This window comes from Chthonomonas sp. (genome assembly GCF_035294505.1).
Lineage (GTDB): Bacteria > Armatimonadota > Chthonomonadetes > Chthonomonadales > Chthonomonadaceae > Chthonomonas.
Genome location: NZ_DATGKU010000067.1, coordinates 1 through 44706, shown reverse-complemented (window position 1 = coordinate 44706; position 44706 = coordinate 1). Strand labels below are relative to the sequence as shown.

Sequence of the window (44706 nt, the reverse complement as noted above, 5' to 3'; positions counted from 1 at the left end):
TCTGGCGAAACGGAGGCATCCGATCGCACCGGAACAACAGCGTAATCATTCATTGAGGCCACTCCTCGCTAGGTTCCTTTCACTCTCTCTACGGCACGCTCTTCGAAAAAGAATGTGCATTTTTTCACAGACCGATGTCATTGCATGCGTGGCTTCAGAAGCACCGGAAAACTTCGCTACAGGGTTGCCCCTGTAAAAGGAACATCCTCTCTAGGCGCCTGCGCCACGACGCCACCTAGAGTGTGAGAACGTTCTCGATAGGTGAGTATTTCATTCTTTGGAACAGCTCTCAAACACTCTGAATCGATTCGTGGGCGTTTAGAATCGCCATACTCCGAACCTACTTTGTATTATAAAGCATCTTAGGCCATTTGTCAAGTTATTTGTTAGGCCTGCCGCATGCCATTTTGATTACGGTTGCATCGAAGCACACAGTTCCCAACACTTGAAAACCGTAACAAAGAAGACATCCGTTTGCGACAAGCCTATAACGTCACGGGCTGTTTTGAGCGTAGATGCCCTACGGCCTGCTTTAGGACCTGCAGACAGTAGTCCAATGCCTCTTCGGTGGTGGCCCTGCCAAGGCTGAGGCGTAAGGCCCCGCGTATGCTATCGGCGGGCACGCCGATAGCCTGTAGAACATGACTCGGCTCATGCGAGCCTGCCGAGCAGGCCGCGCCGGCCGAAGCGCAGATACCTTCGGCATCTAAGCTCAACAGCAGCGATTCACCTTCAATGCCTTTAAAGCAGAAGTGGACGTTATTTGGCAAGCGGTATTGGCGATGACCGGTGAGTGTGGCTTCTGGAATGGCCTGCTCCACTTCCGCGATGAAGTGGTCACGAAGCCGTTGGAGCCTTTGGCTCTCACCCTCACGCTGCTCCATGACGAGGCTCACGGCTTTGCCTAATCCCACGATGCCGGGCACATTGAGGGTGCCACCGCGTCTTCCATTTTCTTGCCCACCGCCTTTTTGATACGGCTCGAAGGGGATACCGGAACGCACATAGAGAACGCCAATGCCTTTGGGGCCATAAAACTTATGGGCGGTGAGGCTCAGGAGGTCAATTTTCATTTTGCGCACATCTATAGGCAGGTAACCAAAGCTTTGCACGGCGTCGGTGTGAAACAGCACTCCCTTTTCCCGGCAGATCGCCCCAATCGCCTCGATGGGCTGCACAGTGCCGATCTCGTTGTTGGCGTGCATCACGCTAACCAAGACGGTATCTTTGCGAATACGACGCGCGACCTCTTCTGGAGCGATGAGACCTTCCGGGGAGACGGGCAGCATCTCTACTTCCCATCCGCGCCGGGCCAGGTCATGGAGCGGTTCGAGCACGGCGTGATGCTCAATGGGGGTGGAGAGAATATGGCGTCCATGTTCCGCAAGGGCATAGGCAACTCCGTAGATGGCCGCATTATCCGACTCGGTGCCGCCCGATGTGAACACGATCTCGTCGGGGTCGGCATGAAGGGCTTCGGCCACAACCCTTCGCGCTTCTTCCACCGCATGGCGTGCTTCTAGCCCGAGGGCATGGGCTGCAGAGGGATTAGCATAGGCTTGGATTAGGAAGGGCATCATGGCCTCTGCGATTTCGGGCAGGACGGGGGTCGTGGCTGCATGGTCGAGATAGATCGGCAACTGCATGGTTCTTAACCTCGTTCTGCATAGAAGCGATTCATGTGGCGTGCCAGCTGAAGATCGAGTTCGGTAACCCCTCCGGCATCGTGGGTGCTGAGCGCCACGTGCACGGTGTTGTAGACGTTGGACCAGTCGGGGTGGTGGTCCATCTTTTCGGCCATGAGGGCGACACGGCTCATGAACCCCCAGGCTTGCGAGAAATCGGCAAATTTGAAGGTACGCTGCAACTTATCGTCGTGATAGCGCCATTCAGGTAGCTCGGCAAGGGCCTGTTGAATCTGCGCTTCGGTTAGTTTAGAAGGTCGCGCCATGGTTAGTGCGCTCTCCTTTCAGGAATTTTCTTCTTTTTGGGGAGCCGAAGAGGTATCGAACTCAAGCAGTTCGAAGCGACGCAAGGTGGGGTCGAGGGCCTCACAAAGGGTTTTGTAGGATAGATCGAGCTTCCTACGGAGGTCACGGGCGACGGCCTCTTCCGGTGAGCCGGGGGGAAAGCGGGCGGGGTTGGCGCGTTCGGCATAGCGTTTATAGGCTGCCTGCACGGCCGTTAGATCGGCGCCGGGCTGCAGACCGAGAAGACGATAATGGTAGTAAAGGGGATCGGGTTCGGGAGTCGGAGAGGCCGCTTTTTGAGGGGGCCGCGTGCTCGATGGGGAGGATGCCGGCAAGGTGGAAGTGGAGGAATGAAGGGCCGAGTCAAGCTCCTCTGCGGCAAGCTCTTCCGAACTACGAAGTGGGTCGCTTGTGCGTTCTTCTTCCACACGATCGAACCACTCTTTGAGTTCGTTCAGCTTGCTACGCGCAATGCGATAGAGGCGGTTTGATAGGCTCATAAATGGTATAGCTTTTAGGCTCCTCAAGTGGGCACAGAATGAAACTACTGTTTGTTCTGGTTGTTCAGTTTGGCTTCAAGTTCGGCCAACTGCCTATCCAGCTCGCTTTCAGGCGCCGCGGAGCCGTTGGCACCGCTTCCGCCGGTTCCCACCGTCTGCACCTGTTGCTGATTAGCAGATACGTAGTTATTGGTGGTGCCGGTGCCCAGCGAGAGTTTCGCTTCGAGTTGTGCCAACTCTTGTTCCGCCTGTGCATCCATTTGAGAGGCTTCCAGTTCGCGGACACGCGCATCAATACTGGTGTTGGCGACCTCCGCGCGAGCGGCTGCCTCCGACTGCATGGAGCGAATACGCTCCTCCACGGCACCCCACTGCTGTTCATTATTACTGAACTGAAACTGATCGAGCGCTTTATTGATCTTTATCTCGATCTGCGCCTGTTTCATTTTGGCTTTGAGCGCGAGGGCTTGGGCCGTCTTTTGGCGGATGCGGTCTTCTTCAAGTTTAATGGCCGTTTTGACCTTTTCTGCGGCCTCAATGGCTTGAGCGAGGCTGGCGCGCATCTGTTCGAGGGTCTGTTCATGCTGGAGCTTTTCTCGGAGGAACTGTAGAGCTAATTCTCTATTGCCTCCTTGGAGAGCGATAGCCGCTTTCTTCTCCAGGTCGGCAACCAGTCGCTCCTCTTTTTCCACTTCGGCCTGCAGGTTGTTCTTCTGTGTAATGGCTTGAACGGCCAGTTCGCGATTTTTGATCTGGTTTTCACGCATCTCGCGAACGGCCTCGTTGATGATGACCTCAGGGTCTTCCCATTGGTCAAGTTTGCCACTTAGAAGAGCCATTAGGTAGCGCCAAAATCGTTTGAACGGGTTCGATGCCATAGCAAACCATCTCCTTCCTGAGATCCCTCAAAGGCGATCTCAGGTGCTTTATGCAAGGCAAGAAGCTTAGGGCAACGCTGCGGTTCTAAACCAACATACGTACGAGGCCATGAAACGTTTCATCCAGATTCAAGCGGACGCGATGCTCTCTTGCCCCAAAGCCCCTGCTTCCTTTTATTATCACATGTTTTGGCACGATTGTCAACTGTGATTCGGGCAAGGTTTTACGGGCGACCTGGCCGACTCGATAGATGTGTTCTTATCTGTTTCACTATTTAGCAACAGCGTTACGAAGTAAAAACCTACGAGCAGACGCGGAAATAGGAACTTTTGGGTGCTTGCCTACGTAAGCGCACTATAAGGTATAATACCCAATCAAAGGAGTATCTAACCTTAATCGGCCAAGTGCTGCCCATTAAAATGGAGCACAAGGCCAATACCGTGCGTTTTCGGCCAAAAGCCGAATTTAACTCTATCTCAACAAAAGTACTAGGAGGCTAAAAAATGAATCGATCTCACTCCAGAGCGTTTACGCTTATCGAGCTTCTTGTAGTCATAGCGATAATCGCTATATTGGCTGCGATCCTCTTCCCCGTTTTCGCCCAAGCGCGTGAAAAAGCACGTGCTATCTCTTGCGTCTCTAATATGAAGCAAGTGGAACTTGCATGGCAAATGTATATTCAAGATTATGATGAGCAGACGGTGCTTCCGTTTAACTCGCCCGGCCCCGATGTGTACCATCCCTTTCCTAAAGTCCTTTATGATCCAGGAGCTCCGCAGTGGTGGCCAGCTCTGCTCTATCCCTACTTTAAAACATGGGGTATTTTCCGATGCCCTGATAATGCAGACTCTTACAACATCTATGGCGGCGGCCCTTATGCCTGGTACTGGAACCAGATGCAGTTCTCCAGTGTGGGATATAACTACTCCTATTTAGGTCATTGGGATGGGTATTGCGATAAAAGTACGGGCATCGCGCTGGCAGCGATAAACAGGCCAGCTCAAATGCTAGCTTTCGTGGATTCGTCGTTTAGTTGGCCTGATACCGGCCTGGGGTTTTCCGATGTGAATGCACCGGATAGTGGAAAGTGGTACCCAGCACCCGATACCTGTGTATGGTCCGATGACTGGACTTGGCCGGCAAACTCTGCTTCTCCTACAGCCTTTGGAAGTATGGCGCCTCGTCATTCGGATGGGGTGAACGTAGGATGGGTAGACGGACATGTGAAATACCTGAAATGGCAAGCCACTATCGCCGGAACCAACTTCGGGCCGGGAGTGGCCTATACTTCTGTGCAGGTTACCAATCCAAGTCTGTACATCTGGGCGCCAAACTAATCAGGATTGAGGTGAGCCAACATGAAAAAGATAACTTACCTTCTTCTGCTTGTCGCCGCTGTTGGGGCTATTCAGATGGGGTGCTCCTCTAGAAGTAACAATGTGCCGACCCCCTCTTCATCCACGGTGCCATCAGGGAAAGCCAAGGCGAGTGCGAACGTGATGGCTGCCCCACCTGGTATACAAACAGGGCTACAAGGCGGGCGAAAGTAAAAATCCATTGCAAAGAACGGATCAAGGGGCGTAGAGACTCTGCTGCGCCCCTTCTTATACGTAAGACCTATTATTGGCTGTGCTGTGAACGCTTAAAAGCGCTACCCTACTCGCACAGCTCACCGGTTAGCAGATGGTAAGATACTTCCTGGTGTTGTGGGGGGGGCAGGAAAGCCACAATGATGGTGCCTCGATACCAACTGTAGCCTACGCATTGAAGCCGAACCGGAGTTCTTAGCAGAGAACTCCGGTTCTAGTTTGTCACTCCCATCTGTTGTTGCCCCCTGGAGGCAAGTGTTGTAATCTTTCTCTACACGCCCTCGCGGCTTCGCCGGAGCAGATCGTTACGGTCGCATACGCGCTTAGGCGTGTAGCCCGGCAACGGGAGGATGTGAGTGTGGATGGCGTCGAGGAGGTCGGAGGGATAGGGGAAGAAGCTCTCCTCGATCTCATCTGGAGGTGTTATCCAGTTGCGCGCGCCCACCACCACCGGAGGGGCATCGAGATCGTCAAACGCGAAATGGGCTATCTTGGCAGCAAACGTCTGTAAAATGCTGCCTCGCTCACATGCGTCGCTCGTCAGCAGAATGCGCCCGGTCTTCTTTACGCTCTCCAACACAGGAGCATAGTCGAAGGGCACAAGCGATCGCGCATCTATGATCTCGGCTCTGAGGTTATACTCCTTCTCCAAAATATCTGCAGCCTCTAGGGCGCGGTAGAGGGTGGCACCTACCGATAGAATGGTGATGTCTTCACCCGTTCGCTTTACATCCGGCAGGCCGATGGGTACCGTATATCGGCCTACGGGTACCCCCTCCACTCCATGGAACAGTTCCGGCTGGTCGTAGATACGTTGGCTTTCAAAGAAGATAACCGGATCGGTGCCTGTGAGGGCAGCGTACATAAGCCCCTTTGCATCGTAGGGTGTGGCCGGAAAGACCACCTTCAACCCCGGTATATGAGCGCATAGAGAGGTCCAGTCTTGGCTGTGCTGAGCGCCGTATTTGCTGCCGACGGAGACCCGCACGACTACGGGCATGCGCAGCAGTCCGCCCGACATGGCTTGCCACTTGGCAAGCTGGTTGAAAATTTCATCGCCGGCACGGCCAATGAAATCGCAATACATAATCTCAACAAGGGCGCGGCCTCCTTCAAGAGCGTAGCCCACGGCGGTACCCACAATGGCCCCTTCCGCAATGGGCGCGTTAAACAGGCGATGATAGGGCAAACTCTCCGTTAGCCCTTGATAGACGCCAAAAGCGCCACCCCAGTCGCGGTTCTCCTCTCCGTAGGCGATGAGAGTCGGATCGGTCTCAAAAGAGTCGAGAATCGCTTCAAAGAGAGCGTCCCGAATGCCGATGCAGCGGGATTTCGGTAGAAGCGTACCGTCGGGGCCGATGCCGGAACGACTGCGGGAAGCGAGCCGTTGCACCCGCGGGTTTTCGTGATGGGGGAGGAGAGTGACGGGCTTGCGTGTGTCATCCAACGATTCCAGATGCTGATTCGAGAACATGGTCTTCTCGAGCAAGCACCCTGGTTGAAAGAGATTCGCTCGAGGGGAGAGTTCGAGGTCAATCGCCTTCACATAGGCGCGCAGGATGGCAGCATCTACGGCCTGCTGCATCGCTTCCAGCTCGTTTTCGGTGGTAATGCCGGCCTCTAGCAGCTCGCGTCGGTAGGTGATGAGAGAGTCGATACGTTGCCACTCCTCCACTTCGCTTTTCTCACGATAAGAGGAGGCATCGGAGGGGGAGTGGCCGCTATAACGGTAGGTAACCGTATCGAGCAGCACCGGACCTTCGCCCTTCGCCAATATCTCCTTCTTGCGGGCAATGGCGTCAATAACGGCTAGTGGATTATAGCCATCAACGCGCTCGGCGTGCATTTGGTTTGCATTGAGGCCTGCGCCCACGCGCGCTAGGATGCCAAATCCGCCAGTCTCTCCAACAAGCTGCCCTCCCATGCCGTAGAAGTTGTTAACGAAGTTGAAGATGATGGGCAAGCCTCCTCGGTAAGGCTCCTCGAAAAGGGTTTTGAACTGATCCATATTGGCGAAGCACATGGCCTCCCAGGTGGGGCCGCAGGTAATGGCCGCATCCCCGATATTACAGATGACGATGCCCGGCTTCTTCTGAACCCGTTTGTAGAGCGCCGCCCCTACCGAGATGTCGGCAGAGCCGCCCACAATGGCGTTATTGGGGTAGATGCCGAAGGGAGGGAAGAAGGCGTGCATCGAGCCGCCCATACCTTTGTTAAAGCCCGTTTCTCTTCCAAATATCTCGGCCAAGGCTCCATATAGAAGATAATCCATGGCCAGATTCCGAACCCCCGATCCTGTGTGCAGGGGAGGACCCCCCGGAGCCTGTTCTACCCTCTTCTCCACCACCCGTAATGTGGCTCCATCCCAATACCGCTCCATGATCTGTTGGAGGGTCTCTTCCGGCAGCTTTTCTATGGCGGAAAGCCCTTTGGCCAGTATTTCACCATGACTGCGATGGCTGCCGAAAATATGGTCGTCCACATCCAATAAAAAGGCTTGGCCTACGGCGGCGGCCTCTTGACCGATGGAGAGATGGGCAGGCCCCCGATGGTTGTACTCGATTCCGCGATAGGCTCCCGTTTTCTTCACGCTATCGAGCATGCTCTCAAAAGTACGGATGATCAGCATGTCTCGATAGATACGCAGCAGGTCTTCTCGGGCAAACCGATCAAGCTCCTCTTTAAGCGTGCGATGGTACTGGTTCAGCGGGATGGGGGTGAACTCTATTTGACCCGCACGTAGCATTTCGTCGGGCAGGATCATCAGCGATTTGGGCATCTTTTGTAACTCTATTTCCGTGGTGTTCTCGATCGTTCTGATCGTCTCTTAAAGAGAGAATACTTCATAGAGAAGGTTAGAATCAAGCTTTGTGAGGGGAAGAGGGGCTTAGGCGAGAAATCTTGCGTTTCAATCCATACCGGTTCTGAGGGCGAGGTGAGGGACTGTTGAGGCTAGCGTTTCTAGAGGCAGTTCGCACAGCAAGCCTGTCTTGCTCGCCCCCTATCCCGACCTTCCCCCTATTAGGGAGAAAGGGGGCGGTTGTGTTGAGTTTCCAGATGACAGCCTACCAAAAGAAACCGCGAGTTGGCTTATTGGTCTCCCCTCTCCCAAATTGGGGGAGGGGCGGGGGGGTGGGGGCTTGGAGAGCCGATGACACAATTGTCATTTCGAGCCGAAGGCGAGAAATCTTAAGTTCACTTCCCATCGGTTCTGAGGGATAGGGGCGGGGCTGACAGTCTCACGGTTCTAGAGCCAATTCGTATGGCAAGCCTGCCTTGTTCGCCCCCTATCCCGTCCTTTCCCCCTATTAGGGAGAAAGGGGGCGGTTGTGGTTAGTTTCCGAAGGGAAGATTATCACAGAAAACTGCCAATGAACTTGTTGGTCTCCCCTCTCCCTGATAGGGGGAGGGGCGGGGGGGTGGGGGCTTGGAGAGCCGATGACACAACTGTCATTTCGAGCCGCAGGCGAGAAATCTTGCGTTTCCATTCCCACCAGTTCTGAGGGGGAGAGCGTGTGCCTTGAGTGGGAGGACGTCGGTGGCGCCCCATGTCACCTCGAAGCGACGCAGAGAGGTCTTCTCATTTCATTGATGGTGCTATTTTTGTTGGGCAGGCACAAGGCCTGCCCCTTGAAGGATTAACCAAGAGATTGCTAGGCAAAGAAAACAGAGAGTTAGCGTGTTGATCTCCCCGACTGCCGAGATGGGCTACCTGTGTCAATTGGGCGCTTTTTGAAAGGGGAGAGCGAGATGAGAACGAGAAAAGGGTAGCAGCCAAAAGCAGGGGCTTTATGCCAGATCGGGTAAACTTATCTAGCAATTTTTGGGGTTTCTAGGAGAGCGATGCCTCAGTCCGACAGGACTTCTTACCGGTCTAGGGAAGATCGTCTTAAAGCCTCTTATCGCTATTGCGAGCGGATCGCGCGGTCGCAAGCACGCAACTTCTACTACTCCTTTGTGGCGCTGCCGCCGGCGCAACGCGCTGCCATGTGTGCGGTCTACGCTTTCATGCGCTACAGTGACGACGTTTCCGATGAGGCCGCCATCACAGATAGGTTCGCGGCCATTCAAGCTTGGCGGGCCGCTCTAGACCGCGCTCTTGAGGGCGATTATGGGGACAGCCTTATCCTACCGGCCTTTCACGATACCGTCTGTCGGTATCAAATCCCCGTCCAGTTTTTCTACGAGCTTATCGAAGGTACAGCAATGGACCTGACCCATGCCCGTTACGCCACCTGGGACGATCTCTACCTCTACTGCTATAGGGTGGCCTCTGTTGTGGGGTTTGTGTGCCTCTACATTTGGGGCTTCGATGCGGCGGAAGGGAAAGCCCTGCGTTACGCCGAGGCCTGCGGCATCGCCTTTCAACTCACAAATATTCTACGCGACATCGGCGAGGATTACGACCGCGGACGCATCTATCTCCCTCAAGAAGACATGCGGCGCTTTTGTGTTTCTGAAGCCGATATTGAAAAGCGCTCTCTTTCCGATGCCTTTCAGGCTCTCATGCGTTTCGAGGTGGAGCGCGCGCGCCACTACTATACCGAGGCCAAAAAGCTGCTCCCCTTCTTATCGAAGGAGGCGCAACCGACATTCGCTATCATGTACCGCATCTATCGAGGAATTTTAGATGAGATCGAACGGAACAACTACGATGTCTTTTCCCATCGCGCGCGCGTGAGCACTTTGAAAAAAGTGCAGTATGTGCTGGAGGCATGGGTTCGTCAACACCGAGCTTTGGAGCTTGAGGAGAAAGAATGAATCGGTTTTCTTTACCCTGCTTGGGGCTTCTCGTGGCGCTTTTGCCATTAACGGCCTCTGCAAACGACTCGATGTTTCCGCCGACTTCGGCAGCAAAACCTTTCATTGATATAGATGGAAAAGGGTTTCTCATTCACGGTAAGCGCACATTTATTGTTTCCGGTAGCATGCACTATGCTCGTGTGCCGCGTGCTCTTTGGGCCGATCGGCTGCTTCGCATGAAACGCGCGGGGTTCAACACGGTGCAAAGCTACCTCTTCTGGAATGTGCACGAACCGGAAAAAGGAGTTTGGAATTTTAAGGGGCGAGCCGATCTCGATGCGTTCCTAAAGCTTGTGAAAAAAATGGGCATGTACGCCACATGCCGCGTAGGGCCTTACTACTGTGCCGAGTGGGATAGCGGAGGCTACCCGGTTTGGCTTCGCTTCGTGCCGGGCCTGCGCGTGCGAGAACCAAATGCTCCCTTCGAGAAAGAGGTAGGCCGCTTTTTTGATAAACTGTTGCCTATTGTTGCAAGCAACCAGATCAATCACGGTGGTTCCGTTATCCTGGTACAGTTAGAAAACGAGCATCCGTTGGGATGGGGCACGGACATGCCGAACTCCTATTTCCGGTTTTTGTATAATAAAGCCGTTCAAGACGGCATCCAGGTGCCTTTCTTCTTTAGTGGGCTTCATCACTCCTCCGACCCGGCCGGCAATGAGCCATGGGGCAGCGCCGGGCGCACCAGCCCATGGTACTGCACGGAGTTTTGGCCGGGCTGGTACAACCTCTATGGCGCTTTGCCGCCCGATAGAGAGCGTTATTTCACACGCGGTACATGGAAGATCATCGCCTATGGAGGCAACGGCTACAACTACTACATGTTGCACGGCGGCTCGAACTTTGGCTATACCAACAACGATGAAGACGCAGCCAGCTACGACTACGCCGGCGCCATCGGCCAAGCGGGCGATCTGCGGCCCATCTACTATCAGTTTAAGCGTGCAGCATGGTTTGCAAGAAGCTTTGCCTCTATTCTAGAAGATAGCGACAACACCACCGAAACCTACGCTCATTGCACAAGTAATCCGGCCATTCATGTGACGGCGCGAACCGCTCCGACGGGTACCCTTCTCTTTCTGGATAACCCTACCCATACAGTACAAACCACAGCGCTGTCTCTGGAAGGAGATGAGGTGGTGCCGAATCTAGAGGTAGCGCCGGGTGAGATTCGGCCCATCATCCTTCATTATACGCTGCTTCCGAATGTGACCCTGCAGCTGGGGCTTGCGCGAATCTACGCCATTTGCCAGCAGGCAAATATCACGACCCTGGTGGTCAACGGTCCTACAGGAAGGGGAGCCACAGAGCCGTTGGTGTTTCGAATATCGGGCGCCCCGGTCAGACAGATTTTATTAGGTAAACAGGCGATGAAGCTTGCGGGAGATGTGCTGACTGTTATGCCTCACTATCCGGCGGCGGGCGCAGAAACGTATGCCTTTCAGGTAGGTAACCGAATCGTGCGGGTTTTAGCGGTAAGCGAACAGACCGCCGACCGCACTTGGTTTGTGGAAGTGGCGGGGCGCCATTATGTGATCCTCGGCCCGCGCTATGTTGGCGAAGTGCATTTAAAGAATGGACATCTTCTCGTGAATGCGGAGCGCCCGGCGGGAGTATCGCCGGATGCGGTAGATGCGGCAAGTTGCGTTTATGGCCCAACGCTCCTGCCTAGCAAGCTGATGGCTCAGCCTCTTCCCGTCTCTCCGTTGAACTTTCAGGTGGCGCCTAAACTCTCCGGGTGGCAGGCTTTGTTGGCCGATAGAGAGGCCGCGCCCGACTACTCCCCAAAGGGCTGGCTTGAGAGTCGCGACCCCGTAGAGATGGGAGCAGATGGCTATAACGGAGCCTATGCCTGGTATCGTACCACCCTGCAGGTGCCGAAAGCTGGCGTCTATACGCTGCACTTTAGCGATGGGGGCGACTGGCTGGATGTATTTGTTAACGGGCATAAGGCCGCCGAAAGCCGCATCGTTCCGCGAACCGATCATCCTGTCAGCCACGACATCACCGTAACCCTGCCAGCGGGGCATGTTACTTTGGCCGTGCTTACCGCGCATTATGGGCGGCCGAAGCGTTTCTCCTATCTCGGGCCGCTCGATGTGGTGGATGTAAAGGGGCTTAAGGGGTCGGTAACCCTAATGGCCGGCTCTTTTAACGGCATACCTCTGGAGCAATGGTATTGGATGCCCACTAGCGCAAAGTCGGCGGTTCCTGACGCAGTGGATACAAGCCACTGGCAAACGGCCAAGACAGGGGAAGACCTTTTTCACGGGCGCCGTGGCTATGTTTGGGCGGTTGCCTCCTTACCCGATATTCCGGGAGCGCACCATCTACTGCATTTTGAGAATGTGGATGACAATGGAGATATCTATCTCAACGGGAAGTTCTTGTTCCACCACGAAGGGTGGGGTTCGCCGTTCGATGTCAATTTAGATGCGGCGTGGAATGTGCAAGGCGCCAACCTCCTAGCCGTTCGAGTGCAAAATACGGACGGGCCTGGAGGGATTATGGGGCCGGTGACCCTGAGGGTACTACAAAGCGATGAGGTTTGGCCGGTACAGCACTGGGCGATGCACGGAGGTGTGGACGAGGGCAGCGTGTCGAAAGGGCTTTGGCGTCCGTGGCCGGCGGCGAAAGCGACCGATGTGCCGACGTTTTATCGGGCGACTTTTATCGTTACCCCTCCGAGAGAAGTTGGCCCTCATCCCATCTTGCGTTTCTCCACGCGGGGGCTTTCGCGTGGATTTGTATGGCTTAACGGCCATAATTTAGGCCGCTATCCGGAGAAGATACCTATTGACGGCTACTATTTGCCTGAATGCTGGCTGAAGCCGGGGGTTAACGAGCTGTTGGTGTTCGATGAGGAGGGCTACGCCCCCGCAGAGGCGCACCTATGGATCGAGCAGGCTGCAAGCCGTACGGTCTATAGGCTAGTAGAGGCCCCCTGAGTTGCAAGTTGCTTCCAGCCCTTGAGGGCAACCGTCGCCCGTGATCTCTGGATAGAAGCGGTGTTGAAGGTACAATGGGGGCATGGCACGGGCGGTGGGTTTTCTGCTTCTCACGGCGCTGGCGGGGCTGGTGGCGTATTGGCTGCTGGCACCGCGTCTTCTGCACACAACCTCTACGAAGCCCAGCCCTCCGGTGCCTTCCACAAGGGCACCTGCCGCCTCCTCGCCGGCTGCTCCCAGCTCTACCGTTTCACCGAGCGCTTCCGCACAGCAACCGCCTAACATCCCTCCTCCATTAAGCCAAGAGCAGCAGAACGACATCGCTCGTGAAAACCAGCGAGCACCCTACTACGACTGGCTACGCTCTGCCTCCAACGGTCTTGTGCAACAAGCCTACGCCGACACTGATCGCACCGTTCTTATTGTTCAACTTTCAGGAGCCGAGCCAAACGCCCTAACCATCTTGTTTGAGAAGGCCATTGTGCCCTATGCAAATCGCTACGGCTTCCTGCATGTGCGTTTCTACGTGCCGGTATCGCCGGACAACCCCGCGGATAGGCAGCTCTACGCCGAGGCCTCTCTCACCAATAACAGCTGGCAGCTTTTCTTCCGTTGAGTCAATCGGCAGGGCCTGTTGCCGTATCTAAAAGGGTAAGGGCGGCTCGTTCGGCAGAATGCGACCATTGAACCGGCGAAGTAAGGCGTTGAATGAGAACCATGGTAACGTAACGATGTTGGAAACTGCCTGTTAACAAGTTATGACGCCGTTCCCACAAAATATCGGCGGCCGTACGTCCTATTTCGTGCCAAGGCAGGCGAAAAGAGGAGATATTATGAATAGCCACTTCCGGTTGATCGTCGAAGCCCACGATAGCCGGCCAGCGGTTATGGGGGATGTTGGCGCTCTGTAGGGCACGAAGAAGCCCAAGCGCCGCCGAATCGTTGGCGCAGACTACGGCCGTAACGTCCTCCCGCAGCGCAAGGGGCTGGGCGGCGGCGTAGGCGAGGGCTTCCATGGAGTAAATCGTTTGATAAGAGAGACTCTCCGGTGGGTGATAGGCCAGCCCTTGAGGCGATAGCCCAACCTGGAGAATGGCCTCTTTCCACCCCGCTTCGCGCTGCACAGACCAGTCGAACACGAGGTCGAGGTCGTTTTTATGAAGCCCCAGGAAAGCGATGCAGCGGTGCCCCAGTTGAAGAAGATGCTGTGTTGCCCTTCGTCCTCCGTCGCGATCGTCGAAGGAGACGTGGTCGCACATGCGAAGAAAGGCGTTTGAGGAGCGGAACTGTACTTTGGGCACCCGACGCATTTTGGCCTCTTGCGGCCAGACGGGGTTCTCTTCATCGAAATAGAAGATACCGGCTATCGGAGGTAACTGCCTTTTGTGTGTGCAGTGGGCGAACATTTCGTGGGTTAAAACCAGGGTTGCCCCGCCTAAGGCGGCAATGCGCTCTTCAAAGCCTTCTCGCGTTTGCCAGGTGTGCCACCGAGAGCGCTCCAAACTGCGAACCAGCATGACATAAAATTCAGAAGGCGGTTGTGTTGGAGGGCCAATAAAGGTTCCTACGCGGGGTATGGTGTAGATAAGGCCTTCGGCTTCAAACTCTTTAAGAATTTGCCAAACCAGCATGGCCGAAAGACCAAACGTATCCGCAAGCTCACGTACTGGCGGTAACAGTTTGTTGGGTTTGGCTTGATTCCGAAGGCACTCCTCACGAATATAGGACTTCAGCTGGGCCTTTTTATACTCTGTTTCCCGCCGGGACGCCATGCAATAACCGTCTCCTTATTCACCGTAGGCTTGCGCAAGTTGAAGAGCGCGCTCTACCTCCTCTTGCCACGTGTTTGCCACTCGTTTACCATACGTACGTGTGCCGTCATCCGTTTCGGGACCTGTGAGAGGAATGCGTCTTTCGAGAGGATAGCCACCATCGGCAGCGTAGTTGCCGTTATGGAAGTGGAACGCGGCACCGGCTCTCTCCCTATCGGAGTGGTTCGCCTTTGTGCAGTGCGGAGTGCCATAGGCAAAGAAGACAACCCCACCTGCAGGCAGTTCGATGGGGATGGCCCTCTCTTCTGGCGGATAGCAGCGAATATGATGGTCACTTTCCGGATCGCGGCTATGAGGCAGCTTTTCGCGGAAGGCATCCGGGATGATGTGCATGGTGCCGTTCTCCACCGTGGCCTCGTGCACGGCTATCCAAAGCGCTGTGCCTTTAAGCGGGTCTTCTAACGCGAAATAGGCGTTGTCCTGGTGCCAATTGGTGCCGGCTCCATGATGCGCCGGTTTAAGGAAAATCTGGTCGAGATGGAGCAGCACGGGGTCTCCAATAAGCTGCCGAACAGCCTCTACAACTTTCGGCTCGAAGGGGAGCGCTCGAAAGAGAGGGCTTTTGTCGGCCATGGGGCACAGTTGAAGGTTTTGGCGGGTTTTGGAGTGGGTTTTTCCGTCTCCCTCGGTGGTGACGTTGCGAAGCAAACCTTCTCGCTTAAAGCGCTCGACTTCGGCCTGCATGGCGGCCACCTCGCGTGGCGTCCAAAACTCCGGCAGGGCCAAATAGCCATGCTCTTTGAAAAAGGCGACTTGCTCTGTAGTAAGCATCAGGATACTCCTGAATTAAGCGGTGATATACTCTCATTATATCCTACTTTATTCCGCGTTGACGTGGGTCAAGCGCATCGCGCAGAGCGTCGCCAAGAAAGTTGAAAGCCATTACGGCCACTGCCAATAGAATGCAGGGTGCGATAAGCATTAGCGGGAAAGTCTCTTTGTAGGGAAGAGCGTCAAAGATCATGCGGCCCCAACTCGGGTAGGGAGGCTGCACCCCAAGGCCTAAGAACGACAGCGTGGCTTCGGCAATGATGACACCGGCAACATCCTGAGTGGTTTGCACCAATACGGGGTCAAGCAGGTTCGGCAGAATATGCCGCCAAACGATCTGCCAGTTGGGCACCCCAATGGCGCGCGCGGCCTCAACGAATTCGCGATGGCGGAGGGCTGCGGCCTGTCCGCGCACCAGTCGCGCAAGGGGGGGCCAGCTTACAATGCCTAAGGCGAAGAAGAGGGTCAGCACATTGAGGGTAGGCGAGACGGGCTGAGTTCCTGAATTGAGAATCGCCATAAGCAGAATGGCCAGCAGGAGATCGGGGAAGGCAAACATCACGTCGGTGAGACGCATGAGGATCGAGTCGATTCTGCCTCCATAGTAGCCGGCGATAAGACCGAGCGGTAGGCCGATCAGCACCTCGAGAAGCACGGTTACGATGCCGACTCCCAGCGAAACCCTGGAGCCATAGATGAGACGGCTTAGGATGTCTCGGCCCAAATTATCGGTGCCAAGCAAGTGATGGCCGTCCGGTTTAGATGGAACGGAGAAGTAACGCGTCGTATCCTCAAAGTCGTAACGATAGGGGGCGATAAGCGGTGCGAAGAGAGCCATAAGCACGAGCAAGAAGATGGTCGCTAAACAAAACCAAACCACACGATGGCGCAGCAGTCGGCGCAGGGCTTGCCGGCTTGGACTGAGGGCTTTGTAGGTGGATAGCTCTTCTGCCGTCATTGGGAGGCGCCTCCTGTGAGGCGGGCGCGCGAATCGAACCAACCGTAAAGAATATCAACGAGCAGATTCACGGCCACGAAGATCAGTGCGACAAATAGGGCGGTCGCTTGAATGATGGGATAATCGCGCGCGGAGATAGAGCGCACCGATTCATAGCCGATGCCCGGCACCTGAAAAATGGTCTCTACCACAAAGGAGCCGGTCAGGAGGTAGCCTAGTGTCGTTCCCAAAACGGTGAGAACCGGCAGAAAGGCGTTTTTCAGGCCATGGCGCCATACGGCCTGTGCACGAGTAAGCCCTTTGGCCAAGGCCACGCGAATATAGTCTTGTTGAAGAACCTCCAAAAGCGAGGAGCGCATCATGCGGGCAACGAGCGCTGCCGAACGCGCGCCTAAAGTAACGGTCGGCAAGATGGTGCTGGCCGGTGTGTCCCACCCGCTAACAGGTAGCCAGCCAAGCCGTACCGCGATGAAGAGCACCAAAAGAGGGCCGAGTACAAAGGAGGGCACGGAAACAAGCAGTACGACAACGGCCATTAAGGCTCGGTCGAACCAGGAGTTATGATAGTAGGCGGCCAGCAAACCGGCAGGCACCCCCACAAGAAACGTAAAGAGAAAAGCCTGAAGGGCGAGTTGGGCGGTGACCGGAAAATCGCGCGCGAAAATGCGACTAACCGGCTCTTGCCCATGTACGAACGAACGGCCTAAATCGCCATGCAAAAGCCCGACGAGATAGGCTCCGAACTGAACGAGGATGGGACGGTCTAACCCGTAGGCATGCTCTAAAGCCCGTCGTGCTTGGGGGGTGCCCTTACCGCCGAGAATGATGTCAATGGGGCTGGCCGGAGCAAGGCGGGCAACAACGAACACGATGAACACAATGGCCAACACCATCGGAACGGCTACGGCAAGCCGGCGTAGGATGTAGAGCAACATGGGCTAGACCGTGGTGGTGGTATAGGGTAGGTGTCCCAGAAGGCTGTCGCGAATGCCGTGCACATAGGGACGAATCAGTTCAAGGTCTCGCTGGAAATAGAGGGGAACCCAAGGACAGTCGTCGAGGGCGATCTGTTCCGCTTTTTGATAAAGGGCATAGCGTTTTGCGCGGTCTAGCTCGCCATCGGCCTTATCGCAAAGGGCGTCGAACATGGGGTTGCTGTAACCCACGTCGTTGTAGGGATGATCTTCCATGCCGTTAACCTTATGGCTTGTGTGCAGCAGCACGGAGAGAAAGTCTTGTGGGTCGAGGTAGTCGGCCCCCCAACTGGCCAGCGAGAAAGGCATCGTTTTTTGGTCGCTCTCTTTCAAAAACTGTCCCCAGTCCATGCCTTGGCACTGCACCGTGATGCCAAGGTTGTTTTTCAGCTGATAAGCTACCACCTGGGCGGCTGCAGCAACCTCCGGCATGTCGTTGCGGTAGGTAAGCGCCAGCGCAGGAAACGGCTTTCCACCCGGCCCATAGCCGGCCTGTGCCAGCAACGCTCGCGCCTGTGTGGGGTTAAAGGGTATCGGCTTGGCCGTGGGCATGTAGCCTCCCATTCCGGGGGGCACAATGCTGTTGGCCGGTGTCATCACATTCTTCAGCGCGACCCGCACGACCTCCTGCTTGTCTATAGCCATGTTGAAGGCAACACGCACCGGCTTGCTGACAAAGGGCGAACCGGCCGCCGCTTGGTTCAACGCTAAATACCATATTCTCGCCCGTGGAAAGCTGTGCAGATCGGGTTTGAGTTTGGGGTCTTGGTTCACATGGTCGAGGTCGGAGGGGGCGATGCCGACGAGGTCGAGTTCGCCTGCCTCATACTGGTTGAGACGTGTGGAGGCGTCGGTAAGAACCGGACGAACGATAGAGGAAAGCTTTGGGCGGCCTCCATGATAGTCTGCAAAGGCGGTGAGCACAATGCGATAGTCGCTGCGGTAGTCTTGAGGAGAGGCGATGCGGAACGGGCCGCAACCTACGGCTGAGGTGGCGTCAATGATGCCGCCGGTGCGTTCAATGGCCTCTTTACATACGGCATAACCCGTCGGATAGGTCATCTTATCGAGCCAGTAGGATTTTGGTGAGTCGATGGTTATCTGAAGGGTGTAGGGATCGAGCACTTTCACGCCGGCTACGCCTTTTGCTTTCCCTGCCCGACAGTCGAGTGCCCCTACGATGTCGTTCAGGTAGGTGTAGGCGGTTTGGGAGTTGGTGGCCGGGTCGCAAGCGCGTTCTATACTGTACTTGAAGTCTGCCGCGGTGACCTCGCGCCCATTATGGAATCGCACGCCGCGCCGGAGATGAAAGGTGTAGGTGCGTCCTCCGTTGCTAACCTCCCATCTCTCTGCCACGCCAGGGACAACCTCGCTCTTGGTATTCCAAATGACAAGGCCTTCGTAGATGTTCTGAAGCAGGTCAATGGTGGTGCCATCCTGAACGGTGGCGGGGTCGAGGGTGGTTGGTGGGGATGTAAGAGGATAGCGAAGCGCGTTTCGCTGCTCGGTGGCGTTTTGGCTGCGGCCGGTGGTGCAGCCGGTGAGAATGGAGAGAAGCCCGCCGCTTCCCATCAAGAGGGCCTCGCGACGGGAGAGGGGGGTGATTCGGTTTTCTTTGGAATGGCTGTGCGGCACGAATACGACGCTCCTCTAAAGAGTTTGAAGGCTTAACTCAGAACCGCTTATATTATAGCGGCTTCAAGGAGTTGGTTAAATGTGCCGAGCGATGGCCATCGTCAGAAAGATGAGAGCGAGGTAGATCATGGAGTATTTGAACAGCCAGAGCGCCTGTGGGCGTGATGGGTTTCGATGAATGCGGTAGACGTAGTAGATAAGCCCTACGTTGATAAGCACACTGCTAATGAGATAGAACGTTCCTAACGCGTAGATTTTGAGCGGCAGCAGCGTGGTAAGAACGGTTGGCACCGTATAGAGCGCGATCTGATCTACTGTGGTTTTATCTCCGCGAACCACCGGCAGCATCGGGACACCGGCGCGTGCATAGTCGTCTTTAATGAGCAAGGCAAGTGCCCAAAAGTGCACCGGAGTCCAGAAGAAGATGATGGCAAAGAGCAGCCATGCCATGGGGGCGAGGTGATGTGTGACGGCAGCCCAACCCACCAGCGGGGGGAAGCAGCCGGCTGCTCCTCCAATAACGATATTTTGGGTCGTGCGTCGCTTTAGAAGCAGCGTGTAGATAACGACGTAGAAGAGCAGGCCGGAGAAGGCCATGAGGGCGGAGAGCAGCCCGGTAACCGCCCAAAGCAACCCAAAGGAACCTACGGTAAGGGCAGCGGCGAAGAGAAACGCATTGCGGGGCGTGATCTCTTGGGTAACGGTGGGGCGTTCTGCCGTGCGAACCATGGTGGCATCAATGTCGCGGTCTATCAACATGTTGAAGGTGTTGGCGGCTCCTGCGGCCATATAGCCGCCGATGGCTACGGCCAAGAAAGCCATCCACGTAACCGGATGCTGCGCGTCGGAAGCGATGAACATCGCCGTAAGCGCCGTAAAGAGCAACAGGCTAATAATACGCGGTTTGGTAAGTGCAAGGTAGCTGCGCCAACTTACCGTGCGCGGAGCGTGCACGGTTGCGGCTTCCGGTAAATAGACAGATTCATGCATTTCTTGTAGCGACATAGTGTTTTGGTAGGGCGGCCGCAGCCAGCAGCACCACATTAACCCAGAGCAGATCGGCAATAAGCAGGTGAAGACCGCGCGCCCAGATAGGTGCCAGCAGGCTGAGGTTCACGACACCTGCCGTCAGTTCGATAAAGAAAAGAAGATACACCCGTTGCGCATAGCGTTTCGTGTGCAGGGTAGGTCTCAATTGCCATATACGTGAGGCCACATAGCAGGCAAAAACCATCACAAGAACGGCCAAGAACGGGTGGAACGCCCGCAGATGGACGAGGTAGGGGGTTCCGCTGCGGAAATCGTCGCCGATGGCTTGGGCTAAGTTATGCGAAGGATAGAGCGTATCGGCAAGCCCTGCGATGGCACCGCTAATGGCCACGATGGGCACGGTGATGAGCAGACCCAACAGCAATTTGGCCACGATGCCCTGATGGCTCCACTGTATCCTTGCCCCTCCAGAGCCCCACCAGGCGGTAAGCGCAATAGAGGCCAGTAGAAGCAGCGTGTTGGATTGATGGGCCGACATGGCGATAACGCGCGCCACCGAGGTGTTCTTGTCTACCAGGCCGAAGAGAACCAGGATGGCACCGAGAATCGCCTCGAAGAAGGTGAAGAGAAGGGCGAGCAATGCCCCGAAACGCGCCGGGTGGCGCTTGGGGAATGCCAGAAAAGCCCACGCGACCAGGATCAGCAGGAGCAGCGTATCTACACCGGTCGAGAGACGATGAAGGTACTCGATGAGGGTGGCGAGCCGTTTGAAAGTTGGAATGAGATGATCCCCGCAAAGAGGCCAACGATCTCCGCAACCATCTCCCGACCCTGAAGCAAGCACCACCTGCCCCCAGACGATCACCAAGATATTATAGCCGAGCACGATCCACGCATAGGTGGGAAAGTGGCTTCTTGTTGGGGCGAGCCGGTTGGATAGCGCTCTCCACAGTTGTTGAGCTTGAAACTTCATTCAATCCTTCTTTCGTGCGTCCTCAGCTCTTTTTAAGACCTTCTAATCTATTCTACCTTCAAACAGAGGCTTTTATCGTCCTTATCCGGCCAGATTGCGAAAAATTTCACGAATTGGTATCGAGGGTTGAGGACAGATCGTAGTAGCAGGTAACAAAGGATTGGTGGAGCGGTAGCAAGATGGCATTTACGAACAGTGGCAATAAGCAGAATAGACCGCGAGTGGTGATCGTGGGTGGCGGGTTTGGGGGCCTTTATGCGGCCAAAGGCTTGAAAAGGGCGCCGGTTAACATAACGCTTATAGATAGAGGCAACCATCACCTGTTTCAGCCGCTTCTCTATCAAGTGGCAACCGCCGGCCTTTCACCCGAACAGATCGCCGCTCCCATTCGCTCTGTTTTAAGCCGCCAGCGGAATACAGAGGTGATGATGGCCGAGGTGATCGGCGTGGACACACGGCGTCGCCATGTTCTAACCGATAGAGGCGAGATACCTTACGACATGCTGGTGTTGGCGACCGGCTCACGGCATAGCTACTTCGGCCATGAGGAGTGGGAGCGGTTTGCGCCTGGGTTGAAGGAGATCGCCGATGCAATGGAGGTGCGCCAGCGCATTCTGACAGCGTTCGAGATGGCCGAGATGGAAGAGGATGCCGCAGCGCGTGATAGCTGGTTAACCTTTGTGCTGGTAGGAGGGGGGCCAACCGGCGTGGAGATGGCCGGGCAGATCGCCGAGATGACACGCTTTACGCTCGTGCGAGATTTTCGCCATATAGACCCGCGCTCTGCGCGCATTGTGCTTGTTGAAGCCGGGCCGCGCATCCTCCCCACCTTTCCACCGGAATTGAGCGCTGCGGCTGCGCGCTTTTTGGAACGGAACGGCGTTGAGGTAAGAACCGGTGTTAAAGTAACGCACATTGACCAAGAGGGCGTGATGCTGGAGAGCGGAGAGCGTCTCTTGGCTCGTACCGTTATTTGGTCGGCCGGCAATGTGGCCTCTCCTGCTGCCTGTTGGGTCGGCGCCCCAACCGACCGGGTAGGACGCGCAAAGGTTGCTCCCGATCTCAGTGTGCCGGGCCATCCTGAAATTTTCATCATCGGCGATGCCGCCTATTTTGAGCAAGACGGCAAGCCCCTTCCGGCGGTGGCGCCAACTGCCATTCAAATGGGTACCTATGTAGCCCATGTAATACGCGCTCGGGTGGAGGGGCGGCCTCAACCACCCGCTTTTCGCTATTTTGATAAAGGAGACCTTGCCACCGTAGGCCGCCACTTTGCCGTGTTTTATCGAGGGGCAAAAAGAGGCGGTTTCCCTGCAGTGCGCCTAAAGGGGTTTGTCGCTTGGGCGCTTTGGCTGGGCGTACACATCTATTTTCTCATTGGCTTTGCCAATCGGCTGTTGGTAATGCTCAACTGGGCAAGGGCCTACTTTACCTATGGGCGTGGGGCACGGCTTATTGTGCGTCGCTGGGCCGCCTCTGCATCCGAGCCAACTCCACAGAAACCTGGCGAAGCGATAACAAGACGATAAATTCATCAAAAGACTCTGGTTGACAAAAGAAACCTGTCAACGGCCACCTCCTAAGGTCGGTGGCTTGCCCTCGCCCTGGTGAGCGGTAGGGCTTCAGGAACGATTACCGACGACTTAAGAGGGGGCAGGGCGCCCTGCCCCAGAAAATCGCAAGATTTTCTGGGGACGCCTGTATCGGTCTTGAGGGGGAGGGCCTCGGCGATCATGGCACCTCGAAGCGAAGCTGAGAGGTCTTCTCATTTCATTCTCATGGAGGGAAAGGGCGTGTGCCTTGACGAGCCGGCGATACGCCTATCATTTCGAGCCGAAGCAAGGTGGACAACTGCCCTTTCGAGCTGAAGGCGAGATAGACAATTGTCATTTCGAGCCGATACTACAACTGTCATTTCGAGCCGGAGGCGAGAAATCTTGCGTTTCCATTCCCACCAGTTCTGAGAGGGTAGGGTTGCTGTCGCTGCCAATTGCTTCGGTTCTAGAGCTAACTCATAGAGCACGTCTATCTTGCTCGCCCCCTATCCCGTCCTTTCCCCCTATTAGGGAGAAAGGGGGCGGTTGTGTTAAGTTCCTGAAGGGAAGCTTATCATAGAAAACTGCCAATGAACTTATTGGTCTCCCCTCTCCCAAATTGGGGGAGGGGAGTGGGGGTGGGGGCTTGAAGCGTCGGCGGTACAACTGTGCTTTCGTGCCACAGACGAGATAAACAACTGTCCTTTCGAGCCGATACTACAACTGTCATTTCGAGCCGGAGGCGAGAAATCTTGAATTTCAATCCCTACTGGTTCTGAGAAATGGGAATGGGATTGTAGAGACTGCCGGCTTCACGGTTCTAGAGCCAGTTAGCAAAGTGAGCTTATCTTGTTCGCCCCCTATCCCGTCCTTTCCCCCTATTAGGGAGAAAGGGGGCGGTTGTGTTGAGTTGTCGAAGGGAAGGTTATCATAGAAAACTGCCGATGAACTTATTGGTCTCCCCTCTCCCAAATTGGGGGAGGGGAGTGGGGGTGGGGGCTGTAGAAGCAAGCCTACCTCACTCGCCCCCTATCCCGTCCTTTCCCACGATTCGGAAGGTGCTAGCGCACGGCGATGCAGCGGCCAGAGAAAGAGACGAGTAAGGTAATCTTTCTGGCCGCAAAGGCGCCGTCCGCGAGGACGCCCACCACGAGGTGCCCCTCTCCCTGATAGGGGAAGGGGGGTGAGAACTGTGGTTATCCTTCTATGATTGGCCATTGTTAGGGCAGGCGGAAGGGCCTGCCCCTACTTGCTAATTGCTGTTTCTAGGCCCCCTTTGCAGGGCGATAGCGGAGAGGGGAGTTGCTGTGGAGGGTTTTGAAACGGGGCGTAAGTTGACTTAGAGTGTCCTCTGCCGCCATAAGAGGCGATGGGACAATTCCCGGTGTTTGCGACAGGGCCCCTTGTCTCGATTTTTATGGGAAGTTGGGTATAATTTAGCGAAAGAGCACCGCTTGCGTGTTCTTATGGTCAGTTTTGCACACCGTGCAAAGAAATTTACCCCACAGCAAAGGCAAGCACGATAATGCCTATCTATCGCCACCTACTCGGTCCAATGGACAACAATACCTACCTCATCGTGGACGAGGTCACCGGGGAGGCAGCGCTTGTAGACCCCTCCTTCGATAGTGAACAACTTCTTCCCGAAATAGAGCAGCTCGGCTACAGCCTCCGCTACATCCTAAATACCCACGCGCATCTTGACCATGTGGCCGGCAACGCCTTCTTTTCGGCCTGGACGGGTGCCCCCATCGCCCTGCACAAAGCCGATCTAGACCTGCTACGTGCGGTGCCTGAGCAGGCGAACGCTTTTCAGATGGAGGTAGAACCCTCGCCAGAGCCGGAGATTCTTCTGGAAGACGGTCAGGAGCTACCGCTCGGTGAACTCTCTATAAAAGTGTTACATACGCCGGGACATGCGCCGGGACATGTTACGTTCCTGGTGGAGGATGCAGCCATTGTTGGGGATTGCCTGTTTCGTGGCAGTATCGGTAGGGTAGACCTGCCGGGCGGATCGGCAGAACAACTGATGGCGTCGCTTCACAATCGTCTCTTGAAACTGCCGGACGAAACCCGCGTCCTGCCTGGGCACGGAGAGCCGACCACCATCGGTGAAGAGAAGCGGCATAATCCGTTTCTGAGCGTATCGGGCCATGTTGAACACGAACGATAGGGCCTTAAAAGAGTGGGCGCTCGCCTGCAAAACGCTGCAGGAGGGGCGGCAGCTCTTGCTGATTCGCAAGGGGGGATTGCGAGAGGAAGAGGGGCGTTTTGTGCCGCGTTACCCCGAATTCTTTCTGTTCCCTACTTTTGAACACCAACGGGCTGAACTGCTGCAAGACCGTTATAAGAGCGAGTTGGAGGTGCTGTCGTCGCCGTCAGACCCTCGATTGGTAGTACTGTCCTCTTATGCGGTTGTGACCGACGTTTTGCAAGCTTGTTCTGAAGAGCAGGTAATGGCCGCCGGCGAAGAGCATATCTGGAACGCAGAGTATGTGCGCCAACGCTTCGATTTCAACCCGTACGATCCGCTGACCCTCCTCGTGCTGCGTGTCTATGTGCTTCCTCAACCGATCTCCCTGCCTTTTCAGAAGGCCTACGAGGGCTGTCGCTCCTGGATTACGCTTGAAAGAGCCTTTTCCACAGAAGGGGCCATGCCGGCGCTATCGGATGCGGAGTTTGAGAGGCGGCGTGAAGCGCTGAGGACGATTTTGGTGCGATCGTTCTAAAATGGCGCAGACGTTCGATTTTGCCGTTGTAGGCGGCGGTTTGGTAGGCCTGGCCACTTGTCTCGCGCTTCAAGAGCGATTCGGCTCCGCGAACCTTTTGGTTATTGAGAAAGAGAACCACTGGGGGGCGCATCAGTCTGGGCACAACAGTGGGGTTATCCACTCCGGCATCTACTATCGGCCGGGGAGCGCGAAAGCGCGTCTCTGTAAGCAAGGACGGGAAGCTCTTATCGCCTTCTGTGATCGCCACGCGATTCCCTATCGCATCTGCGGCAAACTGATTGTAGCCTGCGACGAAACAGAGCTTCCTCGCCTAAAAGATTTGCAGCAGCGGGCGGTGGAGAACGGCATTCCTACCCAGCTTTTGAATGCGGAAGAGGCGAAACGGTGGGAACCTCACGTACGCTGCGTGGCGGCGCTGCGGGTAGAGACAACCGGCGTGGTGGACTTCAGACAGGTGTGCCGGGCCTTTGCCCAGGAGTTGGAAGCGCGCGGGGCCGAAATGCGGTTGAACACGCTCTTAATGGGGGTGCGGCCCGAGACAAACTCCATCACGCTGGTATCGAGCCAAGGCGATTTTCGCTGTTGGTTTCTTGTAAACTGTGCCGGCCTTTTCAGTGATCGGGTGGCGCAATGGGCCGGCTTACGTCCGCCGGTGCGTATTCTGCCTTTTCGCGGGGAGTACTATACCCTGCAAAGCGCGAGTGCCGAGCTGATCAAGGGGCTTATTTACCCCGTTCCCGACCCCGCTTTTCCGTTCTTAGGGGTCCATCTCACCCGAACGATAGACGACCACGTCCATGCCGGCCCCAATGCGGTGCTCAGTTTAAAGCGCGAGGGCTACACACGAAGGGATTTCAGTCTTAGGGACTGCTGGGAGTGCATCGGTTATAGGGGGTTTTGGCGGCTTGTATTGCCCCATATGCGCGAGGGGCTTCGAGAGATACGGCGTTCCACAAGTCGCGCTCTGTTTGCGCAGAGCGTCCGGCGCATGGTGCCGGATATACGCGAGAGCGACCTGATCCCTAACGGCGCCGGGGTTCGTGCGCAGGCGGTTACTCCTGATGGGAAGCTGGTAGATGATTTTCTTATTTTGGAGGCTCCCAACGCGCTGCATGTGTGCAATGCGCCGTCACCAGCGGCCACGGCCTCTTTAGCTATTGGGCAGGAGATAGCCAATCGGGTGTCTGCTTGTTGGGGGAAACGATGAGCCAATCGCCGCTGCTTCAGGTGCGAGGGCTAAAGAAGCACTTCTCCACGCTGCAGCGTGCAGACGGGCGTTGGCGACGTGCATGGATTCGCGCCGTGGATGGAGTAGACCTCTCCATTGCGAAGGGCGAGACGTTGGGGCTTGTGGGGGAGAGTGGCTGCGGCAAATCCACCGTAGGGCGCGCTCTTTTGCGGTTGATCGAACCGGATGAGGGCGAGATTCGGTTTCTGGAACAGGATGTGCGCTCCCTGAAAGGGGAATCTTTACGCCGGTTGCGTCGTGAGATCGGCCTGGTCTTTCAAGACCCCTTCGCCGCCTTTAACCCCCGTCTTTTAGTTGGCGACATTGTGGCCGAGCCGTTGCTGGCGCATCGCTTGGTAGATACAAAGGCGGAGCGTTTTGCACGGGTATGTCAGCTCCTTGAGAGCGTAGGATTGCCATCTTCTGCTGCGGAGCGCTATCCGCACGAGTTTTCGGGGGGGCAGCGCCAGCGCATCGGCATTGCGCGCGCGATCGCCACGCGGCCTCAGTTGCTTGTTTTGGACGAGCCTACGTCGGCGCTCGATCTCTCCATTCGTGCCCAGGTGCTCAATCTCTTGCTCGATCTGCAAGAGAGCCTGGGCATGGCCTACCTGCTGATCTCCCACGATCTGACGATGGTAGGGCATTTTGCGCATCGGGTGGCCGTCATGTATTTAGGCGTGATCGTGGAGGAGGGGCCGACGGAGGCGATCTTTCAAAGCCCGCTCCATCCCTACACTCAGATGCTCCTTGCGGCGGCGCCACGTCCCGATCCATCGCGTCGTAGTGCGAGAAAACTGCTTGAAGGCGAGCCACCCAGCCCCATCGAGGTGCCCGGCGGGTGTCGCTTTCGCACGCGTTGCCCCTTTGCCAAAGATCGCTGCGCTCAGGAGGTGCCCGTGCTGCGAGAAATTAAAACGGGGCACAAAGCGGCCTGTCATTACGCAGGGGCGCTTAATGGGCTACAATGAGATATAGCGCTTCATTATGCGGAAGTATGGAAAGAGGATAAGGGCATGAACGGCACACTGTTGCAGTGGCTCGAGGTGCAGATAGAGGGCTTGAAGGAGCAGAACCTCTACAAACCGCTGGTGGTGATGGATACTCCTTCGGAGGCACGCATCACCGTGAACGGAAAAAAGGGGGTTATCAATCTCTCCAGCAACAACTATCTTGGGTTGGCCAACCATCCCAAGGTCAAAGAGGCGGCCATTCGCGCCGTTGAACGGTGGGGGGCCGGGGCGGGAGCGGTTCGGCCGATCATCGGAACGATGAGCCTGCACATGGAGTTAGAGCGGCGTTTGGCGGCGTTCAAACATGTGGAGGCGGCGCTGGTCTTTCAAAGCGGCTTCACGGCCAATGCCGGGGTGATTCCAACCATCACCGATGCGGAGGATGTGATTCTTACCGATGAGCTGAACCATGCGAGCATTATTGACGGCGTGCGCCTCTCGAAGGCACAGCGCAAAATCTACAAGCATCTCGATATGAACGCCCTTGAAGAGGCCTTGAAAGAATCGCAGGGTGCCAAGAAACGGCTTATTATTACCGATGGCGTATTCAGCATGGATGGGGACGTAGCCCCTTTAAAGGAGATCGTGGAGTTGGCCGAGCGATACGATGCCGCCGTTATGGTGGACGACGCGCATGGGTCGGGCGTTATGGGCGGCGGACGAGGGACGGCCTATCACTTTGGGGTGCACGAGCGCATTGATATTCAATTGGGCACGCTCTCGAAAGCGGTTGGAGTGATGGGCGGCTATATTGCGGGGAGCGCTCGCCTTATAGACTGGCTAACGCAGCGGGCTCGCCCCTTTCTTTTCAGCACGGCGCAGCCACCGGCCGTTGTTGCGGCTGTGATAGCAGCCATCGAGCTGATGGAGAGCGATAGTTCGCTAACGGAGCGGCTCTGGGAGAATACGCGCTACTGGAAAGAGGGGCTGCGCAAACTCGGTTTCGACACAGGGGTGTCGGTAACGCCCATAACGCCGGTGATGGTTGGCGACGAGGGCCGAGCACAGCAGCTGCAGCGTGGGCTTTTTGAGGAGGGGGTTATGGCTCTGGCCATCGTCTACCCCACAGTGGCAAAAGGGAAAGCACGCGTTCGTACCATGCCTTCGGCCATGCACACCAAAGCCGATCTCGACGATGCGCTCATGGCGTTTGAAAAGGTGGGGAAACGGCTGGGAATTATCTAGCGGACGGCCTGTAATGATTACGGTCTAAAGAGCTGTGCGTTCTGGCCGAAAATAGAGGTCGCCTATTTTCGTGAAAAATGAGTCTGTCGGCGAGTCGACAAAAAATTTGGCACGAAAATTGCAGTATACATAAGTGCAAACACTTTGTGTAGGGCTTAGGTCAGAGGAGACAGAACAGGCTTTCTTCTTCTCCGGCGGCCGGCCTTAAGGAACGCGAAAATTAAGAGCCTAAGAAGGAAAAACCTTTTGATAGCAGGGAGGCATTTGACCCGATGAATTCGCCTCAGATGATAGTGGATGCAACGCCCGCACCAAGCGCTCGTGATACCTTAGGGATCGTGTGGCGACGGGGGTGGGCTTTTATCGTTGTATTGGCGCTGTGTTTAGGGGTAACGGCCCTGGTTACCAAGTATATGCCCAAAGAGTGGTCGCCGCAGGCATCGCTTCTGGTGCAGCCACAACCTCCAGGGCTTGCCGGAGCAGACCAAAATACGCGTGATGCCGTGCAGATGGAGAGCCCGGCCACCGAAATGCAACTGCTGCAGACCGATCAGATCGCCGCGCGCTCTCTTGACTGGGCCCAAAGAAACTCCAATGGCCTCGCCGTTCCCACACTTTCTACCAAACGTTTCCTAAAGATACTTGATGTCGAGAACCCGCAAGGCACGCAGCTGATCACCATTTCGGTTACTTATGGCGACCCGCAGGTCGCTACATTGCTAACCAACGCTGTAGCACACGCCTTTCTGCAGTATAAGCGCGAACTGGTTGACGAGTATGCCACCAGTGCCATCAACAACCTCGCACAACGTGTTGCCGTGGCCAAAGAGAAGTATGCTCAGGCGCTTGCGGCAGAGACACGTTTTAAAGAAAAATACGGGTTAACCGACATCGGTGCTCAGCAGCTGGCGCTTCTTGGCGCCTATAACAATCTCTCCGAATCGATTCGTCAGCTAGAAACGAAAATCGCAGGTGAGCAGCAGACCTACTCGCTCTATAAGCAGCAGCTGGCCGCGGAAAACGATGCCATCGTTAAAAACCGCACGGTGATCGACCCTGACACGATTTCACAAGACCAACAACAGTATAACGCTGCCGTGCAGCAGCTGCAACAGGATCGGCTTAAGTACACGCCACTCTATCCCGGGATCATTCCAAACGATGAGGCGCGTGTAAAAATGGCCAAAGAGAAACTCGATAGAGATTTAGCGGCCATCGTTAACAGCAAGATTCCATCTCTTAATAATCACACGCAATTGCAACAGAACTATCGTCTGGCCTTAGTGACTCTGTTGGCCGATCAAAAACAGCTCGCCCAGGCAACCGAGCAGCAAGCATCCATTGCCGATAAGTTGAAAACCCTGCCTTTGCTTTATGAGCAATATCAGAAGCTGGAACAGAATCTCGATTCGGCACAGGGCGTTTATAAGCAGCTAAAAAATAGCCTCGACTCGGCCTATGCGAACCGCGCTGCAGCTCAGCCGAATATTCAAATTGCCCAGTTGGCAACCGTGCCCTCCGATCCTTCTAGCCCGGTTATTTGGCGTAACTACGCTTTTGGTGCTCTTATCGGCGTTGTGCTGGGCATCGCCACCATGCTTCTGTTGGAGCAGAACGATAGTCGAGTGCGCTCGCTTAAGATTGCCCGTCGCATGCTGCCCGGCCCGGTAATCGGTACGTTGCCACGGATATCGGGTGCCCAGATGCGCGCACTTCAAGCCGGCGAAGCGGTAGGCCCCATTGCGGAAGCCTATAGTTTGGCCAGAGCGAACCTCGCGCTTGCTTTGCGTGACATCAGCCATGAAGACCTAGGCGGCAGCCAGGTGGTTATGGTGACAAGCGCTCTTCCTGGTGAAGGGAAATCCATCACCGTTACCTCATTGGCCCGATCTGCCGCTCGCGCCGGTAAACGGGTCATTCTCGTGAATGCCGACCTACGGCACCCCTCGATAAACCAGATATTCCGGACCAACGAGAAGATCGGGCTGGCCGAAGTGTTGATCGGTGCGGTAAGCGCTGAGGACGCTCTTGTTAGCTCCGATACGCCCTATCTGACCATTCTCCACAGCGGCACACCGGATCGGAATCCCTCCGATCTACTGGCGTTGCCTACGATGGCCGAACTGATAGCCTATCTTCGTAAGGAGGCCGACCTTATTCTGATAGATACGCCGCCCTGTTCGGTGGTGGCCGATGCGCTGGTGCTGGCACCACTCTGCGACTGTATTCTGCAGGTGGTCAGTCTCGATATGGCCGATCAGGTCACAACGCTGGAGACGGCAGAGGCGCTGCGCGCGGCCGAGCCGAAAAAGCTGCTTTTCTTCATCAATCGCTCGGATACGCGCACCGCTCGAAATTACCACAGCTACTATTACTATAGCCAGAATGGTAAGAGCGCACGAAACGGGCACACGCCGGAAAAGGACAAACCCGCTGTGCCTTCCCTTGCGCCGGAGACGAACGCGTCGGAGGAGATCGCGCTTCCTCAGGAAGAGGAGGGTTCAAACCAATGAGACCTGTTACTCAAAAAGGTTTTCTGTTGCAAAGGATGGTCTTTGGCCAAAGGAGTGTTGCGATGCGAATCGGTAAATTGATCCTGCTATTAGCTTTCGCGCTGCTATCGCTTAAGGCCGTCGCCCAGACGGCACCCACCACGCTGCCGGCTAACGGCTCGGATACGCAGATTCCGCCCACGAAGGTGGTGTCTAAGTACCTGTTAGGTCCGGGAGATGTGATTTCGATCCATGTTGTTAATTTCCCCGATCTTACAATGGGTGACATACAGATTCCTCCCGATGGCAAGCTCACACCTCCCCTGCTGGCCGATTCACCTATCAACGTTTTAGGAAAAACGGTCGAAGAGGTCGCCGCCATGCTAACCCAGGCGTGGTCTAAGTATGTTGTCAATCCAAGTGTAAGCGTGTACTTGGTGCAAAAGCGACCTCAAGACGCGATCGTCGTCTACGGATATACACCCAGAACCGGCACAGTGGAAATGCGCCCCGGCCTGCGTATTCTCGATGTCATCTCCGCTATGGGCGGTGGAGGTGACATAGGAGACCTTAGCCATGTTACTGTGACCCATGAGGACGGAACATCGCAAACTCTTGACCTAAGTAACCCAGAGACAAAAGGTGATTCACCTGAGAACATTTTGATGCACGAGGGGGATATCATCTACGTTCCAAAGCTTTATCAGTTTGTAACCGTCCTGGGCGAAGTCAAGCAGGGCGGTCAGTTCCCCTACGAAAAAAAGATGACCGTGGCCGACGCTATCTCGCGCGCAGGTGGTTATATTGAGGGAGAGGCCGATCTTTCCGCCGCTACCATTACCCGCGATGGAAAAACGATCCCCATAGACCTTCAGAAATTCTACTTAGATGGGGATACTTCACAGAACCTTACCCTCCAACCCGGCGATAGTATTCTCATACCACGCCAGATGAATATCGTCTACATCTACGGCGCTGTGCAAGGCCAAGGGCCTTACGACTTTCGCCCCGGCGATAGGCTGTGGGATGCCATCAATCGGCGTGGAGGGCCATCGCAAGATGCCAATATAAGTGCTGTAGAGGTGATCCACACCGATCTAGAGAATAAGCTAGAGGCCGAGTTGACTCAAAAGTATCCTAAGCAGGCCAAGGACTCAAAATGGATGTTCAACCAACTGAAGAAGCAGGGCGCCATACAGGTTGTCGACCTGAATCGCTACTTCCATGGAGACCAAAGTGTCAACGTTCCGTTGAACGCCGGCGACTTCATTTACGTTCCATCCAAAAAGCATGGGTTCGGGCTGAGCGATATGTTCCAAATTCTGTCAAGCGCTAACCTCTTGCGCATCTTGGCGGGCTTCTAGCAGCCTAAGTCTGATTGCCAGGTGCCCTAAAAGCAGGCACCTGGCAATGCCTACAGAAGGGAATCGGCCATGCGGGTCGCTATCGTCCACGACTATTTGGCTCAAATGGGTGGGGCAGAGAAAGTTGTTGAGGTGCTTCATGAAATGTTTCCGGAAGCGCCCGTCTATACCTCTGTCTATGTGCCCGAAGCCATGCCCGCAAGCTTTCAAAGTTGGGACATCCGCACAAGCTTTCTACAGCGCTTGCCGGCCCTGAAAAAAACGCATCGCCTCGCTTTGCCTCTCTATCCTTTGGCTTTTGAGTCGTTCGACCTTCAGGACTACGATCTGGTCATTAGCTCCTCATCGGCCTTCGCAAAGGGGGTGATAACGCAGCCGCATACGGTGCACATCTGCTATACACATACCCCTATGCGTTTTGGATGGATGACCCATGCCTACCTGGAGAGAGAAGAGATAGGAGGACTGGAGCGCGTTCTCCTGGAGCCGGTGCTTCATCGCTTGCGGCTCTGGGATGTCGTGGCCGCCCTGCGAATCGATCGGTATATCGCAAACTCCACGGTGGTGGCCCAGCGCATCGCCCGTTTCTATCGCCGTGAGTGCGATATCGTCTATCCTCCCGTGGATACAAGCCGTTTCAAGCCCTCCGAGCAAAAAGAGGATTACTACCTCGTGGCGGCACGCTTTGCGCCGTATAAACGGTTGGACTTGGCAATAGAGGCTTGCAATCGCTTGAAAAGGCCTCTGAAGGTGGTGGGGAGCGGACGCCAAGAGGCCTATCTCCGGCGGATCGCAGGGCCTACCGTCGAGTTCCTCGGGCGTGTAAGCGACGCCGAGTTGGTTCAGCTTATGGCACATGCACGCGGCTACATCATGCCGGGTCAGGAGGATTTTGGCATATCACCGGTAGAGGCAAACGCTTGCGGTTGCCCCGTTATCGCCTACGCGGCCGGCGGGGCGCTCGATACGCAGGTGGATGGAGTTACCGGTGTGCTCTTCTCCGAACAAAGCGTAGAGAGCTTGTGTGAGGCCCTCTGTCGTGCCGAAAGCCTTGCGTTCGATATCCATGTTATGCGCCAACACGCCCAACGGTTTGATACCTCGGTATTTAAGGAGCGTATGCGGCAGATCATCGAAGAGGAGATGGCTAAGCATCGTAAAGTCGTGTCTGGAGAGAGAAGGCAGAATGTCTGAAGCATCAAAACAAGGAACCCCGACAACACCGCCTTGGCAAAAAGAGCTGTTGGATACCTTGGTGGAAGTGGGGCATTGGCCACTGCATATTTGGCTGGTTATCTTAGCAGCCATAGCGCTCTATATGCCGGTATTCCTAGACGTGATCCCCTTTCAAATTCAAAGTGGTATCTACTCCTACGGCGTGCTCATTCCCCCCATCGCGATCGGACTGCTCTATCTTCAAAAAGATCGCTTACGTGCGGCGCGACCGGCTCCAGACCCCGTGGGCTTTTTCTGGATCGCGCTCGGCGTCTTGATGGAGTGGGTAGGGTGGTTCTTGCGGGTGCGCTTCCTTATGATGGCCTCGCTTACACCGGTGGTGGCCGGCTGCATTCTGGCCCTTCATGGGCGGGAACTCTGGCGAGCCGCACGGTTTCCCGTGTTGGTGCTGTTACTTGCTGCCCCGGTGCCCATGCCGATCATCAATCCGCCGGATGTCTGGATTCAGCATCTCAGCGCCATCGGTTCTGCCGGCATTATGCAGACTTTGGGCTTTCCGCTCATTCGGCAAGGCAACACCATTCAGATTCCTGGGATGACTCTGGATGTGGCCGAAGCCTGTAGCGGATTTAAGAAGCTGTTGGCCTTTTTCTGCTTTGCGGTGCTTTACGGCTGGTTTTTTGCACTGCCCCGAAGGCGTTGGCTTCTACTTACCCTTCTGGCACTGCCGGTGGCGTTAACGGCCAATGTGGTGCGCATCGCCGGTCTTATCTTTATCGGAACAGAGTTCGGCGAACATGCCTTTCATATTGCACACGAGTATGCCGATTTCTTCGTGATCGCGCTCTCTTGTGTGCTTTTTCTCACGGTGGGCAAATACATGGGATGCGACAGAAGCCGGTTTGCACTGGAGAAAGCCCACCAACAGCCTGCGGAGGCGGAGGTCGCGTTACATGGAGGTTAGGAGGGGAGCGTATGCAGCAAAGACGCTATAGCTTTTTGGTCTGTGCCCTTCTGTTATTGGGTTTGGGGGCCAATTTGGGGTTTGGTCGGCTGAAGTTCGCCGCACCGCACCCGGTGCCCATCGAGAACTTCCCGCGCCATGTCGGCGATTGGGTGTGTGTGGCAGACGATCCGGTAGACCCAGCTGTCCAGAAAGCACTACCTACCGCCACCATCCTTCAAAGGGAGTATCGAGACCCACTGGGGCATGTTGTTACCCTTGAGCTAATTACGGGCAAGAGTTACGACGATTTTCATGACCCCAACGTCTGCTTCCCGGCACAAGGATGGACCCTTTTCGATCATAAGATACTCAATTGGAACGGGCAAGAGGTCAACTTCATGAAGGCCACACTGAACGGCTATACCGAAGATTTCGCCTACTACCTGGCGGGAGGCTATCTAGCCCAAATTCCCATGGGGGGCATCGCCCAAAAGAAGTTTTATGCCTGGCGCAAGTTGCTGACGGGGGAGGGGGGCGGTTCTTTGGTGGTACGCATGAGCAATACTGAAGGACCGGGCAGCGTGGACGTGCTAAAAAGCTTCGCGCTGACCATTCAGCCCATCGTGAACGCTTTGGTGAAAGAGAAGAAATGAGCACAGAGAGCTTGCCAGAGGCGGCAAAACGGCCGCTAACCACCATTCAGCCACCTAAGGGATGGCAGCTTATAGATTGGAAGGAGCTGTGGCGCTATCGTGATCTCCTTCTCGCTTTGGCCGGGAAAGATATTCGTTTGCGCTACCGCCAAACGGTTTTGGGCGTGGCCTGGGTGATCATTATTCCGCTCATCTCGGCGGGCATTTTTACCTTTGTCTTCGGGCGTGTGGCCAAGTTGCCCAGCGATCATGTGCCCTATATTCTATTCGCCTTTGTGGGCACCATGGCGTGGAACCTTTTCAACAGCATTATAACCAATTCCATTGCAACGCTTTTGGGCAACGCCAACATGATCTCCAAAATCTACTTTCCGCGCCTGATCTTGCCGTTATCTACGGCGCTGGGCAGCCTGCTAGATTTCAGTATCGGCCTGTGTCTGCTTATCGTGTTACTTATTTCTTACCATGTAAGCGTTCATTGGACGATCCTGCTGTTTCCTTTCTGGCTTTTCCTTTTGCTGATCATGGCGCTCGGCATCGGGTGTATCAGCTCCGCCGGTGCGGTGCCCTATCGGGACGTGCGCCAGGTTATGCCGGTGCTGCTCAACATTCTGCTCTACGCCAGCCCGGTGGCCTACGGAGCGAACGCTGTGCACGGTAAGTGGCATGCCATCTACATGCTGAACCCGTTGGCGGTGATTTTGCAAGGTTTCCGGTGGGCGGTTTTTGGGGTTTCTCCGCCTTCTTTTGGCAGCATTGTTTTCGCTGTGGTCAGCGCCGTGGCGATCTTTGTGGGAGGTGCCATGGTATTTCGGAATGTGGAACGGAGTTTTGCCGACGTTATTTAGGGCTATCCAAAAAAGACCGGATAGCCCTGCACGGCGCTGCCGACCCAGGCGCCCGTAAGCCCCCACAGAATGCCGGCAACGGCAAAATGTCCCAAGGCCAGGCCAAGAAAGAAGGGAATGAGCCGACGATAAAGTGGCATGCCACCGTAGCGAAGCACAAGCGATTTGATGATCCAAACCACGAGAAACGGCCCCCAAATAAGCGATCCATAGCTGCAGGTCATTACATAGCCTATGGGGTGGAACCAGAAGCCGGTGAAGCGGATGCGACACCACCATAGCAAGAAGGCGATCAGAGCCCCGATGACGGTGGCGTAGATGCGCGGAATGTCGGGAAGTTTCGGAGTGTGCATGTAGCCGGTTGCGGCGCTATACTCCGGTTCCGTTAACCATTGGCCCCATATCTCCCCGCGCAACTGCACGACCCCATGTTGATAGTAGGGCACGAGATGGTTATACCAGCCGAGTATAATGCCTACCACAACCGCCAAGGCTAGTAACTGAAAAAGTTTGGCCGCACGAATCTTCACGCGGCGGGCTATCTCTAAACTCTCTATCTGGTAGCCGGTCATTTCAGGAAAATAGCCTCTGGCGAGAAACACAAAAAGCGCCCATATCGTTAAGGTGGAGGGGCTGTTGCGGGCGAACGGGGCCGAGCCGAAGGTATAGAGAAAAAAGGCCTTTTGTTGTTGATAGGGAAATAACCAGATGAGCGGAACACCGGCTTCGGCACGAAGTCGGCCGTAAACCATGGCGACGGCCACAACGAGAGCGAGATAGGCTAGCGCGATCCACCAGCCCATTCCGGCCATCCACATATAGCCCCAAGAGATGAGAAACCCGCCGAAAAACCCTAGCCAAAGCCGGCGATAGCGCGCGTTGCCGACGCCGGGGTCTCCAGAAAATCTGGCGATTTTCTGGAGCAGGGCGCCCTTCCCCTCAAGGCCGACGGTGCTGCGCACGGCACTCTCCCCCTCAAGGCCGACGCCCTCCCCCTCAAGGCCGACGGTGCTGCGCACGGCACTCTCACCCTCACGCCAAGCCAGCTTCCAAGCCTCTTTAAGGCGGTGTCGAGCCAGCCAGATCAGCAGCACGGCGAGCACCATGTAGGCGCCTATACCCTCTTCTTGAAAGTAAGGCAGAAGGCCGGGAGATGCGCCGTGCGCTACCCCGAAAACCGCTGCCAGCTTCAGCACGAAGTAAGATACCCACACCGTAAGGCTTATCTCTGTGGAGACCAGAAAACCCAGCCCGATAAGTTCGGGGCGGATGTGAAAAATAAGTGGCTTCATCTCGCTCCAAGGAGGTGAGTTAAAGAGGGGGGAGAGATCGAACTGTTTGCCTATGGCGGGAAAGGCGGGGGCCAAGGCGTGCGCAATGTTGATGAGGTTATACACGGCTGCAAGCGCGAAGCCGGACCACATCAATGGGTTCCGAAAGAAAGGAGGGCCTTGGGCATCCGTTTGCGACATCTCAAGAGGCAGCGCAACGAGAGGGAAGGAGAGCCGTTCGTCATCGGCCCAAGCATGGTAGAGCAGCCCCATGAGGCTTGCCAAACACCACCAGAGCGCCAAAAAGAAGCCGAGCCAGCAGAGACACGGAACGATCCAGAGATGCCATGGTACCACACCGTTAGGCGCACCTTCGTAGAGGTGCTTGATGGCTTGCAGATTGTGAGGCGCTAGCCACTTCGGCAGGTAGGCTCGATTGGGAACGATATCTTTGGTTTTCAGATAGAAGGGGAGCGTCATTAAAGAGAAAAGGAATTGGGTTACCCCAATGCCCATGATGGTTGTGCTGACGGTTACAAAGAGAAAAACGGTGAGCAGCTCTGCCGTTGAAAAAGGTCTGGCTTTGCGCAGGTTGCGAAACAGGTAGTTGAGGGCGATGAGCAGCGCAAGGGCCGCGAGGCCGGGTATGGCGGGCACACTTTCGGTAATCTGGGTGGCCAACACCATGATCTCGGAGCGCCTCACCCAAAAGCCTGCCAGGAGCGACAGCAGCAGGGCAAGTATGAATGCGCGTTTTGAAAGACCTTGCTCGTTCTCCAAAGACCGTGTTGTGACTCCTCTCCCATACAGTTCCTGCATTCTATAGTACCTCGAAAAAGGTCATTTTCGAGATCGCCGTTTGTCACAGATTCTTTTTTAGATAGGGTTTATGTGTCGTCTTTGGCTAAAAACCCAAATATTCCTGTCAAGAACTAGCCTGTTTCGACCTAGCGCCTTGGAGCAGAGGCCCCCTGGGACACGCTACAAATTTTTCCTAGAAGTAGTTGACAAACGTCTACATATTTTGGTTTAATAAGGGGGCTTAGGAAGAAAGCACCTAGCCCCTATGGAATCGGGGGCTAGGTAGAAGGAGAACAAAAATGCCAAAGGAGCAACAGCAGCTATTGGCGGTTGGAGAGCGGACGGGCAAGCGCCCCTCCATCTCAGAGGGGTTGCCCGTTCTTTCTAAGGTCGCGGAGGCTGCCGGGGTAGAAAGACAGAGCGGTGCAAGAGACTCGGCCAAACAGAAGCTGGTCGCAACCCCCATGGAGCATCGGGCCGTAGCGATTCAGGATACTTCTCCTATCCTGCCTGCAGGTACCTCATCGGAGATCACATGGGACGGAGTTATGGAATGGGCGCAGCAGCGTGCCGCGCGGCACTATGTGCTTGAGCGCTGCAGAAAGCAGGCCTACATTGAGTGCGGCGAGGTGGCGCGCCTTACGGGGTGGCCAGGTCCCCGCGTACGGCGTTTCATTTTGGAGGTACAAGATGAGTGGCGGCAGATTCAAGGTATTCGCCCCCGTGGCCGCCCACGCAAAAGCCTCTAGAGCGCTTTTGCACGATGCCCTTACGATGCGCTCCGCGTTATTTTCCAAAAAAGCCGGCTAAGGGTTTACGAACCTAGGCGTTTGGCGGTGGGAGCGCTCGGTCATAACGGGCGAGGCTCGCTTCGCGCGAGCGACCGGTGCGCTCATAAAGCATGATCAGGGAATCGTAGAGGCGGTCGGGTTGGTCGCTCTCTTCGCCGATGGCAAGGGTAAGCGCGTTGAGAAACTCCCGCTCGGCTGCCTCGAAATTGCCCTGAGCTAGGTAGGTATTTCCGAGGACTTCACGCGCTTTAGGATCGTAGGGATCGTCAAAGACGGCGACGTGCCAGAGGGGGTCACTACGAAAGCGCGCATCGGCATGACGGCTATATTGCACCAAGGCGTCGGCAGCGACTTCATAGATGTCGGCCTCCGGATGGTCTGCACCGAGGTCCCATTCCCAAGTTCGTGTACACAGCGGGATAAGATGATTTAAAACCGCCCACCACTCCTCCGTCGCTCTTGCAAGGTCTCCTCTTTCCCGATAGACATCGGCCATGAGGTAGCAGGGGTCACCGAACCACGGGGCGGCCTCGGCAGCCCGATGAAAATAGTCGAGTGCCCGCTCGTCGTCGTTGTTTGCCCGACGCCGACATCCAAGATGGCACAGACTGAGGGCGGCTTGGGGGTCTGATTCGACGATGGCGAGATGCAGTTCGGTTTCGTTGCGCGGGCAGGGGATATCTTTGTAGTGCGTAAGCCCGAGGTGGGCAAGCAGCTGATACTGTTCTGGGTCGTAAAGCTCCATCTCGGCCCACTGTTCTTCCAGTTCATAACGCCCAACGAGAGCGCAATGGCGGAGAAAAGCCCCAAAGTCGGAGGCCACAGGGCGTAGAAACATCTCATCTTCGTCCCAATAGAGCACCGGCCATTGGTCTACCTCGGTTTTCTGCCGCGGCGCATAGAAGCCATAAAGGCCGCCCTCGTCTACGGCGCGTCCAAAGGGCAACAGTTGGGGAAGCATGCCATACTCTCTGCCGTTGCCGGCGAGAATGGCGTCGAGCGGGAAAAACTCGCAGTGGCCGAGAAACGGTTGTTCTTGCTGCCGATAAAGACTCCGAAACAGTTCGGGCAAGCGAAGTTGCCAAAACCGCTCTAAAGCGCGAAGAGCTGCGTCCGTCGCGGCCTGTCGGCGTTCCTCTCTTCGGCTCATAGGATCGATTGTCTCCAAAAATGCATAAGGTTGTACCTATTGGCCTAAATGGCGATGAAAAGCACCCTTTACAGCCATCATGCCTCGGTAGAAGTAGTTGGTGCCGTTAATATATCGGCTATAAACGGCTTTCTGCTTAGCTCTTTTTGAAGGAGTTGCCGCAGTAAGAATTTTCGCGAGGCGAACGGGCGCTTCCTCGAAGCCCTCTAGTCAAAGTATACCTGAATAACCGTATGCGCTAGACGCTTTTGCCGCAATCAGTACGTAATATTTGAAAGAAAGCGCCAAAATAGTATAGGGTGCTGCGGCTACCGCACAACGACGTGCAGGAGAAAAAGCCATGAATACCGGATTAACGACCACCAAAGCCCCCTTTATTGAGGAGGCACGAGAAACAGGGCAGCTCTTTATAACGCAGCCTTATGCCCTCTACAGCGAGGAGAACCACGAGGCCTGGCGACAGCTCTACAGGCGCATGATTCCCTTGTGGCAGCGCTATGCAAACCCGCACTTTTTGAAAGGACTGCAATGTCTTTGTTTGCCCCCCGACCGGGTGCCGAAGCTGGAGGAGGTGAACCGCTTCCTCGAACCGCTTACCGGATTTCGCGCGAAGGCGGTAAGCGGCTACGTGCCGGCCTTCCTTTTCTTCGATTGTCTGCGGAACCGAGAGTTCCCAACGACGATCACGGTGAGGTCGCTAGAAAACCTTGATTATCTGCCTGAACCCGACATCTTCCACGATGTTGCTGGCCATGTGCCGATGCACACCGACCCAGCTTTCGCCGAGACGCTCGTTCGACTCGGCGATTGTGCCCATACCGCCGTGGAGATGGTGGCGGGAATAGACGATGCGAAGGAACAGTTGCGCCGACTTACGAGTATCCTGAAAGCGTTTGCCCGATTCTTCTGGTTTACCATTGAGTTCGGGCTTATGAACACTCCGGAAGGGCTAAAGGTCTATGGAAGCGGCCTTTTAAGCTCTTATGGGGAGATCGTGCACAGCATCGAGTCACCAGAAGTGCAGCGCTATCCTTTGCAGATCGAGTGGGTGATCAACCAGGCGTTTGAAATAGACCACTATCAGCCGTTGCTGTTTGTGGTAGAGGGTTTCGATCATCTCTATCAACTGGTGGATACGCTAGAGAGGTGGATGCGGGAGGGGCGGCTTAACAATGTCGCTCCCGGTGAGCCTACGATGCGTGAGAGTGACTTGCAAAGTTTCCTGCATGTTGCCGGTAAAGGGAGTCAACAGGCATGATGCGCGATGCCCTTCACACGATTCGCGATGTTCGTCTGGTACGCCCGGATGACGCCGATTACATCGCATATCGGCGTCGTATGGCCGACCTACGTCCCTCAAGGGGCGGGCCGCGTCAGGCTGGCGAGATGTTGGGCGGTCTGGTGGAGCAGGCGGTACGACATTGGCTTGGAAAGCAGGTGCCGCTACAGGAAGAGCGTATCCTCAGTTGGGAACAGCGTCTTGCAAATGGGCGACATGGCCGTCTCTATAGGGAGTTAGATGCCGTTTGGCCCATTGACCCCGAATCGCTCTGTCTTTTCGAGATCAAGTTCACCACAAAGGAGCGCATGGCGATGGGGGTGGGGCTTGATCAGCTGGATGCAGCTGCGGAGATTCTGGCCCGATCAAAGCGGGTTCGCTATCTTCTCTTGCGGCTCGTCTATGTGGGAGCGGAGCCGGTTCCGGTGCTGGTGGAGGAGGGGGAGGGCGTCGGCCTTGAGGGGAAGGGCGTCGGCCTTGAGGGGAAGGGCGTCGGCCTTGAGGGGAAGGGCGTCGGCCTTGAGGGGGAGGAATCGGAGGGACTTTTGGTGGTGCCGCCTACCGAAGAGTACGAGGAGTTAGGCGTGATATGGGTTCCTCCTGCGGCTGTAGAAGAGAGCGCCGCAGAGCTTGGTTTGGAGCTACCGGCAAACTGGCTTGAACCGGAAGCGCGTGAGGGCGCTGTAGAAGACCCCGAGCGGGATGCTTGGCGCTTCTATGTAGAGAGCGCTCAAGAGGCCACATCGGTGGAAAACCCCTTAGCGGCAGCATTGAAACGTCTATTGGCGCAAGAAGCTCCAGAAGACGATAAGAGGGGCCTCTCGCTATAAGAAGCCCCTCTACGACTGGCTCCGGCTTTCCGCTACTCCGGTGTAGGTTTAAGGCCGATGACCTCGCGCAGGCGCGGGTTGTTGCGTTGTTGGCGCAGTTTTGCGAGGGCGGAGGATTCGATTTGACGGACGCGCTCACGGGTTAAACCGAGGGCGTTTCCTACCTCCTCAAGGGTGCGTGGTTCTGCACCATCCATTCCGAAGCGGAGGATGATCACGTCGCGCTCACGAGGTGTTAGCTCGGCAAGCACCTCCATGAGGGCGTCACGCACGGCCATATGGGCGGCTTCTGTGGCCGGGTTGTGGGCATCGCCGGCCGGAATAAGGTCGGCCAGGCGGTTCTCACCCTCCTCGCCCACCGGCATCTCCAGAGAAAGCGGCTCGACAGAGCTGCGCAGCAACTCGGTCAATTTCTCCTCCGGCATGCCGAGTTCTTTAGCCAACTCGGCACGTGAGGGGGCGCGCCCTAGCCGCTGACGCAACGCAAGGCGCGTTTTATTGATGCGCCCCAAGGTGTCGGTAACATGGACTGGCAGACGAATGAGCCGCGACTGATCGGCGATGGCGCGCGTAATAGACCGGCGAATCCACCAGATCGCATAGGTGCTAAATCGGTAGCCGCGCCGGTAGTTGAAACGGTCTACGGCGCGCATAAGGCCGATGGCGCCCTCCTGCATGAGGTCTTCTATCGGCATACCGTGTCCAAGATAGCGACGTGCTACCGAAGCCACAAGGCGAAGATTGGCCAGCACCAGGCGCTCTTTTGCCTGCCGCTCCAACTCCTTATCTCCGGTCTGACGTGCCGTCTCAATTTGGCGAGCAAGCTCGATCTCCTGCTCATGGGTAAGCAAAGCCATCTTCCCGGCACGTCGTAGCCAAGCTTGTGCGCTCTCTTCCAGCTCGCCGGCATCGGCTATCGCCTCCTCGCCTGTCGCCAAGCCCGGCTCCGAAATCTCGATCTCTTCTACAGCATCCTCTATTTCGGAAGAGGACAACGCCTCGGTTGTCTCCTCCATCTCTTCCAAGTTGCGCTCCAGAACGCCTAAGTCATACATCTCTACCATCTCCAGGGGCATCGCGCCTCCCTCCTAAAACATCAACAAATTTTTTCTTTTTTTGAACTCGATTATCTCTTGCAGCCCTTGTCTCTCGCCCCACCGCCGTGGTACACCGAAAACCATCGTGGGATCGTTCCAAATCATTATATACGTGTTTTTGCGTGCCTAAGTCGTGAAAGCGTCTTCTCACGATGACATGTTTTCACGAAGGCCCTGCTTTTCCTACGCGCGATATATAGACATAATTCACGGAGGAAAAGTTTCAGTAGAATAGGGCGCGAAACTTAGGGTTGGTTTAGGGCAAACCAGGCATCGGTGGGTTGCTGTGCCCAGTAGAAGCCGTTAAGCGAAAACCATTTGGCATGCCCGTCGGCCAAGGTAACCACGGCGCCTCCATTGTGTCGCGGGTCTGGTCGGCCCCAATAGTCAGCATCTGGCTGCGAAGGCGGCAGCAGATAGGTGCTTACATGGTTTGGCGGCGGCCTGCCAATAATGCCTTTCGCATCGGCCATCATCACGGTATGGGCGGGCTGCTGAATGGCCGCTAACGAAACTCCCGGCGCGTTGTTCAGCGTGTAGATGTTATTCACAACAACGCCAAGGTTTAAGTAGTAGGCATTCCAACCGTACTGGCAAACCGGCTTGCCGTAACTATTGTATTGCTGCAGATTGGAGGATGGGCATATCCATATCTGCTTGTTGCGCACATAAGGGTCGAGCAGATCGTGCCAGTTTAAAAACACGAACGGCGAAAGCGATGTGGCCGCCAGTGGTAGCCGCTCGTCGTAATCTTGTGCGTACATCTGAGCCGCAATGCCCATCTGTCGCATATTGGAAAGACAAACCGTCTGTCGTGCCTTTTCGCGCGCCTGCTCGAATACCGGAAAGAGAATAGCTGCAAGCACGGCGATAATGGCGATCACCACAAGCAGCTCTATGAGCGTGAAACCCGTACTTTTTCCTCTCGGCATTCTCCCCGTTCCTCCCCCGGCCTGTTCCGGAGCGTGCATTATGACATACAAAGCCCCGCTCCTACAAGAGAGAAACGGGGATTCCCTTTTGTGCATTATGGCTATACGCATAGAAAGACCCTTCTGTTCCTAAGGAAACCCCTTGTTGGAGCGCGAAATTTGATTTTGGTCTCTTTCGCCAAAAACTTTACCTCGTTGAGGTACGAGGGGGGCGAGAAGATTGGGGAAAAGGGGGCGCTGCTCCGAGAGACCTTTGAGGTATCATACTTTTCAGCACAGCTTGTAACCTCATTGTTTAAGGAAGATAGCATGCCCAACGAAGATGAGAATCGGCCCCATTTTGAAACCCTCTGCGCGCATTTTGCTGAAGACCCCTCCAGATTTCATGGTGCGGTAATCCCGCCTATCTTTCAAAACTCTCTGTTCACTTTTCCTACCTATGAAGAGCGGGCGACAAACTATCAGCTAGAGCCGACGGAGATCGAGGAGGCCGCCGGGGGAGTCAGCCGTTTTTACGACTACACGCGCGTGACGAACCCAACCACCGATATCGTGGAGCGC

At 55.6% G+C, this 44706-nt stretch carries 36 protein-coding genes and 1 pseudogene; 21 read left to right on the top strand and 16 right to left on the bottom strand.

The window, feature by feature from the left end; genetic code table 11:
• Positions 1-485 precede the first annotated feature (485 nt).
• The 4 genes from VKV18_RS03390 to VKV18_RS03375 are packed head-to-tail and all read right to left on the bottom strand — an operon-like array spanning position 486 to position 3348.
• Positions 486-1646: a cysteine desulfurase family protein gene (locus VKV18_RS03390; protein WP_324202821.1), complete on the bottom strand. Its 1161-nt coding sequence runs from the start codon at positions 1644-1646 to the stop codon at positions 486-488.
• A gap of 5 nt (positions 1647-1651) precedes the next feature.
• Positions 1652-1951, bottom strand: coding sequence for a 4a-hydroxytetrahydrobiopterin dehydratase (locus tag VKV18_RS03385; RefSeq protein WP_324202820.1), 300 nt, complete (start codon positions 1949-1951; stop codon positions 1652-1654).
• Positions 1952-1969: 18 nt separating this feature from the next.
• Positions 1970-2470, bottom strand: coding sequence for a hypothetical protein (locus tag VKV18_RS03380; RefSeq protein ID WP_324202819.1), 501 nt, complete (start codon positions 2468-2470; stop codon positions 1970-1972).
• A gap of 44 nt (positions 2471-2514) precedes the next feature.
• Complete coding sequence (locus tag VKV18_RS03375) at positions 2515-3348, bottom strand: PspA/IM30 family protein (RefSeq protein ID WP_324202818.1); 834 nt, start codon at positions 3346-3348, stop codon at positions 2515-2517.
• Between the two features lie 504 nt (positions 3349-3852).
• Here VKV18_RS03375 and VKV18_RS03370 point away from each other — a divergent pair.
• Together VKV18_RS03370 and VKV18_RS03365 are read left to right on the top strand one after the other, a co-directional pair.
• Positions 3853-4686, top strand: a complete 834-nt coding sequence (locus tag VKV18_RS03370) for a DUF1559 domain-containing protein (RefSeq protein WP_324202817.1) — start codon at positions 3853-3855, stop codon at positions 4684-4686.
• Between the two features lie 21 nt (positions 4687-4707).
• Positions 4708-4899 carry a hypothetical protein gene (locus tag VKV18_RS03365; RefSeq protein WP_324202816.1) on the top strand — a complete coding sequence of 64 codons (192 nt, stop codon included), beginning with the start codon at positions 4708-4710 and terminating at the stop codon, positions 4897-4899.
• Positions 4900-5209: 310 nt separating this feature from the next.
• Here VKV18_RS03365 and VKV18_RS03360 read toward each other — a convergent pair whose 3' ends face one another.
• Positions 5210-7717 carry an alpha-ketoacid dehydrogenase subunit alpha/beta gene (locus tag VKV18_RS03360; RefSeq protein ID WP_324202815.1) on the bottom strand — a complete coding sequence of 836 codons (2508 nt, stop codon included), beginning with the start codon at positions 7715-7717 and terminating at the stop codon, positions 5210-5212.
• Positions 7718-8781: 1064 nt separating this feature from the next.
• Here VKV18_RS03360 and VKV18_RS03355 point away from each other — a divergent pair.
• From VKV18_RS03355 to VKV18_RS03345, 3 genes are all read left to right on the top strand, one after another.
• Positions 8782-9699, top strand: a complete 918-nt coding sequence (locus VKV18_RS03355) for a phytoene/squalene synthase family protein (protein ID WP_324202814.1) — start codon at positions 8782-8784, stop codon at positions 9697-9699.
• Positions 9696-12689 (top strand): beta-galactosidase, encoded by a 2994-nt coding sequence (locus VKV18_RS03350; RefSeq protein ID WP_324202813.1) that lies wholly within the window; start codon positions 9696-9698, stop codon positions 12687-12689. The genes VKV18_RS03355 and VKV18_RS03350 overlap by 4 nt, the downstream gene beginning before the upstream one ends.
• Positions 12690-12771: 82 nt before the next feature.
• Positions 12772-13305, top strand: coding sequence for a hypothetical protein (locus VKV18_RS03345; protein WP_324202812.1), 534 nt, complete (start codon positions 12772-12774; stop codon positions 13303-13305).
• Between the two features lies 1 nt (position 13306).
• On the opposite strand, the gene VKV18_RS03340 is transcribed toward VKV18_RS03345, so the two are convergent.
• The 7 genes from VKV18_RS03340 to VKV18_RS15905 form a co-directional block, all read right to left on the bottom strand.
• Positions 13307-14461 (bottom strand): GntR family transcriptional regulator, encoded by a 1155-nt coding sequence (locus VKV18_RS03340; protein WP_324202811.1) that lies wholly within the window; start codon positions 14459-14461, stop codon positions 13307-13309.
• A 15-nt stretch (positions 14462-14476) separates the two neighbouring features.
• On the bottom strand, positions 14477-15292 hold the full coding sequence (locus VKV18_RS03335; RefSeq protein WP_324202810.1) for a phytanoyl-CoA dioxygenase family protein: 816 nt from the start codon (positions 15290-15292) through the stop codon (positions 14477-14479).
• A gap of 43 nt (positions 15293-15335) precedes the next feature.
• Complete coding sequence (locus VKV18_RS03330; RefSeq protein WP_324202809.1) at positions 15336-16250, bottom strand: ABC transporter permease; 915 nt, start codon at positions 16248-16250, stop codon at positions 15336-15338.
• Complete coding sequence (locus VKV18_RS03325) at positions 16247-17185, bottom strand: ABC transporter permease (RefSeq protein WP_324202808.1); 939 nt, start codon at positions 17183-17185, stop codon at positions 16247-16249. Before VKV18_RS03325 ends, VKV18_RS03330 begins: the two co-directional genes overlap by 4 nt.
• A gap of 3 nt (positions 17186-17188) precedes the next feature.
• The gene (locus VKV18_RS03320; protein WP_324202807.1) at positions 17189-18859 is read right to left on the bottom strand and encodes a peptide ABC transporter substrate-binding protein; all 1671 of its coding nucleotides are present in this window, start codon (positions 18857-18859) and stop codon (positions 17189-17191) included.
• Positions 18860-18934: 75 nt separating this feature from the next.
• The gene (locus tag VKV18_RS15910) at positions 18935-19849 is read right to left on the bottom strand and encodes a heme o synthase (protein WP_324202806.1); all 915 of its coding nucleotides are present in this window, start codon (positions 19847-19849) and stop codon (positions 18935-18937) included.
• On the bottom strand, positions 19842-20822 hold the full coding sequence (locus VKV18_RS15905; protein WP_324202805.1) for a COX15/CtaA family protein: 981 nt from the start codon (positions 20820-20822) through the stop codon (positions 19842-19844). The genes VKV18_RS15910 and VKV18_RS15905 overlap by 8 nt, the downstream gene beginning before the upstream one ends.
• A 179-nt stretch (positions 20823-21001) precedes the next feature.
• Here VKV18_RS15905 and VKV18_RS03305 point away from each other — a divergent pair, with 179 nt between their 5' ends.
• The 12 genes from VKV18_RS03305 (at position 21002) to VKV18_RS03250 (ending at position 35994) form a co-directional block, all read left to right on the top strand.
• On the top strand, positions 21002-22351 hold the full coding sequence (locus VKV18_RS03305; RefSeq protein ID WP_324202804.1) for an NAD(P)/FAD-dependent oxidoreductase: 1350 nt from the start codon (positions 21002-21004) through the stop codon (positions 22349-22351).
• A gap of 1531 nt (positions 22352-23882) precedes the next feature.
• Positions 23883-24530: an MBL fold metallo-hydrolase gene (locus tag VKV18_RS03300; RefSeq protein ID WP_324202803.1), complete on the top strand. Its 648-nt coding sequence runs from the start codon at positions 23883-23885 to the stop codon at positions 24528-24530.
• A complete protein-coding gene (locus VKV18_RS03295; protein WP_324202802.1) occupies positions 24511-25086 on the top strand; it encodes a DUF1802 family protein in 576 nt (191 codons plus the stop codon). The genes VKV18_RS03300 and VKV18_RS03295 overlap by 20 nt, the downstream gene beginning before the upstream one ends.
• Position 25087: 1 nt before the next feature.
• Entirely contained in the window at positions 25088-26296 is a 1209-nt protein-coding gene (lhgO, locus tag VKV18_RS03290; protein WP_324202801.1) for an L-2-hydroxyglutarate oxidase, read from the top strand.
• Positions 26293-27288: an ABC transporter ATP-binding protein gene (locus VKV18_RS03285; RefSeq protein WP_324202800.1), complete on the top strand. Its 996-nt coding sequence runs from the start codon at positions 26293-26295 to the stop codon at positions 27286-27288. The genes lhgO and VKV18_RS03285 overlap by 4 nt, the downstream gene beginning before the upstream one ends.
• 45 nt (positions 27289-27333) lie before the next feature.
• On the top strand, positions 27334-28515 hold the full coding sequence (locus VKV18_RS03280) for a glycine C-acetyltransferase (RefSeq protein ID WP_324202799.1): 1182 nt from the start codon (positions 27334-27336) through the stop codon (positions 28513-28515).
• A gap of 272 nt (positions 28516-28787) precedes the next feature.
• Positions 28788-31028 carry a GumC family protein gene (locus VKV18_RS03275; RefSeq protein ID WP_324202798.1) on the top strand — a complete coding sequence of 747 codons (2241 nt, stop codon included), beginning with the start codon at positions 28788-28790 and terminating at the stop codon, positions 31026-31028.
• A 62-nt stretch (positions 31029-31090) separates the two neighbouring features.
• Positions 31091-32371 carry a polysaccharide biosynthesis/export family protein gene (locus VKV18_RS03270; RefSeq protein WP_324202797.1) on the top strand — a complete coding sequence of 427 codons (1281 nt, stop codon included), beginning with the start codon at positions 31091-31093 and terminating at the stop codon, positions 32369-32371.
• A gap of 69 nt (positions 32372-32440) precedes the next feature.
• A complete protein-coding gene (locus VKV18_RS03265; protein ID WP_324202796.1) occupies positions 32441-33565 on the top strand; it encodes a glycosyltransferase in 1125 nt (374 codons plus the stop codon).
• Entirely contained in the window at positions 33558-34511 is a 954-nt protein-coding gene (locus tag VKV18_RS03260; RefSeq protein ID WP_324202795.1) for an exosortase/archaeosortase family protein, read from the top strand. The genes VKV18_RS03265 and VKV18_RS03260 overlap by 8 nt, the downstream gene beginning before the upstream one ends.
• Before the next feature lie 11 nt (positions 34512-34522).
• Positions 34523-35146: an EpsI family protein gene (locus VKV18_RS03255; protein ID WP_324202794.1), complete on the top strand. Its 624-nt coding sequence runs from the start codon at positions 34523-34525 to the stop codon at positions 35144-35146.
• Positions 35143-35994 carry an ABC transporter permease gene (locus VKV18_RS03250; protein ID WP_324202793.1) on the top strand — a complete coding sequence of 284 codons (852 nt, stop codon included), beginning with the start codon at positions 35143-35145 and terminating at the stop codon, positions 35992-35994. The genes VKV18_RS03255 and VKV18_RS03250 overlap by 4 nt, the downstream gene beginning before the upstream one ends.
• Before the next feature lie 2 nt (positions 35995-35996).
• Here VKV18_RS03250 and VKV18_RS03245 read toward each other — a convergent pair whose 3' ends face one another.
• Entirely contained in the window at positions 35997-38045 is a 2049-nt protein-coding gene (locus tag VKV18_RS03245; RefSeq protein ID WP_324202792.1) for a DUF6785 family protein, read from the bottom strand.
• Positions 38046-38365: 320 nt separating this feature from the next.
• On the opposite strand from VKV18_RS03245, the gene VKV18_RS03240 reads away from it, so the two are divergent.
• Positions 38366-38815, top strand: coding sequence for a hypothetical protein (locus tag VKV18_RS03240; RefSeq protein ID WP_324202791.1), 450 nt, complete (start codon positions 38366-38368; stop codon positions 38813-38815).
• Between the two features lie 73 nt (positions 38816-38888).
• Here the strand turns inward: VKV18_RS03240 and VKV18_RS03235 are convergent, their stop codons facing one another.
• Positions 38889-40007 (bottom strand): SMI1/KNR4 family protein, encoded by a 1119-nt coding sequence (locus VKV18_RS03235; RefSeq protein WP_324202790.1) that lies wholly within the window; start codon positions 40005-40007, stop codon positions 38889-38891.
• Between the two features lie 340 nt (positions 40008-40347).
• Here VKV18_RS03235 and VKV18_RS03230 point away from each other — a divergent pair, with 340 nt between their 5' ends.
• Together VKV18_RS03230 and VKV18_RS03225 are read left to right on the top strand one after the other, a co-directional pair.
• The gene (locus tag VKV18_RS03230) at positions 40348-41265 is read left to right on the top strand and encodes a phenylalanine 4-monooxygenase (RefSeq protein WP_324202789.1); all 918 of its coding nucleotides are present in this window, start codon (positions 40348-40350) and stop codon (positions 41263-41265) included.
• A complete protein-coding gene (locus tag VKV18_RS03225) occupies positions 41262-42116 on the top strand; it encodes a hypothetical protein (RefSeq protein ID WP_324202788.1) in 855 nt (284 codons plus the stop codon). Before VKV18_RS03230 ends, VKV18_RS03225 begins: the two co-directional genes overlap by 4 nt.
• A gap of 32 nt (positions 42117-42148) precedes the next feature.
• On the opposite strand, the gene VKV18_RS03220 is transcribed toward VKV18_RS03225, so the two are convergent.
• Both VKV18_RS03220 and VKV18_RS03215 read right to left on the bottom strand, forming a co-directional pair.
• Positions 42149-43192, bottom strand: a complete 1044-nt coding sequence (locus VKV18_RS03220) for a sigma-70 family RNA polymerase sigma factor (RefSeq protein WP_324202787.1) — start codon at positions 43190-43192, stop codon at positions 42149-42151.
• A 266-nt stretch (positions 43193-43458) separates the two neighbouring features.
• Positions 43459-44145: a DUF1559 domain-containing protein gene (locus tag VKV18_RS03215; protein WP_324202786.1), complete on the bottom strand. Its 687-nt coding sequence runs from the start codon at positions 44143-44145 to the stop codon at positions 43459-43461.
• Positions 44146-44454: 309 nt separating this feature from the next.
• Here VKV18_RS03215 and VKV18_RS03210 point away from each other — a divergent pair.
• A pseudogene (locus VKV18_RS03210) lies at positions 44455-44706 on the top strand (hypothetical protein); the annotation flags it as partial.

What these genes read in the sequence shown, in the direction of transcription:
- VKV18_RS15905 (WP_324202805.1), bottom strand. Translation starts at nt 20,822, where the DNA reads ATGAAGTTTCAAGCTCAACAACTGTGGAGAGCGCTATCCAACCGGCTC.
- VKV18_RS03305 (WP_324202804.1), top strand. Translation starts at nt 21,002, where the DNA reads ATGGCATTTACGAACAGTGGCAATAAGCAGAATAGACCGCGAGTGGTG.
- VKV18_RS03385 (WP_324202820.1), bottom strand. Translation starts at nt 1,951, where the DNA reads ATGGCGCGACCTTCTAAACTAACCGAAGCGCAGATTCAACAGGCCCTT.
- VKV18_RS03240 (WP_324202791.1), top strand. Translation starts at nt 38,366, where the DNA reads ATGCCAAAGGAGCAACAGCAGCTATTGGCGGTTGGAGAGCGGACGGGC.
- lhgO (WP_324202801.1), top strand. Translation starts at nt 25,088, where the DNA reads ATGGCGCAGACGTTCGATTTTGCCGTTGTAGGCGGCGGTTTGGTAGGC.
- VKV18_RS03330 (WP_324202809.1), bottom strand. Translation starts at nt 16,250, where the DNA reads ATGACGGCAGAAGAGCTATCCACCTACAAAGCCCTCAGTCCAAGCCGG.
- VKV18_RS03300 (WP_324202803.1), top strand. Translation starts at nt 23,883, where the DNA reads ATGCCTATCTATCGCCACCTACTCGGTCCAATGGACAACAATACCTAC.
- VKV18_RS03250 (WP_324202793.1), top strand. Translation starts at nt 35,143, where the DNA reads ATGAGCACAGAGAGCTTGCCAGAGGCGGCAAAACGGCCGCTAACCACC.
- VKV18_RS03280 (WP_324202799.1), top strand. Translation starts at nt 27,334, where the DNA reads ATGAACGGCACACTGTTGCAGTGGCTCGAGGTGCAGATAGAGGGCTTG.
- VKV18_RS03345 (WP_324202812.1), top strand. Translation starts at nt 12,772, where the DNA reads ATGGCACGGGCGGTGGGTTTTCTGCTTCTCACGGCGCTGGCGGGGCTG.
- VKV18_RS15910 (WP_324202806.1), bottom strand. Translation starts at nt 19,849, where the DNA reads ATGCATGAATCTGTCTATTTACCGGAAGCCGCAACCGTGCACGCTCCG.
- VKV18_RS03365 (WP_324202816.1), top strand. Translation starts at nt 4,708, where the DNA reads ATGAAAAAGATAACTTACCTTCTTCTGCTTGTCGCCGCTGTTGGGGCT.
- VKV18_RS03360 (WP_324202815.1), bottom strand. Translation starts at nt 7,717, where the DNA reads ATGCCCAAATCGCTGATGATCCTGCCCGACGAAATGCTACGTGCGGGT.
- VKV18_RS03370 (WP_324202817.1), top strand. Translation starts at nt 3,853, where the DNA reads ATGAATCGATCTCACTCCAGAGCGTTTACGCTTATCGAGCTTCTTGTA.
- VKV18_RS03235 (WP_324202790.1), bottom strand. Translation starts at nt 40,007, where the DNA reads ATGAGCCGAAGAGAGGAACGCCGACAGGCCGCGACGGACGCAGCTCTT.
- VKV18_RS03230 (WP_324202789.1), top strand. Translation starts at nt 40,348, where the DNA reads ATGAATACCGGATTAACGACCACCAAAGCCCCCTTTATTGAGGAGGCA.
- VKV18_RS03215 (WP_324202786.1), bottom strand. Translation starts at nt 44,145, where the DNA reads ATGCCGAGAGGAAAAAGTACGGGTTTCACGCTCATAGAGCTGCTTGTG.
- VKV18_RS03265 (WP_324202796.1), top strand. Translation starts at nt 32,441, where the DNA reads ATGCGGGTCGCTATCGTCCACGACTATTTGGCTCAAATGGGTGGGGCA.
- VKV18_RS03375 (WP_324202818.1), bottom strand. Translation starts at nt 3,348, where the DNA reads ATGGCATCGAACCCGTTCAAACGATTTTGGCGCTACCTAATGGCTCTT.
- VKV18_RS03260 (WP_324202795.1), top strand. Translation starts at nt 33,558, where the DNA reads ATGTCTGAAGCATCAAAACAAGGAACCCCGACAACACCGCCTTGGCAA.
- VKV18_RS03325 (WP_324202808.1), bottom strand. Translation starts at nt 17,185, where the DNA reads ATGTTGCTCTACATCCTACGCCGGCTTGCCGTAGCCGTTCCGATGGTG.
- VKV18_RS03355 (WP_324202814.1), top strand. Translation starts at nt 8,782, where the DNA reads ATGCCTCAGTCCGACAGGACTTCTTACCGGTCTAGGGAAGATCGTCTT.
- VKV18_RS03295 (WP_324202802.1), top strand. Translation starts at nt 24,511, where the DNA reads ATGTTGAACACGAACGATAGGGCCTTAAAAGAGTGGGCGCTCGCCTGC.
- VKV18_RS03340 (WP_324202811.1), bottom strand. Translation starts at nt 14,461, where the DNA reads ATGGCGTCCCGGCGGGAAACAGAGTATAAAAAGGCCCAGCTGAAGTCC.
- VKV18_RS03275 (WP_324202798.1), top strand. Translation starts at nt 28,788, where the DNA reads ATGAATTCGCCTCAGATGATAGTGGATGCAACGCCCGCACCAAGCGCT.
- VKV18_RS03380 (WP_324202819.1), bottom strand. Translation starts at nt 2,470, where the DNA reads ATGAGCCTATCAAACCGCCTCTATCGCATTGCGCGTAGCAAGCTGAAC.
- VKV18_RS03390 (WP_324202821.1), bottom strand. Translation starts at nt 1,646, where the DNA reads ATGCAGTTGCCGATCTATCTCGACCATGCAGCCACGACCCCCGTCCTG.
- VKV18_RS03225 (WP_324202788.1), top strand. Translation starts at nt 41,262, where the DNA reads ATGATGCGCGATGCCCTTCACACGATTCGCGATGTTCGTCTGGTACGC.
- VKV18_RS03270 (WP_324202797.1), top strand. Translation starts at nt 31,091, where the DNA reads ATGCGAATCGGTAAATTGATCCTGCTATTAGCTTTCGCGCTGCTATCG.
- VKV18_RS03335 (WP_324202810.1), bottom strand. Translation starts at nt 15,292, where the DNA reads ATGCTTACTACAGAGCAAGTCGCCTTTTTCAAAGAGCATGGCTATTTG.
- VKV18_RS03255 (WP_324202794.1), top strand. Translation starts at nt 34,523, where the DNA reads ATGCAGCAAAGACGCTATAGCTTTTTGGTCTGTGCCCTTCTGTTATTG.
- VKV18_RS03220 (WP_324202787.1), bottom strand. Translation starts at nt 43,192, where the DNA reads ATGCCCCTGGAGATGGTAGAGATGTATGACTTAGGCGTTCTGGAGCGC.
- VKV18_RS03285 (WP_324202800.1), top strand. Translation starts at nt 26,293, where the DNA reads ATGAGCCAATCGCCGCTGCTTCAGGTGCGAGGGCTAAAGAAGCACTTC.
- VKV18_RS03350 (WP_324202813.1), top strand. Translation starts at nt 9,696, where the DNA reads ATGAATCGGTTTTCTTTACCCTGCTTGGGGCTTCTCGTGGCGCTTTTG.